Source organism: Propionivibrio soli (assembly GCF_025770765.1).
Taxonomy (GTDB): Bacteria; Pseudomonadota; Gammaproteobacteria; order Burkholderiales; family Rhodocyclaceae; genus Propionivibrio; species Propionivibrio soli.
The window spans coordinates 114251-171921 of the sequence record NZ_JANZKY010000012.1; the positions used below are offsets into that span (position 1 = coordinate 114251).

The 57671-nt window shown below is 58.7% G+C and carries 41 protein-coding genes; 30 read left to right on the forward strand and 11 right to left on the reverse strand.

What is annotated here, in order from left to right; translation table 11 throughout:
- Positions 1-86 precede the first annotated feature (86 nt).
- From NZ453_RS15020 to NZ453_RS15120, 21 genes are all read left to right on the forward strand, one after another.
- A complete protein-coding gene (locus NZ453_RS15020) occupies positions 87-668 on the forward strand; it encodes an XrtA/PEP-CTERM system exopolysaccharide export protein (protein ID WP_476747215.1) in 582 nt (193 codons plus the stop codon).
- Between the two features lie 85 nt (positions 669-753).
- Positions 754-2319 (forward strand): XrtA system polysaccharide chain length determinant, encoded by a 1566-nt coding sequence (locus NZ453_RS15025; RefSeq protein WP_263771502.1) that lies wholly within the window; start codon positions 754-756, stop codon positions 2317-2319.
- A gap of 10 nt (positions 2320-2329) precedes the next feature.
- A complete protein-coding gene (locus tag NZ453_RS15030) occupies positions 2330-3265 on the forward strand; it encodes an XrtA-associated tyrosine autokinase (protein ID WP_263771503.1) in 936 nt (311 codons plus the stop codon).
- Complete coding sequence (locus NZ453_RS15035) at positions 3237-4799, forward strand: TIGR03016 family PEP-CTERM system-associated outer membrane protein (RefSeq protein WP_263771504.1); 1563 nt, start codon at positions 3237-3239, stop codon at positions 4797-4799. The genes NZ453_RS15030 and NZ453_RS15035 overlap by 29 nt, the downstream gene beginning before the upstream one ends.
- A 9-nt stretch (positions 4800-4808) precedes the next feature.
- A complete protein-coding gene (locus tag NZ453_RS15040; protein WP_263771505.1) occupies positions 4809-5924 on the forward strand; it encodes an XrtA/PEP-CTERM system-associated ATPase in 1116 nt (371 codons plus the stop codon).
- 65 nt (positions 5925-5989) lie between these two features.
- Positions 5990-7084, forward strand: coding sequence for a non-hydrolyzing UDP-N-acetylglucosamine 2-epimerase (gene wecB, locus NZ453_RS15045; RefSeq protein ID WP_420851673.1), 1095 nt, complete (start codon positions 5990-5992; stop codon positions 7082-7084).
- 21 nt (positions 7085-7105) lie between these two features.
- Positions 7106-7969: an XrtA system polysaccharide deacetylase gene (locus NZ453_RS15050; RefSeq protein ID WP_263771507.1), complete on the forward strand. Its 864-nt coding sequence runs from the start codon at positions 7106-7108 to the stop codon at positions 7967-7969.
- A 13-nt stretch (positions 7970-7982) separates the two neighbouring features.
- Positions 7983-9065 carry a FemAB family XrtA/PEP-CTERM system-associated protein gene (locus tag NZ453_RS15055; protein ID WP_263771508.1) on the forward strand — a complete coding sequence of 361 codons (1083 nt, stop codon included), beginning with the start codon at positions 7983-7985 and terminating at the stop codon, positions 9063-9065.
- Between the two features lie 4 nt (positions 9066-9069).
- Entirely contained in the window at positions 9070-10296 is a 1227-nt protein-coding gene (locus tag NZ453_RS15060) for a TIGR03087 family PEP-CTERM/XrtA system glycosyltransferase (RefSeq protein WP_263771510.1), read from the forward strand.
- Entirely contained in the window at positions 10293-11516 is a 1224-nt protein-coding gene (locus NZ453_RS15065) for a TIGR03088 family PEP-CTERM/XrtA system glycosyltransferase (protein ID WP_263771512.1), read from the forward strand. The genes NZ453_RS15060 and NZ453_RS15065 overlap by 4 nt, the downstream gene beginning before the upstream one ends.
- Positions 11517-11539: 23 nt before the next feature.
- Positions 11540-13483, forward strand: a complete 1944-nt coding sequence (locus tag NZ453_RS15070; protein WP_263771513.1) for an XrtA/PEP-CTERM system amidotransferase — start codon at positions 11540-11542, stop codon at positions 13481-13483.
- Positions 13484-13485: 2 nt separating this feature from the next.
- Complete coding sequence (locus NZ453_RS15075; RefSeq protein WP_263771565.1) at positions 13486-14700, forward strand: TIGR04063 family PEP-CTERM/XrtA system glycosyltransferase; 1215 nt, start codon at positions 13486-13488, stop codon at positions 14698-14700.
- On the forward strand, positions 14700-15803 hold the full coding sequence (locus tag NZ453_RS15080) for a glycosyltransferase family 4 protein (protein WP_263771514.1): 1104 nt from the start codon (positions 14700-14702) through the stop codon (positions 15801-15803). The genes NZ453_RS15075 and NZ453_RS15080 overlap by 1 nt, the downstream gene beginning before the upstream one ends.
- Positions 15803-17158, forward strand: a complete 1356-nt coding sequence (locus NZ453_RS15085) for a phenylacetate--CoA ligase family protein (protein ID WP_275983213.1) — start codon at positions 15803-15805, stop codon at positions 17156-17158. Before NZ453_RS15080 ends, NZ453_RS15085 begins: the two co-directional genes overlap by 1 nt.
- Before the next feature lie 18 nt (positions 17159-17176).
- Positions 17177-18538 carry a putative O-glycosylation ligase, exosortase A system-associated gene (locus tag NZ453_RS15090; protein ID WP_263771515.1) on the forward strand — a complete coding sequence of 454 codons (1362 nt, stop codon included), beginning with the start codon at positions 17177-17179 and terminating at the stop codon, positions 18536-18538.
- A gap of 10 nt (positions 18539-18548) precedes the next feature.
- Positions 18549-20123 (forward strand): exosortase A, encoded by a 1575-nt coding sequence (gene xrtA, locus NZ453_RS15095; protein ID WP_263771516.1) that lies wholly within the window; start codon positions 18549-18551, stop codon positions 20121-20123.
- The gene (locus tag NZ453_RS15100; protein ID WP_263771517.1) at positions 20124-21374 is read left to right on the forward strand and encodes a glycosyltransferase family 4 protein; all 1251 of its coding nucleotides are present in this window, start codon (positions 20124-20126) and stop codon (positions 21372-21374) included.
- Positions 21371-22795, forward strand: a complete 1425-nt coding sequence (locus NZ453_RS15105; protein ID WP_263771518.1) for a glycosyltransferase — start codon at positions 21371-21373, stop codon at positions 22793-22795. Before NZ453_RS15100 ends, NZ453_RS15105 begins: the two co-directional genes overlap by 4 nt.
- Positions 22795-23637 carry an AAC(3) family N-acetyltransferase gene (locus NZ453_RS15110; protein ID WP_263771519.1) on the forward strand — a complete coding sequence of 281 codons (843 nt, stop codon included), beginning with the start codon at positions 22795-22797 and terminating at the stop codon, positions 23635-23637. Before NZ453_RS15105 ends, NZ453_RS15110 begins: the two co-directional genes overlap by 1 nt.
- Before the next feature lie 16 nt (positions 23638-23653).
- Complete coding sequence (locus tag NZ453_RS15115; protein WP_263771520.1) at positions 23654-24841, forward strand: beta-L-arabinofuranosidase domain-containing protein; 1188 nt, start codon at positions 23654-23656, stop codon at positions 24839-24841.
- The gene (locus tag NZ453_RS15120) at positions 24834-26009 is read left to right on the forward strand and encodes a glycosyltransferase (protein WP_263771521.1); all 1176 of its coding nucleotides are present in this window, start codon (positions 24834-24836) and stop codon (positions 26007-26009) included. Before NZ453_RS15115 ends, NZ453_RS15120 begins: the two co-directional genes overlap by 8 nt.
- A gap of 13 nt (positions 26010-26022) precedes the next feature.
- Here the strand turns inward: NZ453_RS15120 and NZ453_RS15125 are convergent, their stop codons facing one another.
- Positions 26023-27198, reverse strand: a complete 1176-nt coding sequence (locus NZ453_RS15125) for a glycosyltransferase (protein ID WP_338051170.1) — start codon at positions 27196-27198, stop codon at positions 26023-26025.
- 286 nt (positions 27199-27484) lie between these two features.
- On the opposite strand from NZ453_RS15125, the gene NZ453_RS15130 reads away from it, so the two are divergent.
- The 9 genes from NZ453_RS15130 to NZ453_RS15170 all read left to right on the forward strand — a co-directional run bounded on the left by NZ453_RS15130 (position 27485) and on the right by NZ453_RS15170 (position 38483).
- A complete protein-coding gene (locus tag NZ453_RS15130) occupies positions 27485-28654 on the forward strand; it encodes a glycosyltransferase (RefSeq protein WP_263771523.1) in 1170 nt (389 codons plus the stop codon).
- A gap of 28 nt (positions 28655-28682) precedes the next feature.
- On the forward strand, positions 28683-30131 hold the full coding sequence (locus NZ453_RS15135) for an oligosaccharide flippase family protein (protein WP_263771524.1): 1449 nt from the start codon (positions 28683-28685) through the stop codon (positions 30129-30131).
- Positions 30132-30357: 226 nt separating this feature from the next.
- Entirely contained in the window at positions 30358-31563 is a 1206-nt protein-coding gene (locus NZ453_RS15140) for an ATP-grasp domain-containing protein (protein WP_263771525.1), read from the forward strand.
- Complete coding sequence (locus NZ453_RS15145) at positions 31532-32569, forward strand: glycosyltransferase family 2 protein (protein ID WP_263771526.1); 1038 nt, start codon at positions 31532-31534, stop codon at positions 32567-32569. The genes NZ453_RS15140 and NZ453_RS15145 overlap by 32 nt, the downstream gene beginning before the upstream one ends.
- Complete coding sequence (locus NZ453_RS15150) at positions 32559-33086, forward strand: GNAT family N-acetyltransferase (protein WP_263771527.1); 528 nt, start codon at positions 32559-32561, stop codon at positions 33084-33086. The genes NZ453_RS15145 and NZ453_RS15150 overlap by 11 nt, the downstream gene beginning before the upstream one ends.
- A gap of 105 nt (positions 33087-33191) precedes the next feature.
- The gene (locus tag NZ453_RS15155) at positions 33192-34547 is read left to right on the forward strand and encodes a phenylacetate--CoA ligase family protein (protein WP_263771528.1); all 1356 of its coding nucleotides are present in this window, start codon (positions 33192-33194) and stop codon (positions 34545-34547) included.
- A gap of 65 nt (positions 34548-34612) precedes the next feature.
- Positions 34613-35584 (forward strand): lysylphosphatidylglycerol synthase transmembrane domain-containing protein, encoded by a 972-nt coding sequence (locus tag NZ453_RS15160; protein WP_263771529.1) that lies wholly within the window; start codon positions 34613-34615, stop codon positions 35582-35584.
- A 129-nt stretch (positions 35585-35713) separates the two neighbouring features.
- Positions 35714-36841: a dTDP-4-amino-4,6-dideoxygalactose transaminase gene (gene rffA, locus NZ453_RS15165; protein WP_263771530.1), complete on the forward strand. Its 1128-nt coding sequence runs from the start codon at positions 35714-35716 to the stop codon at positions 36839-36841.
- 13 nt (positions 36842-36854) lie between these two features.
- A complete protein-coding gene (locus NZ453_RS15170; protein ID WP_263771531.1) occupies positions 36855-38483 on the forward strand; it encodes a hypothetical protein in 1629 nt (542 codons plus the stop codon).
- Here NZ453_RS15170 and NZ453_RS22075 read toward each other — a convergent pair.
- The 10 genes from NZ453_RS22075 to NZ453_RS15220 form a co-directional block, all read right to left on the reverse strand.
- On the reverse strand, positions 38480-40468 hold the full coding sequence (locus NZ453_RS22075; protein WP_263771532.1) for an acyltransferase family protein: 1989 nt from the start codon (positions 40466-40468) through the stop codon (positions 38480-38482). The genes NZ453_RS15170 and NZ453_RS22075 overlap by 4 nt on opposite strands.
- Positions 40469-40525: 57 nt before the next feature.
- Positions 40526-41737: an acyltransferase family protein gene (locus NZ453_RS15180; protein ID WP_263771533.1), complete on the reverse strand. Its 1212-nt coding sequence runs from the start codon at positions 41735-41737 to the stop codon at positions 40526-40528.
- A 109-nt stretch (positions 41738-41846) separates the two neighbouring features.
- Positions 41847-43055: an acyltransferase family protein gene (locus tag NZ453_RS15185; RefSeq protein WP_263771534.1), complete on the reverse strand. Its 1209-nt coding sequence runs from the start codon at positions 43053-43055 to the stop codon at positions 41847-41849.
- Positions 43056-43108: 53 nt separating this feature from the next.
- Positions 43109-45727, reverse strand: a complete 2619-nt coding sequence (locus tag NZ453_RS15190; protein WP_263771535.1) for a Kelch repeat-containing protein — start codon at positions 45725-45727, stop codon at positions 43109-43111.
- Positions 45724-50055, reverse strand: coding sequence for an exo-rhamnogalacturonan lyase family protein (locus NZ453_RS15195; protein ID WP_263771536.1), 4332 nt, complete (start codon positions 50053-50055; stop codon positions 45724-45726). The genes NZ453_RS15190 and NZ453_RS15195 overlap by 4 nt, the downstream gene beginning before the upstream one ends.
- A gap of 9 nt (positions 50056-50064) precedes the next feature.
- Positions 50065-50817, reverse strand: coding sequence for a tetratricopeptide repeat protein (locus NZ453_RS15200; RefSeq protein ID WP_263771538.1), 753 nt, complete (start codon positions 50815-50817; stop codon positions 50065-50067).
- A gap of 78 nt (positions 50818-50895) precedes the next feature.
- On the reverse strand, positions 50896-51936 hold the full coding sequence (locus tag NZ453_RS15205) for a hypothetical protein (RefSeq protein WP_263771539.1): 1041 nt from the start codon (positions 51934-51936) through the stop codon (positions 50896-50898).
- 2 nt (positions 51937-51938) lie between these two features.
- Positions 51939-53435: an MBOAT family O-acyltransferase gene (locus NZ453_RS15210; RefSeq protein ID WP_263771540.1), complete on the reverse strand. Its 1497-nt coding sequence runs from the start codon at positions 53433-53435 to the stop codon at positions 51939-51941.
- Positions 53436-53465: 30 nt separating this feature from the next.
- Positions 53466-55172 (reverse strand): asparagine synthetase B family protein, encoded by a 1707-nt coding sequence (locus tag NZ453_RS15215; RefSeq protein WP_263771542.1) that lies wholly within the window; start codon positions 55170-55172, stop codon positions 53466-53468.
- Positions 55173-55242: 70 nt separating this feature from the next.
- Positions 55243-57567, reverse strand: coding sequence for a VanZ family protein (locus NZ453_RS15220; RefSeq protein WP_263771543.1), 2325 nt, complete (start codon positions 57565-57567; stop codon positions 55243-55245).
- Positions 57568-57671: the final 104 nt, after the last annotated feature.

Here is a 57671-nt window from a genome sequence, read left to right on the forward strand (position 1 = left end):
CGCGTTCTTATGACCGCTATCGATTAGAGGAGAATGATATGTTTGTCGGCCTGCATAACGGTGTCGTTGCGGCGCTTCGCTGGTTTCTGATTGGTGCGCTGGGGATTGCCGTCTTCGGTTGCGCAACGGGTCATCCTCCCGCACCTTCCGCTGCGGCATCTTCGGACTACAACTACATCATCGGTCCAGGCGACACCGTGAATATCGTCGTATGGCGGAACCCCGAGTTGTCCATGTCCGTGCCGGTGCGCCCCGATGGAAAGATCACCGCACCGTTGGTTGAGGACTTACCAGCAATGGGGAAGGATGCCACAACCTTGGCACGCGATATTGAAGCGGCTATCGGCAAGTTCATTCGCGACCCGGTGGTTACCGTTATTGTCACGGCATTTGTCGGACCCTATGCCGAGCAGATCAGAGTCGTCGGTGAGGCGGCAAAGCCGCAAACCCTTCCGTATAAGCAGAAAATGACGCTGCTCGACGTAATGATCGCGGTCGGCGGCATCACTGATTTCGCGGACGGTAACGGTACGACTCTTCTGCGTACTTCCGAGGGCAACAAGCAGTACAGCCTGCGCGTGAAGGACCTGATCAAGCGGGGGGACGTGTCGGCAAACGTCGAAATGAAACCTGGTGATGTTCTCATCATCCCGCGCAGCTGGTTCTGATTTTCGGCCGCTATAGTTTCCTCTGTTAACCTGGGGCTGGCTACCCGGCTCCAGGCGTTCCTAACACTACTGAACATAGAGATCGATGGACGAGATCATCCGACAGGCGACGACCATTCTGCGGGGCATGTGGAAGCACCGCTGGCTCGGCATCGTAGTGGCGTGGCTCGTTGCCGCGATAGGTGTGGTCACGGTTCTGCGCATTCCAGACAAATACGAAGCGTCGACGCGTATCTACGTCGACACGCAATCCATTCTCAAGCCCTTGATGTCCGGGCTTGCGATTGAGCCGAACCTCGATCAGCAGATCATGATTTTGAGCCGCACCCTGATCAGTCGCCCGAACATTGAGAAGCTCATTCGGATGGCGGATCTGGATCTCAATATCAAATCGAAGCAGGGACAGGATGCACTCATTGATTCCTTGATGAAGACGCTCACGATCAAGAGCACATCGAGGGATAACCTCTATACGCTCTCGTATAACGACCAAGATCCCGAACGTGCCAAACGGGTTGTCCAATCGCTTGCCTCGATTTTTGTTGAATCAAGCCTGGGCGATAAGCGGAAGGACACGGATTCCGCCAAGAAATTTATCGACGATCAGATCATCGTTTATCAGAAGAAACTTGAAGAAGCCGAGAACCGGCTGAAGGAATTCAAGCTGAGAAATATCTCCATGCAGACGTCGGACGGCAAAGACTACTTTGGCCGGATTGGAGAAGTCAGTGCGGCGCTTGAACGCTCGAAGCTTGAATTGCGTGAGGCAGAGAATGCCAGGGATTCACTCAAACGCCAGATAGTTGGCGAAGAACCGGTGTTGCTGCCTGATAATCCGAACGCTAATGCGAACGCTGCCGTGTCTCTGCCGGAAATCGACGGGCGTATCGACGCGATGAAGCGCAATCTCGATGGTTTGTTGCAACGGTATACCGAGCAACACCCTGACGTTGTCGGCACCCGCCGCATGATCCACGAACTGGAAGAGCAGAAGCGCCAGGAAATTGCATCGAGAAAGAAAATCGACCCGGCTAGTCCTGCGTCGTTGCTGAACAACAATCCGGTTTACCAGCAGCTCAAGTTGGCGTTGGCGGAAAATGAGGCAACGGTCGCCTCGTTGCGCGTGAGAGTGGCGGAGTATCAAGCACGTTACAACCAGTTGAAAGACGCGATGAAGCTTGTTCCGCAACTTGAAGCGGAGTACAGCCAACTGAATCGCGACTATGACATCAACAAAAGGAATTACGAAAGTCTGGTTTCCCGGCGCGAATCGGCGACCTTGTCGGGAGAGATGGAGGCGAGCGCCGGCGGTGTGGACTTCCGGTTGATCGACCCTCCGCGTGTTTCTCCGCGCCCAGTTTCTCCAAATCGTCTACTGCTTGTGCCGCTTACACTGGTTTTGGCTTTGGCAGCCGGGTTCTTTGTCGCTTTTGCTGCAAGCCAGATAAGGCCCGTGTTCTTCGACGCCAGGGCGCTACGGGAATTGACGGGGTTGCCGTTACTGGGCTCCGTATCTCGGCGAGCCGACGACGCAGCGAGAACAAAGGAAAAGAGGGACTTCAGGCGTTTTATTGCCGCCTCCGCATCGTTAGTCTGCGCCTATGGTGCCGGTATCGCGGTGTTGTTCCTTATTTCGATCCGGACTGCTTGAGGAAGAACGAATGAGCCTGATTGAACAAGCGGCGCAACGGCTGGAGCAATTGCGTCAGGCTGGCGTAGATATCCCGTCGAGCCCGGAAGAGAAAGTGCCTGAGAAGACGGAACGACGGGCGCCTTCTACCGGACGGGTCGAAGCACGGGAAAACACAGTGGATTTGCCTCGCGAGACGTCGAGTCCTGCGAATGACGTGCCCGTGTCACGGCGGGTTGACTTGGATATGGATTCGCTTTCGAGAGCAGGCATCATTCGCCCAGATGCGCCGCGGTCCCGTCTTTCTGACGAGTACCGCGTCGTGAAGCGCCCGTTGATCGACAATGCCATGGGCAAGGGAGCGGCGAAGGTCAAGGACGGTAACCTGATCATGATCACCAGCGCTTTGCCTGGTGAGGGCAAGACGTTCACGGCAGCTAACCTTGCGGTTAGCATCGCCATGGAGCTCGACAACACGGTTATGCTGGTGGACGCGGATGTGGCACGACCGACGTTGCTCAAAGTTCTCGGCGTGCCGCCAACCCGAGGATTACTCGACGTTCTTGTGGACGATACCGTCGATTTGGCGCAAGTCCTGCTGCGTACGAATATCGAGAAACTCACCGTACTGCCGAGCGGAACCCCGCATCCCAGGGCCACTGAACTGTTGGCGAGCGATGCCATGGTTCACCTTCTTGAGGAGATGGCCAGCCGCTATTCAGACCGTATCATTATTTTCGATTCGCCGCCGTTATTGGTGACGACGGAGGCGCGAGCGTTGGCGTCCCATATGGGGCAAGTCGTCGTTGTTGTTAAAGCTGAAAACACCCACGTGGCTGATGTTAAGCACGCCTTGGCCGCAGTTGAAGCCTGTCCCGTTAAACTGATGTTGCTCAATCAGGCAAAACCAACAAAGCTGGATGGCTATGGTTACGGATATGGATACGGTTACGGGTATGGCAACTGAGCATCGTCCTCGCTGGCGGGCCGCCGCGACGCGGATCGCCTATTGCGTGTGCACCGCCTTCGCAGTGCCTGCCGTGGCGGGCGACTGGAAGATCACACCGTCCATCAGTGTTAATGAGACAGCGACGGACAACGTCGGGCTGAAGAACACTAACCAGGAAAGCGATCTTATCTCCGACATCGCGCCAGGCCTTCGCATCGAAGGGACGGGCGACCGTGTGAAAATGCGCTTCAATTACCAGATGCACAATCTGTTCTACGCGAATGACTCGTCGCGTAATCAAACGCAGAACTCGCTTGACGCATCTGGAACGCTGGAAGCTTTGGACGATTGGTTCTTTATCGATGCAACGGGGCGGATCTCCCAGCAGACCATCTCGGCATTTGGGGGGGCGACGCCGTCGGGTGTCAACACCAACTCCGACAATACGACTGAAACCTCAACGTATACCCTTTCCCCGTATTTCCGCGGCCGGCTCGGTGGAGCAGCGGATTACGTGCTTCGCTATACAGCGAAAACAACACGTAGCAAACAAGGTTCGGCGTTCGATTCCGATACCGAGGAGTTATCTGCCAACTTACGAGGTGTAACGGGCTTGTCAGCTCTCGGCTGGGCCTTTGACGCCGACCGTCAATCGCATGACTTTAGCAATGGGCGGAGCAACGAGGCAGATATGGTGCGGGGCACCCTGATATTTCAGTTCGACCCGCAGTTTCGAGTTTCTGTTTTTGGTGGTAGGGAATCGAACGATTACCTGAGCTTGAATTCGGAGAAAGAGAGCCGCACAACGCGGGGTGCAGGATTTGAGTGGGCTCCGACCGAGAGAACACAGATTGCGGCCAAGCGTGAAAAGCGTTTCTTCGGCGATGCAAACGACTTTAGCTTTTCTCACCGAACGGCCGGTACGGCATGGAAGTACAGGGAAAGTAAGGACGCGACCGTTTTACCCAATACGCAATCATCAGGCGGCCTAGGAACTTACTACGACTTGTTCTACAGCCTGTTTGAGTCGGCTATCCCTGATCCCACGGCGCGTGCTGCGTACGTGAATGCCTTGCTCCTCAGTAGCGGTATCTCGCCTACGGCGCAATTGCAGGGTGGTTTTCTGTCGTCCGGCGTAACGCTTCAACATCGCAAAGAGCTTTCTTTCGCGCTTGTTGGCGTGAGGAATACGGTGACTTTTGCCGCGAACCAGAGCGAGTCCGAAAATTTGTCACGCGCACAGGGGATGGGGTTTTACTTGGGCCAGAATCTGGCTGACGTGCAGACGATCAAGCAGAAGGGGGTGAGCGTCAACTGGTCGCACAAGCTCACCGCTCTTTCGTCGTTGACAGGCTCGTTCGCTCGCACGGTAAGCACGGGGTCGGGCGGGAGCATCTCTCCTGAAACGACCCAACGTCTGTTCAACGTCAACTTCACGACCAAGCTCGGACCCAGTACTACTGCCGGGCTGGGAGCGCGCCGAATCGTCGTAGACGGAACGAGTAACTACACCGAAAACTCGCTGACAGGCACTCTGTCGCATCAGTTTTAGCCCCCAGCCATGTACGAGTCTTTTTATGGGCTGACGAGCAAACCGTTTCAGCTCAACCCCGACCCTACCTTCTATTTCGGCAGCAAGCAGCATCGGCGGGCTACGGCGTACCTCGAATATGGCATGCACCAGAACGAAGGTTTTATCGTGGTTACCGGCGAGGTTGGCGCAGGTAAGACGACGATTGTCCGTGGCCTGTTGAACAAGCTTAATTCAGCCAAAGTAGTCGCGGCGCAACTCGTCAGCACGCAACTCGATGCCGAAGATACGTTGCGCATGGTCGCGGCGGCGTTCGGCGTTCGTACCAGGGATCTCGGAAAGTCGGACGTCCTCTTGGCGCTGGAAGCTTTCTTGGTCGACGTGACTCGGCAAGGAAAGCGTTGCCTGCTGATCGTCGATGAGGCACAGAACCTAACTCCGCATGCCGTCGAAGAATTGCGCATGCTGTCGAATTTCCAGTTCGAGACGCAGGCGCTGTTGCAGAGTTTCCTGATCGGGCAGCCGGAGTTCCGCAACATCATGCAGAGCCCGCACATGCAGCAATTGCGTCAGCGCGTTATTGCCGCTTGTCATATCGGTCCTATGGATCAGGACGAAACGCGGGCTTACATCGAGCATCGGTTGAAATGCGCTGGTTACAACGGTGACCCGTTATTTGACGAGGCAGCATACGCCGCTGTTTTTGCCTCGAGCGGTGGCGTTCCGCGGCGTATCAATTCACTTTGTGATCGGATCTTGCTGTCAGGGTTTCTTGGCGGAAAGAAACAATTTGGCGTTGCCGATGTCGAGGAAATATCGAAGGAGTTGGGCGAGGAGACCTTGGGGCCGGCTTATCCTGCACGGGGCATAGCGAATACCTTGGGTCAGCCGGATATGGCTTCGAGATTAACGGACAGTTCTCTCCTCGATATCAATCTGTCGAGGCTCGAACTCGATGCCGCTACTGCGGACGAAGCAAGTCGGGCGATCGACGATTTGAAGCACGGAATCACTGAACAGCGGATGGTGCGGCTCGAACGCAGCATGATCCGCATCGAACGAAGCAGCGCGGCTACGCTGGCGCTACTACAGCAACTTGTTAACGCCATCAAAGTGCGGCAACCGGAAAAGGAAGAAAAAGCTTGAACGCTACGATCTGGCCCGTCGGCCTCGGTCCCGTCATCTGTGTTGTCGGCGCACGTCCGAATTTCATGAAGATGGCTCCCATTCTTCGCGCGTTCGCGAATCACGCCCCTTCGATCCCAACGATGCTCGTGCATACCGGGCAGCATTACGACAACGCGATGAACGATCAATTGTTCGTCGATCTACGTTTGCCTCGGCCAGACATCAACCTCGAGGTCGGTTCGGGAAGTCACGCCGTGCAGACGGCTGAAGTGATGCGTCGTTTCGAACCCGTGCTGGACGAGCACAAGCCGTCCTGCGTCCTCGTCGTCGGTGATGTGAATTCGACGCTTGCTTGCACGTTGGTCGCCGTAAAGAAAGGCATTCCGGTTGCGCATGTTGAGGCCGGCTTGCGTAGCTATGATCGGGGTATGCCAGAGGAAATCAACCGCGTACTCACCGACCAGATTGCCGATCTCCTCTATACCACCGAGCGAAGCGCACTCGACAACCTGTTGCGCGAAGGTATCGTTGGCGAGCGCGTGCGTTTTGTCGGCAATGTGATGATCGACTCGCTTCTGTTCAACCGGGAAGTGGCGCGTTCCCCTGAAAAGACGTTACTTTCGGCCAAGGCCGATATCTCGGTTATCAACGGGCCCCAAGGCTACGGAGTCGTCACGCTGCATCGCCCGTCGAACGTCGATGAGGCTGAGACGTTAAGGTTCTTGCTCGGTGTGTTGCGAGAAGTATCGACGAAACTACCGCTCGTGTTTGCCATGCATCCGCGAACCCGCGCCAATATCGAGCGGTTCGGCCTTGCAGACATGGTGGCAGGCGATCGTATCGTCTGCTTGCCGCCTCAAGGCTACCTTGAAATGCTCGGTCTAATGGCGAAAGCCAAGGTCGTGCTGACCGACTCTGGTGGGCTACAGGAGGAGACGACCGCCCTTGGCGTGCCGTGCCTGACAATCCGTGAGAACACGGAGCGGCCAATTACCGTCGAACAGGGCTCGAACACCATGGTGGGACGCGACCGGATGGCGATTCTCGGCGGTGTGGAAGAGGTGCTAGCCGGCGGTGGAAAACGTGGTCGAATCCCCGAGTTATGGGATGGCCATGCGGCGGAAAGGATTGCCGACGATTTGGCGCGATGGCTGATCGGACGACATCTCGCGACCTAGAACAGCATAACTAAGGCCGCGATGACCAAGAACACGATCACTAATGCGCTGACCATCGACGTCGAGGATTACTTTCAGGTCTCTGCGCTGGCTCCCTATATCCCTCGCGAGGAGTGGGATTCGAGAGCATGCCGCGTAGAGCGCAATGTTGAACGCATTCTGAACTTGCTCGATAAGCACAGTGTGAAGGCGACATTTTTCACGCTTGGTTGGATTGCGGAGCGCTACCCGTGTTTGATCCGCGCAATCGTTGACGGCGGGCATGAATTGGCAAGCCACGGCTACGGGCACCAACGGGCCAGCGACCTCAGTGAAGAGCTGTTTTTCGCCGATATCGAGTCGGCGAAACGGTTGCTCGAGGATTTGTCCGGACACGAGGTTAAGGGGTACCGAGCCCCTAGTTTTTCTATCGGCAAGCGTAATCTTTGGGCGTTTGATTGTCTCGAGCGGGCGGGGTATCGATACAGCTCGAGCATCTATCCGATTCGGCATGATCACTACGGCATGCCCGATGCGCCGCGCTTCGCGCATAGCGTTCGTGTTGGTCTGCTTGAAGTTCCGGTCACGACGGCGCGCTTCTTCGAACGCAACTGGCCGGCGAGCGGTGGCGGGTACTTCCGCCTCATGCCTTACGCGGTATCGCGTTGGCTGTTGCGTCGCGTCAACGATATCGATTGCCAGGCCGCCGTATTTTACTTCCATCCCTGGGAGATCGACTTCGAACAACCGCGCATCAAAGGCATCGATGCCAAGACGCGCTTCCGGCATTACCTCAACCTGCATCGGACGGAGCAGCGCCTCGAACGCCTGTTGGCGGATTTTTCGTGGGGGCGCATGGACGAAATCTTCCTGGAACAGGCCACAGCTTCCAGGGACCGCTTCTGATCGGAGGCGCGCAATGAAAATGGCAAGTGAAGAGGTGCGGGCCGATGCAGATCGGTTACGGGTAAGCGTGAAACGGCTCCTATCCGTGGACGAAGCTGGGGGACGGCGATGGGACGCGTTCGTCAATACGTGCCCTCGGGCAACTTTTTTTCACCGGGCGGCGTGGCAGAGAATCATTGAAGAGATTTTCAAGCACCCCACCTATTTTTTATACGCCGAACGCGGCGACATCATTGAAGGCGTTCTCCCTCTTGCACACGTCAAGAGCCTGATGTTCGGAAACGCGCTGGTCTCCCTTCCTTTCGCTGTCTATGGCGGTATCGCCGCCAATAGCGAGGAGGCCGCTCAAATGCTTGAAAACGAGGCGCAGGCGTTGGCGATTGAGTTGGGTGTCGAACACCTGGAATTCCGCAACTGCGAGCAACATCATGCGGACTGGCCCCGCCAGGATTTGTATGTGACATTCCGCAAGACGCTGGAACCCGATGTCGAAGCCAACATGCTTACCATCCCGCGCAAGCAGCGCGCCATGGTGCGCAAGGGAATCAAGAACGGGTTGCGCAGCGAGATCGACAATACGGCGGACCGATTCTTTTCCCTGTACGCAGACAACGTTCATCGGCACGGCACGCCGGCGTTGCCGAAGCGATACTTCGACTCGCTCCAGCGCGTTTTTGGTGACGACTGCGAGATTCTGACCGTCGTCGGTCCGGAGGGTCGCCCACTAAGCAGTGTCCTTAGCTTCTACTTCCGGGACGAGGTCCTGCCGTACTACGCCGGTGATGACCTGTCCGCGCGAGAATTGGCAGGCAATGACTTCAAGTACTGGGAGCTTATGCGTCGGGCTTGCGAACGCGGAATTCGCGTGTTCGATTACGGGCGAAGCAAGCAGGGGACCGGCTCCTATGCCTTCAAGAAGAACTGGGGTTTCGAACCGCAGCCGTTGTATTACGAATACTGTCTCTACAAGCGGGAAGGGATTCCCCAGAATAACCCGAACAATGCGAAATACCGCCTGCTTATCGAAGCGTGGCGTCGCATGCCCATCGGCCTTGCCAACTGGCTCGGTCCATTCATCGTTCGTAATCTAGGGTGAGCGCGTGGCAAAGATTCTGTATCTCGTCCATCGTTTGCCTTATCCCCCGAACAAGGGCGACAAGGTACGCTCATTCCATTTGCTCAAGCACCTCGCGAAGGATCACCGCATCTACCTCGGGACGTTCATAGACGATCCGGAGGACGAGGCCTATCTGGATACGGTGCGCGGCTATTGCGCGGATGCGTACGTGGCCAAACTCAACCCTCTGTTGGCAAAAGCGAAAAGCCTTGTGGGCCTGCTGAGCGGCGAGCCGCTTACCTTGCCGTACTACCGGGACCCCGGTTTGGCCGGGTGGGTACGGCGTACGGTCGAGACGCTGACCGTGGATGCGGCGGTGGTTTTTTGTTCCGCCATGGCACCCTATATACCCGATATGTCCCGGCTGCGGACCCTTGTCGATTTCGTCGATGTCGATTCGGCAAAATGGACGCAGTACGCGCCAAACCATCGCTGGCCAATGTCCTGGCTCTATCGTCGCGAGGGTGAGCGTCTATTGGAGTTCGAGCGTTCGGTGGCGCGGCGCGCAGCACGTTCGTTTTTTGTTACCGAAAACGAGACGGCTCTGTTCGTGAGCCGCGCCCCTGAATGTGTGGACAAGGTCGAGGCCATCTGCAATGGCGTCGACGCCGATTTTTTTTCCCCCGAGCACGACTTGGAATCGCCCTATGCGCCGGGAGAAATTCCGCTCGTGTTTACCGGTGCCATGGATTACTGGCCGAACATTGATGGTGTCAGCTGGTTTGCACGCGAGGTGTTGCCCACGCTCCTCAAACGCAGTCCGCAATTGCGGTTCTACATCGTCGGGCGCAGCCCGGCACCGGCGGTAACGGCGCTCGCCGACGAGCACGTCGTGGTTACCGGTACCGTACCCGACATTCGACCGTACCTGCGTTACGCCCGGGTGGTTGTGGCGCCATTGCGCGTCGCACGGGGCATACAGAACAAAATTCTCGAAGCCATGGCGATGGCGGTACCGGTTGTTGCGGCCGCAGAATGCGCCGGAGCTGTCGACGCGGTCCCGGGCAAAGACCTTCTGACGGCGGGCGCGCCCGAGGAATTCGTCTGTCATGTTGAAAGGCTGCTGGACGATGCGGCGGAAGCCGAGGTGATGGGGCGAGCCGCACGGCGCCGGGTGCTCGAACGTTACAGTTGGGACGCGCATCTGGCGCGTATCGATGATCTGCTGCTTCAGGAGGGATCTGCGAACCCAGCAGGAGCCGCGGCATGAATGCCCGGGAAACATTGGGTGAAGAGCGGATCAGCGATAGCCGGCCGCTCGTGGTGCATGTGATGTACCGGTTTGATGTCGGTGGGCTCGAAAACGGCATTGTGAACCTCATCAACCATATGCCGCGCGACGCGTATCGGCATGCCATCGTGTCGTTGACCGACGTGACGGATTTCCGGCAGCGTATTCGTCGCGACGACGTCCAATTTGTAGCGCTCGAGAAGCCACCCGGTCATGCCTTATGGATCTATCCCAAGATCTACCGCGTCTTCCGCCAATTGCGACCGGCCATCGTTCATACCCGCAATCTCGGGGCGCTCGAGGTCGTTGTCCCGGCCTGGGCCGCGGGAGCGGCGATTCGTATTCATGGAGAACACGGACGGGATGTCTCCGATATGGACGGGACGAATCGGAAGTACCAGTGGATTCGCCGGCTTTACCGTCCGTTCGTGACTTATTACATAGCGCTATCGCGCAACCTGGCCCACTATCTGACCCATACGATCGGAATACGGCAGGACTGCGTTGAGCATATCTACAACGGTGTGGATACGGTGCGTTTCCAACCGTCAGATACGAGACAGCCGATTGCTGGTTGCCCTTTCAATGATCAGAACCATTGGCTAGTCGGCACCGTCGGCAGGATGCAGCCGATCAAGGATCAGCCGACGCTGGTGCGGGCGTTTATCCGGGCGTTGGAGATCGCGCCGGAATTGAAGGCTTCGCTGCGTCTCGTTTTGGTCGGGGACGGTCCGCTGAAAGCTCAGTGCGAGACTTTGCTGACGGAGGCGGGTTGTCGAGAGATAGCGTGGCTTCCGGGTGAGCGCGGCGATGTTCCCGATGTGCTGCGCGGACTCGATTGCTTTGTACTGCCGTCGTTGTCGGAAGGCATCTCGAACGCGATTCTCGAAGCCATGGCCAGCGGTCTGCCGGTCATTGCGACCGATGTCGGCGGTAACGGAGAACTCGTCGTCGCAGGCGAAACCGGCGAGTTGGTTCCGGTGAGCGACGTAGATGCCATGGCCCAAACCATCGTCGCCTATGCGCGCGATCGCGGGCGAGCGAAGCGGGCCGGACGCGCAGGGCGCGAACTCGCAGAGCGTCGCTTCAGTCTGACGGCGATGGTGCAGAGCTACCAGTCGTTGTACGACCGTCTGCTGGGCTCGCACCGTACGGAGCCCGGCTTTGCCGGCGAAAGAGCGCCCACAGCGCGGAGTTGAATGAAGAAAAGTGAGTTACCGATATGTGCGGAATAACGGGCATCTTCGATATCCGCGGTAGGCGTGACATCGAGCGCGCGGTGCTCACGCGCATGAATGAGTCGCAACACCATCGCGGTCCGGTAGAGGGCGGCCTGCATATCGAGCCTGGCGTGGGTCTTGGCCATCGCCGCTTGTCCATCATCGACCTGTCGACGGGGCAGCAGCCCTTGTACAACGAAGATGGGACCGTCTGTATCGTCTTTAATGGCGAAATCTACAACTACCAGGAACTAATTCCCGAACTGAAGGCGCTCGGGCACGTTTTTCATACGCGCAGCGACACCGAGGTGATCGTGCACGCGTGGGAAAGCTGGGGCGAACAGTGCGTCCAGCGTTTCCGCGGTATGTTTGCGTTCGCGCTCTGGGATCGCTCCCGGCAAACGCTGTTTCTGGCCCGCGACCGGCTTGGCGTCAAGCCGCTCTATTATGCGCAGCTTCAGGACGGCACATTCCTTTTCGGATCCGAGCTCAAGTCGCTGCTCGCCCACGGCGGCCTCGACCGGACGATCGATCCTCTCGCGGTTGAAGAATACTTCGCGCTCGGCTACGTCGCGGAGCCGCGCACCATCTTCCGCCAGGCGAGGAAGCTTCCACCGGCTTGCACTCTGCTGGTCAAGCGCGGGGAGCCGGTGCCCGAGCCAAGGGAATACTGGGATGTGCGGTTTACCTTAAACAACCCGGTGAGCGTTGAGGACGCCTGCGCCGAACTCAATCGACGACTTAACGAATCGATCCGGCTGCGCATGATTGCCGAGGTGCCGCTTGGGGCGTTCCTTTCGGGTGGCGTGGATTCCAGCGCCGTCGTCGCGTTAATGGCAGGGATGTCGGATGGTCCTGTTAATACCTGCTCCATCGCATTCGCCGAGAAGGCCTTCAATGAGTCTGAGTTCGCACAGGCGGTCGCGGATCGCTACCGGACGAATCACCGGGTGGAGACGGTCGAGAGCGACGATTTCGATCTGATTGATCGCCTGGCCCGGCTCTATGACGAGCCGTATGCCGACAGCTCGGCGATTCCAACGTATCGGGTCTGCGAACTGGCACGCAAGCACGTGACCGTGGCGCTTTCGGGAGATGGCGGCGACGAGTCATTCGGCGGTTATAGCCGTTATCGGCAACACCTCGCGGAGGAACTGCGGCGCAAAGCACTGCCTCGAGCCATTCGCGAACCGCTGTTCGGTTTCCTCGGCCGTGTTTATCCCAAGGCGGATTGGGCGCCGCGCGTTTTCCGGGCCAAAACGACATTCGAGAGTCTCGCGCGCGGGCCGGTGCAGGATTACTTCAACACAGTATCCGTCTTGCGAGCGCCAATGCGGGAGCGCTTGTTCAGTACTCGTTTCAAGGCCGAGATCGCGGGCTACGACGCCTCGCAAGTCTTTGATCGCCACGCGGCCCGGGCCGACACCGACGATCCTCTTGCGCTCATCCAGTATCTCGACTTGAAGACCTATCTTGTCGGCGACATCAACACCAAGGTGGATCGTGCGAGCATGGCACACGCGCTCGAGGTCCGTGAGCCGCTGATGGATCACGAACTCGTCGAATGGCTGGCGACCTTGCCGTCCTCTCTGAAAATCAGGGGCCAGGAGGGAAAGCATTTACTCAAGACGGCAATGAAACCGTACTTGCCACACGATGTCCTCTACCGCCCGAAAATGGGTTTTGCCGTTCCGTTGGCGCGTTGGTTTCGCGGTCCGCTACGCGAACGTGTTCGGGAGTCGCTTCTCGGCTCTCGACTTGCGGATACCGGTTGGTTCAACCGCCCGTATCTTGAACGACTCATCGACGTTCATCAGTCGGGTGCCCAAGATTACAGCGCCTCCTTGTGGTCGCTGCTGATGTTCGAAGCCTTTTTACGCAACGTCCTGGACACGACGCAGCAGCCGACCGTGCGGGGCCTTGAAGAAGCGGAAGTCGTTTCATGAGCTTGCGGATTCTGCACGTCCTCGATCATTCGATTCCGCTGCATAGCGGCTATACGTTCCGCACGCTTTCGATCCTGCGCGAGCAACGCAAGCGGGGTTGGGAAACGTTTCACCTGACGACACCGAAACACGTCGGGTGCTCGCTCATGGAAGAGGATGTCGAAGGGTGGCACTTCTTTCGGACGCCCGGTGTTGGTGGCGGCATTAACCGGTTGCCGGTCCTTGGCGAACTGGCACTGATCCGTCGAGTTGAAAAGCGCCTCCTCGAGGTGGTGCGCAAAGTCGGGCCGGATATCCTGCATGCGCATTCGCCCGTTCTGAATGCGATCCCTGCTTTGCGCGTCGGCCATCGGCTTGGGATTCCAGTTGTCTACGAAGTTCGCGCCTTCTGGGAGGATGCGGCCGTTGACCATGGGACGACGCACGAAGGCAGCGCGCGGTACCGAATGACGCGCAATCTCGAAACCTGGGCACTAAAGCGAGCCGATCACGTTACGACGATTTGCGAGGGGCTGCGTTCAGACATCTTGGCGCGTGGTGTTCCGCCCAACCGTGTGACGGTGATCCCGAATGCTGTCGACGTTGATGCCTTCGATACGACAGGTGTCCCCGATGAAGCCTTGAAGGCCGAACTGGGCCTGGCCGGTTGCACTGTCGTTGGTTTCATTGGGTCTTTCTACGCGTACGAAGGACTCGACCTCTTGCTCGAAGCTTTTCCGCTGGTCTTGTTCCGGCTTCCCGACGTGCGGCTGCTGCTGGTCGGCGGTGGTCCTCAAGAAGCGGCGCTGAAGGAGCGCGTGAAGCGGCTGAAGATCGAAGACAAAGTTGTCTTCACGGGGCGCGTTCCTCATCAGGAGGTACAGCGCTACTACGACCTCATCGACGTACTGGCTTATCCCCGTCACTCGATGCGCTTGACGGAACTCGTGACACCGCTCAAACCGCTGGAAGCGATGGCCCAAGGTAGGTTGTTCGTGGCCTCCGATGTGGGCGGGCATCGGGAACTGATCCGCGACGGTGAGACCGGTGTCCTTTTCCATGCAGGAAGCGCAAGCTCGTTGGCCGAGTCGATCACCAAACTGTTGGCCAAGCGCGAGTATTGGCCTGAACTACGTACGGCCGGCCGCCAATTCGTGGAGAAGGAGCGTAACTGGGAGAACTCGGTCGGCCGTTACCAGGCGGTGTATGAAAGTCTGTGTGGCGGAGGACTGGCGTAATGTCCCTCTTCGGGATGCGCCTGGCGCTTGTCGGGCCGTTGCCGCCGCCATCAGGAGGCATGGCGACGCAGACGTTGCAATTGGCGGAACTGCTCAGGAACGAAGGGTTGCAGGTTGACCTCATCCAGACGAACCCGGCTTACCGTCCCGCCTGGATCGCGTATGTTCCTGTTCTGCGTGCCCTTTTTAGACTCATGCCCTATCTTCTCGCGTTGTGGCGACGTGCTGCGCAGTGCGACCTTTTCCACGTGATGGCAAATTCGGGCTGGTCTTGGCATCTGTTTGCCGCACCGGCGATCTGGATTGCACATCTGCGCGGGAAGCCGGTCGTTGTGCACTACCACGGCGGTGAAGCGGAGGCGTTTCTCGGGCAGTCGGCTCGCTGCGTATCGTTGAGCTTGCGGCAGGCGAGCGCGTTGATCGTGCCGTCGGGGTTTCTTAAATCCGTGTTCGGCCGCTTTGGTCTGGCGGCGATGATCGTTCCCAACGTCGTCGACCTTTCGTGCTTCAACCACGCGCGTCCTCCTCTTGGCGCACGTCGAAACTTCTTTGTGCCGCGCAATCTGGAGCCAGTCTACGACAACGAGACCGCGCTGCAGGCGTTTGCCGTGGTACATCGCATTTACCCGGATGCGCGCCTGACCATCGCCGGATCAGGGCCTTCCGAAGTATCTCTGCGGGCAATGGCACGAAGTCTCGGCGTCGACAGTGCTGTGGAGTTTGCCGGTCGCATGGACAGGCAAGCGATGGCTAGTGCTTATCAACGTGCGGCTGTCGTCGTCAACCCGAGCCTTGCGGACAACATGCCCGTATCGATACTGGAAGCCTTGGCAAGCGGGGTCCCTGTCGTCAGTACCGATGTCGGCGGAATCCGATACCTGGTGAAGCACGAGCATAGCGCTTTGCTCGTTCCGCCACGCTCGCCAAAAGCCATGGCCGAAGCGATGTTGCGCCTGATGGATGATGTCGCCCTGTCCGAGCGTCTTGTCGGCAATGGGCTCACCGAAGCACAAAAGTATACGTGGTCCCGGGTGTGGCCTGTTTTGTCCGACGTGTATCGCACGGCCGCGCGACCGAGCCTGGAGCAGTGGGAGACACAATAATGAGCCTTTACACCTCGTTGGTGGCCAACCTTTTGTTCCCCTTGCAGGAAAAGCTGAAAGGGCATGGTACGGTGGCGATCCGCCGGGCAATGGATGAATCGCAGTGGTGGCCGAAAGAGCGTCTCGATGCTCTCCGCCTGCAGCGGCTACGCGATTTGCTCACGAAGGCGACCGAACATGTGCCGCATTACAGGGATTGCTTCCGGCGCATCGAGTTCGATCCGAAGGCGATTACCTCACTCAAGGATCTGGAGCACCTGCCTTTTCTCACCAAAGCCGTTATTCGCGCAGAGGGCGACCGCATGAAGTCTGCCGTCGCCCATGATCTTGCCCGATTCAATACCGGCGGGTCGTCTGGCGAGCCGTTGATCTTCTTCATCGGCAACGAACGGGTGAGCCACGATGTGGCGGCGAAGTGGCGTGCGACCCGTTGGTGGGACGTGGATATCGGCGATCCCGAGATCGTTGTTTGGGGATCCCCGATCGAACTGGGTGCTCAGGATCGCGTGCGGGGCTTGCGCGATGCACTGATGCGGACCGAACTATTGCCTGCGTTCGAGATGTCGGATGCGAATGTCTCCCGCTTTGTCGAGCGTATCAGGGAGCGCCGCCCCAAGATGGTTTTTGGCTACCCGTCGGCGATTAGCCATATCGCCTCGCACGCCAAGAAACAGGGAGTTCGGCTCGACGATCTGGGAGTCAAGGTCGTCTTCTGTACGTCCGAGCGGTTGTACGACCATCAACGGGAGGTCATTTCTGCGGCCTTCAGTTGCCCGGTTGCCAACGGCTACGGCGGGCGCGACGCCGGATTCATTGCCCATGCGTGCCCTGCGGGGGGCATGCATATTACGGCGGAAGACGTGATCGTCGAAATCATCGACGAGCAAGGAAACGTTCAGCCGACCGGCGTAGCTGGAGAAATTGTCGTGACGCACCTGGCTACGGCGGACTTCCCCTTCATTCGCTACCGGACAGGCGACATTGGGACGTTGTCTGATGAAGCGTGCCCGTGCGGTCGTGGGTTGCCGTTGCTGAAGGACATCCAGGGCCGGAGCACGGACTTCGTCGTGGCTTCGGATGGAACGGTCATGCACGGGCTGTCGCTCGTGTACATTCTGCGCGATATTCCGGGCATGAAGGCTTTCAAGGTCATTCAGGAAAGCCGGGAACTGACGCGTGTCCTCATGGTCACTGAACCGCCGTTCACTGAAAACCGGATTGCTGACGTGATCACAGGATTCAAACAACGGCTTGGAAGCTCTGTCGAGGTACAGGTGGAGCTGGCCCAAAGCATACCCGCCGAAGCGTCGGGGAAATTCCGCTATATCGTAAGTCACGCCATCCAAACAGCCTAGAACGGAGCTGTTGCTTCTATGCGCGATCTCTTCGTAACCATCGTCTTCTTCGGCTCGCTCGCCTTAGCGTTGCGGCGGCCATACGTGGCGGCATTGCTGTGGGTCTGGATCGGGCTGATGAATCCGCACCGTCTAGGCTGGGGCTTCGCGTACAACTTCCCCTTCGCAATGATCGCCGCCTGTGTGTTGCTGGGTGCGATCCTGATCAACCCGGGAAAAACCCGTTGGCCGAAAGGGACCACGGTTTTCTTTCTCGTGGCACTGACGGCATGGATGGGAGTGACGACGCTCGGAGCCATTGTGTTCAGCACGAGCGTTACCCATTACATTGAAACGCTGAAAGTTCTGTTGATGACGCTCGTCGTCGCAGCGGTCGTACGGTCTCGAGAAGAAATCCTCGGCTTGGTTGCCGTTGTGACGGGTTCCATTGCCTTCTTTGGCATAAAAGGAGGAGTGTTCACGATCATGACCGGCGGCAACCATCTGGTCTGGGGACCGCCGATGAGTGTCATCGAAGGGAATAACGAGTTGGCGGTGGCGCTCATTATCACCGTGCCGTTTCTTTACTATCTGGCGACGCATGTGCCGTTGATCAAGCAAATGCCGTTCTTCCGTTGGTTCTCAACGCGCTTGTTAACCACTGGGTTCTACGCGGCGATTCCGTTGTGCCTAATTTCAGCATTGGGAAGCCATTCGCGCGGCGCCTTGTTGGCAATGGCGGCCATGGGGTCGGTGCTGTGGTGGCGAAGCAAATCCAAGATTTCACTGGGCATCGTTTTCGTGTTGATGTCTGCGGTGGCCCTGGTCTTCATGCCCGAGGGCTGGACGGAGCGCATGCACACCATCAGCACCTACGAGGAAGATGCCTCCGCGATGGGCCGCATCAACGCCTGGACGATGGCGATCAACATCGCGAATGATCGGCTACTAGGGGCTGGATTCGAGACCGCTTCTCCGCCTATCTACATGCAGTACGCCCCGAACCCGAACTTCGTCATTGTGGCGCACAGCATTTATTTTCAGGTGCTCGGAGAACACGGATACATCGGCCTTCTGCTCTATCTGACCTTCTGGTTCCTGACATATCGGTTGGCAGGGCGCGTCGTGCGCATTACGACGGGGAAACCGGAATTTGAATGGGCCAACATCCTCGGCTCGATGGCGAAGGTCAGCCTGGTCGGATTCGCCGTGGGCGGCGCTTTCCTCAGCCTGGCTTATTGGGATATGCCGTTCTACATCATGGTGATTTTGCTGTGTACCGAACGGCTCGTCGGCGATCAATTGGCCGAGGATGCGCGCTGCACTGCGGCCGCTGGGGCCGTTGGATTCGCTGCCTCGGGACGACAGGAAGCGGCCATGGCTTACTCGGGCAGCCGGTAGCGCGGAGGGCATGATCTTGAATAGCGATTCCAAAGTGCTGAACCTCACCGAGGACACAGTGACCTCCCGGCGCCTGGCATGGGCAGCTGTGGGTGCGGCCTGGGGCGCTATTCTTTTCGCCTACCGAGACCAGGTGGCGTTGATTGTCGAGGCTTGGGAGACGCTTCCTTCGCACGCACATGGTTATGTGGTGATGCTTGTCGTGGCCTACCTGGCATGGGGCAAACGAGAACTGTTGCGAGGTGCGCCGTTTGCTCCATCGAAAGCTGGTTTCGCCGCGGCGCTCGTAGCGGGCCTGGCCGGCTTTGCGGGAGAGTTGGTTTCTGCGGGAGTGGTGGTCCAGTTTGCGCTGGTGTTTATGCTCCAGGCGGCGGTGTGGGCGATTCTTGGCTGGCGTGCGTTCCGAATTCTCGCCGGGCCGTTGTGCTTTCTGCTTTTTGCCATTCCGTTCGGCCACGATATTTTGCCGACGCTGATGGACTGGACCGCCAACGCCACGGTCGTCGGGCTGCGCGCCAGTGGGGTGCCGGTACTACAACAGGACCGTTATTTCGTCATCCCGAGTGGTAGTTGGTCGGTCGTCGAAGCCTGCTCGGGGATTCGCTATCTGCTGACTTCCTTCTTTGTCGGGTCGATTTTTGCCTACATCACCTACTCGCGCTGGCAAAAGCGCGTGTTGTTCATCGTCTGGATGATCATCCTTCCGCTGCTCGCCAACTGGCTGCGTGCATACGTCATCGTCATGGCGGCGCACCTCTCGAACAATCAGTGGGGGTTGGGACTGTCGCACCTCGCTTTCGGCTGGGTAATCTTCGCTGTCAGCGTCATCGGTAGCTTTTATGTCGGCTCCACTTGGCGGGATGAAGAACCCTTACGGAAAGCTGGGCCACTCGCGCGTGCTTCTTCCGGAAAAGTGTCGTTGGGTGCCGCGATCGTAATGATTGCCATAGCGGCGGGGTGGACCCAGGCGGCACAAGGCGTCATGAATCCATCGCCGCGGCCCGCTCCCGTGCTCGATCTCACCAAAACGCTCGAGAGCCTGGAAGCGGTTAGGGCAACACTGCCTATGGTGGAGTCACAGTTTGTCGGCGCGAGTGCGGTGCACCGCGGAACCTACCGCTTTGAAGAGGGCGAAATTGGCTTGACTGTCGCGTATTACCGCGATCAGCACCAAGGGGCGGAATTGATCAACGTGAATAACGTCATCGAGCCGAGCCACGTTTGGGGATGGCGGAGTAGTGGACGGATTCCTTCGCCTGCCGAAGGCATTCCCGATCTGCGGGCGGAGTATTACGCAAAGGCGGATGCCGTGGCAGCGGTCGGTACTCTGTACTGGGTGGGTGGGCTTACGACGACGAGCGATGTGATAAGCAAAGTATTCCAGGCCCTGAATCTTGTGACAGGACGCGGAGACGACGGCGCCAGTATCGTGATTACGGCCTCTGGTGTGCCAGGAGATGAAACTTACAGACGAAGGATCGAAGACTTCATTCGTGAGCGATTGCCGACACTGCTCGCTGACCTTGATGCGGTTCATGCGGGGCGAGAGAACCCGCCGCCGCTTATGCAAGCAGGAAGGCCATAGATGGACTCCACATCATCCGCTTGTCTGCTTGTCGCCAGTATCTTCGCGCCAATCCACGGCGGGTCGGCGAACGTCTACGCGAGCCTTTGCCGTTTGTCCCCGCCAGGAACCATCGCCGTACTTGCGGCGGGCCGGTATTACGACCGTCACGAAGAAATCGCGGGATGGCAGGCACATGATCGGCAGTGCGGCTATCCGGTACACAGATTGGATCTGCTCAGGCCGCCAATGCTGCCTGCTCCGCGGAACAAACTGGTTTCCGCATGGCGCTTTCTGACCATCGACATTCCGCTACGCCTGCGCGTGCTGCGCACGGCACTGCAGCTGATCCGTCAATACAATGTTCGCGTCATCTGCCTTGGGGAGCTTATTTCGTCTGCATGGCTCGGCGAGGCATGTCGGAAGCTTACCGGATGCCGCGTCGTTTACTATATCCACGGCGAGGAAGTGACGACGCAATTTGACGCGGGCTCGTTCGGCAATCGCCGGTTGCAGAACCTCAGGCGGGCTGATGCCATCATTGCGGTGAGTCGATTCACACAACGCACGCTGATCGACGATCTCGGCCTGCCTGCCGAACGTGTACATTTGATTGAGAATGCGGTTGATACGAGCCGCTTTTCCCCAGGTTCGGATGACACGGAATTTCGGAAGCGCTGGGGATTACTTGGGAAGCGCCTCGTGGTCGGTGTGGGTCGTCTTGTTCCCCGAAAAGGATTCGACCGCACGATCAGCGGATGGCGGGACGTGGTCGCTAAACACCCGGACGCCCACCTCGTCATCGTCGGCGACGGGCCTCAGCGTCAAGAGCTTGCTCAGGCGGTGGAAGCGGCTGGTCTGTCTGCAAACGTAACGCTTACCGGGCCGCTATCCGATGCCGATCTCGTAGCGGCTTACCGGAGCGCCGATCTCTTCACTATGCCGAATAGAACAATGCCGGATGGCGACACGGAAGGCTTCGGCCTGGTTTTCCTGGAGGCGAACGCATGCGGCCGCGCGGTTGTTGGCGGTCGCGCCGGAGGCGCAGTCGAGGCGGTGCGCGACGGCGAAACCGGCCTGCTCGTCGACGGAGACGATGTCGAGGCGATATCCGCCGCGATCATTCGCCTGCTCTCCGATGACGATCTTCGCCGTCGTCTTGAACAGGGCGGGCTGGCGCATGCCCAGGCCAATAACTGGGTCAGTCGGGCCGCTGAGTTCCAATCGCTATGCCGCGGTTTGACGGCGAATCGAGAGAGTGTGCGGAGATGAAGGCTGAACGTACCTTGCTCGTGGTTGCCGGCGAGTTCCCGCCGCTGAAGACAATTGGCCGGATTCGCACGGTGAAGTTCGTCGAGCATCTGCGGGCCCATGGCTGGAAAGCCATCGTGGTGACGCTGGAGCCATCGGGGCGCGAGCCGAACTACGACGCCAAGCTACTGAACGAAATCGCCGAAGGGGTTGAAGTCATCCGTTTGCCCCTTGTGGACATCGAGGCTCGCATTGCCGAAACGGTAAAGCGCTTGCTGGGTCGTGGGGAAGGCGTAGCCACAGCGCGCGAGTCGGCGTTGGCGGCCACCGGCGGTTCCGGGAGCCCCGTGGCCGTAGCGCCGGCCTCAGCCGCAAAGTCCCCTTCGGTATTCGATCGGGCGCACGGTGCGGTCCGTTGGTTTGTGAAGAACTTCGTCCATATCCCCGACAGTTTTACCCCGTGGGCCAAGACGGCAACCACGGTTTGTCTACGCCTTTGCGCCGAGCGCAAGATCGACGCGATCTACACGACGTTGCCGCCGTTCTCCAGTGCCTTCGTCGGTTATGAAGTGCGGAAAAAAACTGGGCTTCCCTGGATTGCCGATTACCGCGACCTTTGGTATGGCGATGTGCTACGCGAATGGCTACCCGGATGGCGCAAGCAACTTGAGCTTCTGATCGAGAAACGTCTGCTCAAGACGGCAGACATGGTGATCACCGTGTCGGAACCGAAAACCGCTTACATGCAGCGGCTCCATCCAGGCGTCAAAGGACGCTGGGAAACGCTGACCAACGGATACGACGTCGAACTCTACGACGCGAGAACGCGGACCAGGACGTTTGGCGACGGCCAGATCCAGTTCGTCTACACGGGCCGGCTGTTCAAGAACCGTCGGGGTCATGCTTTCGCGGAAGCGCTTGGGCGGATTTATCGCAGTGATCCAGCACTTGTCGAGCAGGTGAGGGTACGTATCCTAGGCGGCGTGGAAAGCGGCATACGGGCGCGCTACGACGAAATCCTGAATCGTTACGGGATTGCTCACCTCTATGATTTCGCCGGAGATGTCGGGTATGCCGACGCCATGAATGCGCAGGTGAATTGCGATTACCTGTTGCTCATCGTCGACACCGGCGAGACGTCGGACGGCGTCATCCCGGGTAAGCTTTTCGAGTACGTTGCCGCGCGGCGCCCGATTTTCGCGCTCTGCGACCCTGGCGCGACACAACAGATCATCGAACGCGCCGGTCTTGGCCGCGCCGTGCCGGCCGAGTCAGTGGACGCCTGCGAATCGATGTTGCGCGAATGGTTAGCCAAGCCGGTACCGGAAGCCGTGGCGAGCGACGATGAGTACTTGGCCCAATTCGACCGGCGCGCGATTACACAACGCTTCGCCGGTCTGCTTGATGAGCTTGTCGCCGGACGGAGGCCGGAGACGGCCTGATGCTGACTAGGTTGAAACCACGCATCAAGGCGCTGGCGGCGAGTACGGTGTTCGCTTACGGGCCGGAGGATTTCGTCGCCAGGCTGAGGAAGTGCGGCGTTCTTCCGGGGGCGACGCTCGTCGTGCATTCTTCGTGGCTCGCTCATAACGGCTTCCGTGGAAAGCCCTCCGACATGGTACGCGCGCTGAAGAGCGCGGTTGGTAACGACGGGCTTCTCGTCATGACATCCATGCCGTATCACAACATAAGTTCGGCGGAGTGGCTCGCCCGGAACAAGCTTCTCGATGTTCGACGTACGCCATCGATGATGGGCTTGTTGTCGGAGGCCTTTCGGCGTTCAGAAGGCGTCGTGCGCAGCCTTAGCGTCACCCACCCGCTGCTGGCTTGGGGAAGCGAGGCGGCTTCTTTCCTGGCCGGCCACGGCGATACGGACCGGCCGTTTGGCGCGACGTCGCCGTTTGCCCGGATGCTCGAACGCAACGCACTGATTCTCGGTATCGACGCGCCGTTCGCGACGTTCACTTTTACTCATTTCGTCGAGGACATGCTGGCCGAAACCTTGCCGGTTCCCTTGTATGAAGCCTCCATGATGTCCGGTCGAGTCGTCGACCAGGACGGCAATGAGCACGTGCAGACGGTCCGAGTACTCGCGACCGCGGCGAACAAGGCCAGGCGCGAACACCGGCTGGTCGAACGCCTGCTTGCCGACGGCACGTTGCATACAGGCCGTATAGGACGCACGGCATTGACCTGGCTCAGAGCTGCTGACGTGGTGCAGGCCGCGCACACGCTCGTTGCCGAAGGCCGTCATTTTTTCGATCCACCTGCCCACCAAGAATAGAACGCTAAGGAAGACCATGGGAATCGTAGAAACCCTCAGGCTTAAGTCGATGGTGCTGAAGGACACCTTTGGCTTGGGAATGACCCACCCGAAGGACAATCGTACCCACCTCGATGCGGCGATCGGCTGGCTCAAGCGCGCGCAGGACGTTACCGGGAACGGTGGCGTAGCGCAAACCTACTTGATTCGTTCACGTCGCTGGGCACCGGCGTACCCTGAGACCACGGGTTACATTATTCCTACGTTCTATCGGTATGCGGCCATCGCCGGAGACGAAGACGCTCGGGTTCGCGCCAAGCGCATGGCGGATTGGGAAATTGAGATCCAGCATCCAACGGGCGGGGTTCTTGCCGGTGCGCTAGGAGATTCCGATCGGCCGACGATTTTCAACACCGGCCAGGTGATTTTCGGTTGGGCGCGCGCCTTCGAGGAAGAGGGCGATGAGCGCTATCGGGAGGCGGCCGTCAAAGCCGCAAATTGGCTCATCGAGGTGATGGACGCGGACGGCTGCTGGCGTAAGTTCGGCTCGCCGATGACCGGAAAACACGTCAATACGTACAACACCCGCACCGCCTGGAGCTTGGCGAGGGTTTACAACATCACCGGCGATCGCAGTTACCTCAACGCGGCAGTCAGGAATGCGGAATGGGCGTTGACGCAGCGCAACGCCGTCGGTTGGCTCGCCCAGAATTGTCTGCAGGACAGTTCGCAGCCGTTTACGCACACGATCGCCTACGCGATGCGCGGGTTGCTCGAAATTGGCGAGGCGAGCGGCCGGTCGAATCTGCTCGCGGCGGCGCAGACCATCGGGGATGCGATGATTGCCGCTTTGCCCGCGAATGGAAAACTGCCGGGGCGTTTTGACGATGGCTGGCATCCGACGGTGGGCTGGTCGTGTCTCACGGGGGATTGCCAACTTGCAATCAACTGGGGCCGCCTCTATCAGATTACGGGAGACAAGAAATACCGCGATGCGACATCGAGAATTCTCGAGTTCGTGAAAATGACGCAACACCTCACCGACCATGGTGCAGACCCGGCGAGTGTGGGCGGTATCAAGGGATCCCACCCGGTCAATGGCGGCTACCACCCGTGGCAATACCCCAACTGGGCCACCAAGTTTTACGCTGACGCACTGATGATGGACGACGCTAACCGCATGGAAGGGCGCGAGTACGTCATCGTGGGGCGGCGGAATGCGTGACGCAAAAGCCCACCGGCGCCCGATTATCGCTTTCGCGCACCATCCGTGGGTCGAGCCGGAATGGATGAACCGACAGCAGCTGCTATCGCGCCTCGGCAAGCGTGGCTGGCCCGTTGTGTATAGCTATGGTGCGCTGGACTGGTGGGAACGCGAATCGGCACGCTGGCGCGTCAGCCCCATGTTCAACCGCATCGAGTTACGCGATGGAATCAGCGATGCGATCCCCGGGAAGATCGGTGCCCGGTGGCAGGGTTCTCTCTGGTTTGACCGGTCGGCCCTGCGTCGGCACGCACGGTTTATCCGGTCGGCGGTGGCGGAACCCGGAGAACGCGTGATCGCAATGCTTTTTGATCCGCGGTTTTTCTCTTATATAGAGCATCTCGAACCCTGTGACGTCGTTTTTCACGCCTATGACGTTTATGCCAGCCAGTCCGGCTGGACCGAGGACGGATCGGCATTGCAGGACGCATTGGTCAAGCGGGCGGCGCTGATCACGGCGTCGTCGGAGGGCATCGCTCGCAGCCTGGGCGCTGAGAACGTTACGGTTTTACCCAACGGGGCGGACATCGATGCCTTTTCGGCGGGATGCGCTTCACCGGAACCCGACGATCTTCGTGGGATTCCCCACCCGCGGATTGGGTACGCGGGGGCTATCAACCGCAAGGTCGATTTCCGATTGATTACCGCCCTGGCGCGGAAAAGACCGGACTGGCACTGGGTGTTGATCGGCCGCATCGAACGAAACGAGATTCTTGCCGACGATTACACGGCACAGCACTTCGCGGAAGCTGAAGGTATGGCGAACGTCCATTTCGTCGGCCAGAAGGATCGTCGCGACGTCCCGGCTTATGTCGGACACATGGACGTGAACACCATGTGTTACCGCTCGGACGATAGTGGCTGGTGGACGGCGTGCTCGCCGCTCAAGTTGCACGAGTATCTCGCTTGTGGTCTGCCGGTCGTCAGCACGCCTTTGGAAGCCGTGCTGCCGTTCTCGAATGTCGTCAATCTGGCCAGCGATTCCGAGCAGTGGGAGCGAGCCGTTCAAACGGAACTCGATGCAGCCGGAGCCGGTTCCAGGGAAGGCCGCCAAGCCGTCGCTCAAGAGAACTCGTGGGATGCCCGCGTGGACTTCCTGGAGAACCGCCTGTACGCGTTAGGAGCGTGACTGCCGAGGCAGTTCAGGCTTTTTCCGCTGGCCGCCGACTCGCTCTCCGTTTCTGCATCACGGCTGAAATGGCCGCCTGCATGGTCTTGGAGATTGCCTTATCCGTTAGTTTTTCGAGAGCTACGTTCCGGGCGGCGAGCCCGAACGACTTCGCTTCCTCCGGATGTTCGAACACCCATCGCAACCCTTGCGCAATCAAATCGGGGTCCGCCCGTTCGATAAGAATGCCGCATCCGGTGAGGTACTTCGGTATGTCGGAAATCGAGGTTGCGATGATCGGCAAACCGGCCAGCATCGCGTCGGTGAGTTTTGCCGGCATCTGGCCATGCGACTCAGGCGAGTCTTTCTGAGCGATGACAGTTACGTCGCCCAACGCCAAGTAGTATGGGATTCGCTCGGATGGTTGAGATGAGACGGGCACGAGAATGTCCGGGTACTCGGCGGCGAGGTTTTCGACGTAGGAGTCACCTTTGGCGGTGCCTACGACGACCACCCTTATTCCATCGATACCGCTGCGCCGGGCGGCCTCCAGCGTTTCGGCGATTCCCTTGTGCGGACGAGGCGTTCCGACAAACACGACGACGAACGCTTCGTGGATACCCAGTTCGGAACGCAAGGAGTCCACGCTTTCAGAGGCTACGTAGTATTCGTGCGGCTTCAAGCCATGGGGAACAATCGAGCCACCATAAAGGCTGCGGAAAAACTCGGAGACGCAGAATACGTGATCAGCGCTGCGCGCCATGCGATGCATGGCAAGCGCCGAAAAATAGGCATCAGGGTTCCGCAGATTGTAGGCAAGGATGGTACGGGCCTTGACCGTCTCCGGAGGGCGCGTCATCGCACGTTCGTCGTCGTCTACGTCGAGGATGACTGGCGTTCCTCTGAATAACCGATTGACGAGCGCCAGGCCGAAACTTGGTAGCCGGGCTTTGGATGCGATGACGAGATCGGCTTCCAAGGGAGCAAGCAATCGGTAACTTGAACGTGCAAGGGATCCCCATCCGGATAGCGGTTCGCTGCGCAGCGACAAACGCTCAGATCGAACGGGTCCCCACAGTCCCCGCCCTTTATCAAATCCAACGATCTCGACGTCATAGCTTGGCTGGAGAGCGCGATATAACAGGAGCGTCCTGTACATGCTGTTCCCACCGATGTCATGCGAGAAAAGAGCGATTTTTGGTCGAGCCATCGTTCTAAGGAAAGGGGCCGGCTGGTAGGTAATACAAAAAGAAAACGAAACAGAAGGCACGTGCCTCGTTCGGTTGTTCCTAGAACCATTCTACACAGTACATAAATTGCACGATCTGCGACTACATGCGAAATAATTGGTTCATTTCCGGGTGTTCCGCCTGATACGCTGGCAATCCTGAGTAGGGTTTTGGTAATGCTCGAGAGGAAGGTTTGGTAAAACCGGCAATACCGAGAAAAAGTGCGTAGTAAAAGTAGATATTCGCGGAATCTGGGGAGAAGTAAGAATGACCGATGTTGTCTTTGTACCGGATTGGAGCCGGAGTAATCCATATCAAAGGCTGTTGCGGGCAGGCATCGAAAAATCAGGTTTGTCAGTGTCATTTGCAGCTGTTCCGGCTGGACTTTTTCCGATCAATCGACTGCTGAAAAAATACGCTGAATGCCGCATTGTCCACATCCACTGGATAGACGACCTAATTGAGCACGTTTACTGGAACCGGACGCCGATCGTCGTGTCTGCGAAGCTGCTGCTCTTTTGGCTTGACATCGCAATTGCACGGATCCGAGGCAGAAGGATTGTGTGGACAGTGCATAACCTGATTTCCCATGAAAGCCCGGCCCCGGATATCGAGCTACGGGCGCGCCGCCTACTTGCCAGCGTTGCTACCCGGTTATTTTTTCATGGAAAGTCGGCTCTCGATCGTGTCCAGGCTCTCTACCGGATGAACCTGGGTCCGAAAGCGTCGATCATCGAACATGGGAATTACATCGGTCACTATCCAGCCCCCCGCCAGCCTACGGCAGAACTGAGACGCTCAAGAGGAATTGCTGACGATGATGTCGTAGTCCTTTTTTTCGGAGCGATACGCGGGTACAAAGGGCTGGAACGCCTGATCCCGGCGTTTGGCGGTGTGGCACGACCGAATATCCGGCTTCTTGTTGCGGGTAAGTGTTATTCGCCGGCGATTGCAGAGAAGCTTGCCATGGAGACCGGAAAGGATGACCGAGTTAGCCTGACGCTTGGTTTTGTGCCTGAGCCCGAAGTGTCTGAGTTGTTCGCGATCGCCGACGTCGTCGTCGCACCGTTCGAGCGAACGTTGACATCGGGTTCCGTGATTCTCGCAATGTCGATGGGTAAAGCACTTGTGCTACCCAACGAAGCACGTCTGCTCGACGTTGTTAGTGATGAGGGAGCCGATTTTTTTGAAACGGATGCCGAGTTGAAGCAGTTTCTTGAGAATGCAGATCGGACTGAGCTTAAGCGAAAGGGGGATTTCAATTTGTTGAGGATGCAGTCAGCGGATTGGATGACAATTGGTAAACGGGTCGTTGAAGCGTATACCAAACCCATCGCCTCATTGTCGGCGCTCCCCCTACCTACCAAGTGCAATAGGACAGCAGAGGCGCGGAGCGCCTCGGAATCGAATATCCACGAAGAGGAGGGCGCGTTTTGATCGTAGCGTGTCTTTTCGGTAAACCGTAATGTCGATTCGACTGGCTTTGCTCTACACCTTTAGCACGCGTTACTTCGCGATGGGCTTGCAGCTTGTCGCAACGGTGATTCTCGCCCGTTTGCTGAGTCCGGAAGAGATCGGTGTCTATTCGGTCGGTGCGGCGGTGATCATGATTGCGCACACTCTGCGCGATTTTGGGACCTCCACGTACGTGATACAGGAACGCGAGCTTACGGAGAACAGGCTCGGCACGGCGTTCACGCTGACGGTCATCGTCGCGTGGGTATTGGCCTTAGCACTTTGGCTCGCTTCTACACCGATCGGCCGGTTTTATGGTGATGCACGGGTAGCGGAAGTACTGGCCGTCATGGCGCTCAATTTCGCGCTGATCCCCTTCGGCTCCATCAGCATGGCTTTGCTTCGCCGAGCCATGAACTTCCGCGCCATCATGTTCATCACGGTCGCGAGTACGGTTGCTCAATCCGGTGTCTCCGTCTTGCTGGCTGCCTTGAGCTACGGTTTCATCAGTCTTGCGTGGGGTGCCGTCTGCGGTACGTTGGCGACAGCCTTAGGATCGGTGCTCGCGAGTGCACGTAGCAACCGATACCGGCCGACGTTTTCCGAAATGCGGCACGTCCTTGCATTCAGCATGCGCAGCAGTGTGTCCTCTATTGCGTCCGAAGCGGGGCACTCGGCACCGGACATCGTCCTTGGCCGCACCGTGGGCATGGAAGGGACGGGTCTTTTCTCACGTGCGATGGGGTACGTCCAACTCCTGGAACGCGTGCTTCAGGATGTGCTGCGAAGCGTCATGTTGCCCTACATGGCGGAGGTCGAGCGCTCCGGCGAGAACGCTAAAGAGAAAGTAACCATGGTGCTGGACAACGTGGTCTCGGTTTCGTTGTTCTTCATCGGGCTTACGGCCATTCTGGCGAAACCGCTGGTCATCGTTCTGTACGGAAAACAATGGCTTGAAGCGGTTCCTCTGGCGTACGTGCTTTGCCCTGCGATCGCGCTGCGATGCGTGGCGCCGACACTGGCCGCATCACTCGTCGCAAGCGGGCGTATCACCACTGTAATGCGCACGTCACTGATTTCAGCCATCCTCAAGTTCGGTTGCCTTGCGGTTTTCTCGCTTCACGGGCTGCTCTGGGGAGCGGTAGGGTTTGTGGCGGCGGAAGTGGTCAACGTGGCCGTCTTGCTCTACTTCTGCAACCGCTCGGGCATGTTTCCCTGGGCGAGTTACGTGTCGATCATGACGAAGAATCTTCCCGTAGCTGCCGCGGGCATGGTTCCCGCCATAATGGCGATGATTTATGTTCCGATACCCATGCCACTCATTGAAGTGATGGTTTATCTCGGCATAGTGGGTTCTCTCTCGGCGATCGTTTGGCTGGCGACACTCGCGATCCTGGATCGTCCGCCGAAGAACGAGATTGTTCGGCTGCTAGTGTTGATCAAGGCGAAGATCAACTGAGAGGCATTGATCACACATGCCTTTGGCAAACGAGAAAGTCGTTTGCTTGAACTATCCACACCTTCTCGCTGTCTAGTATCGATTCGCGTCCCTGATTGGGATGACCGACGATGCGCCCTGGCAGATCGAATTTGTCTTGGCGCCGACAACCCAAGCGAGGCGAGCCGGTGTCATAACGACAGCCTGTTCGTCGGTACTACGCAATCATAAGAACGGGTAGGAGTCTATGGCGGCGGTAGCGAACAAGCGGCTGATGATTCTCGGTGCCGGGCCGTTTCAATTGCCGGCCATCAAGAAGGCGGCTGAACTCGGTTGCCATGTCGTAACGGTAGACAATGTTCCCGGTAACGTGGGTCATGCCTTCGCGCACCAGACGGTCAACGTGAGCACGGTCGACAAAGACGGTGTCCTTCGCGCCGCGCGTGACTTGCGGATCGATGGGATCTGCACGTTCAGCTCCGATGTCGCTATCCCGACCGTTGCCTATGTTTGCGAACACCTCGGGTTGCCAGGGGCGAGGCCTCAGGCAGCCGACACAATGGCAACAAAGAGTCTTTTTCGCCGATTCCTGAAAAAAAACGGGTTTCAGTGTCCGGATTTCGTGAGCGGTGATTCGCTGGACGATGTTGCCGATCGTCTTGGGAATCTCCGTCCTCCTGTGGTCGTAAAGCCGGTCGATGCTTCCGGCTCCCGCGGTGTTACGCGGTTGGATACTCTTGAATACGGTGAGTTTCAAACGGCATTCCACAAAGCGCAGGGGTTCTCCCGCTCGCACACGGTATGCATGGAGACGTTCGTAGAGGGTACGGAGGTCGGTGGCGACGCGATCCTGGTTGAAGGACGGGTCGGATTCATTGCGATCACGCACAAACATATGGCGGGGTTCGTTGTTACCGGGCATAGCTTGCCGACCAACATCCCCCCGGACGCCCAGGCGCGGCTCATCGCACACATCGAGGAACTGTGTTCGGCGCTCGATTACCGTAGTGGCCCGCTGAATTTTGACGCGATTGTTTCCACCGACAAGGTGACTATGCTGGAGATGAGCGCTCGCAATGGCGGGAACGGTATCCCGGCCGTAATCGAGCGCTCTACCGGAGTAGACGTGGAAAAGGCGACGATTTTTCTGGCGCTCGGCGGGACGCCGACGCTACCGCCGTCGACGACCAGAAGAGGGGCTGGGTCCTTCGTCTTTGGAAGCCCAACGGGGGGGCGCTTGGAATCGATTAGCTCTGTGGCTGAACTCAAGCAGTCGATTCCCGAAGTGTTTCTTGCTTACATAACAAAGAACATTGGCGATCGAGTCGACTCATTCGAGCACAACGGGAACCTTGTAGGTTTCGCGTTGTTTGATTGCGTCGATGCCGACGATTATGAACGCCTCACGGAGCGAATCGGTCATGTCCTCCATCTCACAGTTGTCGCCGAATAACTGGGCGGGAAAAGCGGAAAGACGTCTTGCGCCGCGCGCCGAGCCTTCCCAAAGGATGCTCGACTACAGCGTTGTCATCCCCGTTTACCGATCGGAAAAGATGCTCGAAGAGCTGCATCGGCGGCTATCGGCCGTAATGCAAGAAATGGGGCAGTCGTACGAAATCCTCTTCGTCGAAGATTGCGGCTACGACGGCTCGTGGAGAGTTCTGCAGGAACTGGCGACTGACGACGAGAACGTTACCGTAATACAGCTGATGCGAAATTCAGGGCAAAGCAACGCCACGCTCTGCGGGCTTGCTTATGCCCGAGGTAGGATCGTCATTACGATGGATGACGATCTGCAACATCCGCCGGAGGAAATTCCCGAGCTCATCCGGGCCCTGAAGCCGGACGTGGACGTTGTGATGGGAGCACCCAAGGAGAAAAAGCACCACTGGTTCAGGCGACTTGGGAGCGGAGTGATGCACAACGTCAACTGCTACCTGTTGGGTAAGGATCGGACGCTGCGATTTACCAGTTTTCGTTTGATGCGTCGGGCTGTCGTAGATGGCCTGCTCACGATGCGGACCTTGTCTCCAGCGCTTGGCCCGATGATCAATTCAGTCACTCGCCGTATCGTCAATACGACGGTTCGCCACGATGCGCGCAAGGAAGGTCGCAGCGGCTATACCTTCCGGCGGCTGTTGGCGCAAACGATGAGCAATCTCATTGGTTATTCAATGCTGCCCCTTCGCCTCCTGGCCATCGTCGGAGGGGTCGGTATCGTTGCGAGCATTGGCTTCGCGATTGGCCTGGTGATTCATTACCTGGGCGGGGGAGTGATTCCAGGATGGACATCCACGACGCTGCTGCTCGTGATGCTCTCGGGGTTCAATTTCTTCGCCTTTGCGATACTCGGCGAGTATGTCCTACGCATTCTCCAGAGAGTCAATGCGACTCCTCAATACTTCGTTCGTGCGCGAGTGACTTCTGCAAAAAAGGAGGAGGGGCTGCATGCTGTCTGATGAAGTGATTTACCTTAGGAAGCTCGAGGCTTCCGATCTTGATCGCACATGGACATGGATAAATGATCCTGATGTCTATTTAAAGATCGGATCGCAGGTGCCGGTCTCCAGGACAGCGCAACTCAAGTGGTTTGAGCGTACCGATCAGTCCTCCGAAAAGATCATCTTCGCCGTTTGCCTGAGAGAGGGAAACGTGCACGTGGGTAACGTTTCGCTCGACTGTATCGAGCCACGCCATAGAACGGCGCGGTTGTCAGTATTCATTGGCGACTCGGCACAGCGTGGCAGATCGCTCGGATCACGCGCGATCAGATTGCTTGCAGAGTATGCGTTCGGGTTTTTGAATTTGAACCGGATCTGGTGCAAGACAACGGCGGGTGACGAACAGGTAGCACGGTTCTACCAAAAGCTCGGATTTACCCACGAAGGCATCATGCGCCAGCACGAGTATGTGGACGGCCGATACGTCGACAAGGTGATTTATGGCCTGTTGCGCGACGAGTTCGGTAAGCGCTAGACCGCCAGCGCAGGAAACATCGCTGGCAACAGTTTGCTGATAACCGACTGGCGGGATGGCGAGCATCTGTAAAGAAGCGGCTTCTTTAGTGAAAGAACTCTTACGATGAGTACGTTAGGTGGCGCCGTAGCCATGGCACAACTCGTGCGCGACAGTCGGCTCGGAAGGCGCGAACTCGACACGTTGGCTGCTACGAGACTCAAGAGTGTGCTGATCAATGCCATGGCGGTGCCCCACTACGCGGAGCAGATGCGTAAAGCCGGCTTCGATCCTCGACGCGATTTCCGGAGCTTGAAGGATTTGTCGGTTCTGCCGATCACGAAGAAGGCGGACATCAAGGCATCTCCGAGTTCTTTCGTTCAAGCCGCCGAGGCTGGCCGACTGGACCGTTACTTCTCTGACCGTACGTCCGGATCAACCGGCATTCCGCTGACGGTTTATCGCTCGCCCAGAGAGCGTGCATTCCAGATGGCCAAGTGGTTGCGAGTTCTGTTCGCGAGCGGTTACCGCCCGACGCAGAAAGTTCTCTCGTACACGTCTCCCGGCAGACTCGCTGAGGGGCACAGCTTCATACAGCGGTTGGGCTTGTTCAGGCGCCGCGCCGTCGACTACACCTTGCCTCCCGAAGTCCTTACCGACGCGTTGATCGAGTATCAGCCGAATGCGCTCTACGGCGTCCGCACGAGCCTGCTGAGTGTGGCCGAGGAACTCCAACGCCGCAACACAGTGTGCTCCTCCATCGATCTTGTCATTGCAGGCGGCGAGGTGATCGATCCCCAAACTCGTGAGATGTGCAAGGCCGTTTTTGGAACGGAGATAACCGAGACATATGGAACCGTCGAAATGGGCGTCATGGCTCATCAGGTGAAGGGACAGGCGGAGCTTCGACTCATAGAGGACTGCACGTTGTTCGAGTTTCTTGACGAGCAAGGTAACCCCGCCAAGCCGGGAGAGCCAGCGCGGATCGTGGTCACAGACCTGCATGGCCGGCTTATGCCGTTTATTCGATACGATCAGGGCGATCTCGTAACGTTCAGCGTTCGGCAGTTGGAAAGCGGTGAAACGGTCAGAGTGATAGATCGCATCATCGGACGGCAGGACGACGTTGTGTCGTTACCTAACGGACGATCGCTGACGTACCTCGATTTCTACGAAATCATGGATGTCTATCCCGGCGTTGGGCATTTCAGGATCACGCAACATTCCGAGGATCGGTTTCTCCTAGAAGTTGTGGCCGACGAAAGCTACTTCCAAGCAATCACTCCGGAGCTGCTCTCGAAACTGAAAGCGCTTTCTACCGTGACGCTTTACTTCGACATGCGGCTTGTTGACCGCATCGCCCCCGATCCGAGTGGCAAACGTCGCATGCTCGTATCGAAGGTGCTGAGGTCGGCAGCGGGTGGGCATGCATATGTACCGCCGACGAGAAATCCACGTCTCGATTTCGCGAGCCAGAGTTGATGTCCGAAACCGTGGCCAACATGAGACGCGTGATGCCGTTCTTGCGGCGAACGGTCTACTGGGGGTTGCCTCCGCTGATTCTTTACCTGATCTTCAGGCGGATCGATTTGGGCGAGTTACGCCAGTTGGCGTCATCGGCCAATATATTCTTCGTGTTCTTCGGCATTGTCATGGTCATTCCAACCGTGGTGATTGGGGCTTTTCGCTGGCATCTGCTGATGCAGCGTTGCGACACCGCATTTCTTACGCTGAAAGAGAGCACGGGGGAATACTGGAAGAGTTTGGCAATCGGATTTCTCGTTCCAGGATCGCTCGGCTCGGATACCTATCGGGTGATGATTGTTGGCAGGCAGAACGGCCGTTATCTGCGCAATGCGGTTGTTATTGTTCTTGAGAAACTCGCCGCTCTCGCTTCCTGTGCTCTATTGCTCGGGATTCTTTATCCGCTGCTAGCGCCAAATGCCTTACCGCCACTCGTCGCTGACATAGTGAATGGCCTGTATGTCGTGTTGGTGGTCGGGTGCCTCGCGACGTTGACAGTCTTTGCTTTACGAAGGCAGGTGCTAGCGGCTCGGGTTGCGCGCGCACTATCGAGGCGCTTGCTCGCATTGGCTCGCAGGGCAGCGCGTTCAGGGGTGGCAGATTCTGGGCAGGACGAGGCAAACGGTACAGTGGGCGAGCTGTTACGCCGGGTCTTTTCGCCACGTGTCATTCTTCCCGCACTTGGCTTGTCGTTAGCGGTGCACGTTGTTGCTTCGACGCAGTCGCAAATCCTGTTTCAAGCATTCACGTTCGAGATTCCCTTTTCAGTAAATCTTTTTGTTACACCATTGCTTGTTCTGCTGTACTCGCTTCCCATCTCATTCGGCGGAATCGGGGTGCGCGAAGGAGCCTCCATCCTGGCCTACGGAGCGTTCGGAGTGCCTGTGGAGATCGCGTTGGTTGTGAGCTTTTGTGCCTTGTTGGCGAATCTCCTCACGTACGGCATCGGTGCCGCGATCTTCTTTTTCACTCGGCCGGCCGAGGCCCCGGCTTGATGCTTGCAAGGTGAGTGGGATTCTCGAACCTCACCCATGCTGAATTGTCGGAAGCCCAAGAAAAATTGCTATGGGCGCGGCATTGCCCGGTGCCTATTTGTCAGGAAGGCGAACCGTTGAGAGGGTCACATGCACATACCGTTCAACAAGCCCTATATGACGGGCAAGGAACTCTGGTATATCTCGCAGGCTCACGCCAGCGGGCACTTGGCGGGAGACGGGCAGTTCACTAAAAAATGCAGTGCCTGGCTTGAGCGGCGTATCGGTTGCCAAAGAGCGTTGCTGACGCATTCGTGCACGGCTGCCCTGGAAATGGCCGCCATTCTGGCGGACTTTCAGCCAGGCGACGAAGTCATCATGCCGTCTTATACCTTCGTATCCACCGCGAATGCGTTTGTACTGCGCGGTGCTGTCCCGGTGTTCGTCGATATCCGTGCCGATACGCTGAACATCGACGAGACGCGGATTGAAGAGGCAATTACGCCGCGGACGCGTGCCATCGTGCCGGTCCATTACGCCGGCGTGAGCTGTGAGATGGACGCCATCATGGAGATCGCCCGGCGGCACGATCTGCTCGTTATCGAGGATGCGGCGCAAGGCATCATGTCGAGCTACAAGGGCCGGCCATTGGGGAGTATCGGACACATGGCCGCGCTTTCTTTCCACGAAACCAAGAACATCATTTCGGGCGAAGGCGGGGCGTTGCTGATCAACAGCCCGCGCTTCGCGGAGCGTGCGGAGATCATTCGCGAGAAGGGCACGAACCGGAGTCTCTTTTTCAGGGGACAGGTCGACAAGTACACTTGGGTGGATACCGGATCGTCATACCTTCCCGGTGAGATATTGGCGGCCTTTCTCTGGGCGCAGATGGAGGAGGCTGATGCGATCACCAAGCGCAGGCTCGACCTGTGGGGGAATTACCATCAATGGCTCGCTAACCTTGAGAAGGCGGAGATGGTGCGGCGGCCGATCATCCCCCGCGAGTGCGTACACAATGCCCATATGTACTACGTGTTGCTGCCGGGTCTCGCACAACGTACGGCGTTCATTGAGCAACTCAAGGCAAAGGAGATCAGCGCCGTTTTTCACTACATTCCGTTGCATTCTTCGCCTCGCGGGCAGGCTATTGGACGTTTTTCCGGTTCGATGCTGAACACCGACAAGGCTGGCGATTGCCTCGTGCGCTTGCCGATGTGGCTAGGCTTGGAGGAGTCGCAGAGCGACGTGATCCAGACCATTCTGAAACTGCTCGACTAACAGCAAACGCGCCGTGGCCACTTCGCTGCTCGCCGTCACTTGGAAAACGAGCCGTCATCAACACATGGAACAATTATCGGAAGCCGACAGGCGGAATCCCAGCGCCGCACTCGCCTTTGTTGTCGCCTTTGTCGGAACGGCGCTTTGGTTTGCAGCCACTTGGCGTTACGGGCTTGACCTTTCCGACGAAGGATTCTATTGGTACGGTGCGCAGCGAGTTCTGCGCGGAGAAGTCCCGCTGCGCGACTTCATGTCATATGACGTGGGGCGGTACTACTGGGCGGCCGCCTTCATGCGTTTAGCCGGCGATGGCGTCCTCGGTGCCCGCTTGAGCGCGGCGGCCTACCAGTTTCTCGGTACCTTCGCAGGCCTATGGGTTTGTCTGTCGGCGTTCCGCGGGCGCGGTGTTTCTCGTCTCGTGTTTGCCTGCGTTGTTGCCGCGGTGTTTACCGTATGGTCAGTGCCGTACTACAAAGCCTATGACCATGCTACCAGCATGATCATCGTCGCCGTGCTATTGGCGATGCTGAAGGCATCGACATCGCGGGTCTGGTTCGGGGCCGGGGTTTGTCTTGGTTTGGCCGCAATCATGGGACGCAATCACGGCGTCTACGGCGCGTTCGCCGTGACTCTCTTTGTGATAGTGCTCTTGTTCCGCTCGACCGATCGCCGCGCCATTCTTTCCTTATGCGCGTTTTTCGCAACCGGCGTGGTCGTCGGATTTTCGCCCACGTTTGTCCTCATGACGACGGCTGACGGGTTTTACGCCGCCTTTGTGCACAGTCTCGCCAAGCTCCTCAAAAGGGGGGAAACGAATATTCCGCTGCCCGTGCCTTGGCCTTGGCGGAGCGGGTGGAAATGGGAAGGGCCGCTGTGGACGGCGCTGAGGATGTCGACCGGTTTCGGCTTCGTTTTCCTGGCGGCTATGCCGCTTGTAGGCCTGTTCGCGTTAGCTTATCGGCGCTTCGACCTGAACAATGAACGGAATAGGGTTCTGTTGGCCGCCACCGCTTGCGCGATCCCGTATGTTCATTACGCGTTCGCACGCGCCGATCTCACCCATCTGGCGCTGAGTATCTTTCCTTCGCTGATCGTCCTGTTTTCCCTGTTCGCCGATATTCGCCCCTGGAAAACGTTGACTCTTGGGCTCGGTACGTTGAGTGCCTCCATTCTCACGGTCGCCAGCTTGCAAGCGTTTTTTGCCCCGCTGACTCATGCGCGCCTGGAGCAGGCCGACGTTGACGGGGAGCGCCTGTGGGTCTACCCCGGCGTTGCACGGAAGCTGGAGCTGGCGTCGAAGGTGTTACTGGCGCCGTCCCCGGGGGCGACCACGGCGGGCTTCCTGGCTATCCCTAACCTGCAGAGCCTGCACGCCATTTACCGGACTCGGATGCCGGTATGGGAAATCTACCCGCTGTCCGCCAAAAACGCGGAACTCGAAGTTCGCGAAATAGAGCGCTTGGAGAAATCGCCACCGGGTATTGTGCTTCTCTCCGACCATGGCCTTGACGGTGATCCGCGGCGAACGTTGAAGCGAATGCGGCCTCGCATGGCCGCATGGTTCTCTTCCCATTACCGCCTCGCAGGCGATGGGGCGGAATACGGGTTCTCGGAGATCAAGGTGTTGGCACCGCAACGCTAGCGTGCCTCGCCGGCCGCTGGCGCGTTGGCGTATTTGTCGGGTTGCCGCGCCGCGTTTTCCAGAATTTCCCGCAGTTTGAGCTTTTGCACGAGGAGGCGAGAGGCATCATAGGTCAGGTGCCCGCCGTCAACGTAGAGCATCTTGCCATCGAGTTCAGTAACGCAGCGTGTGCTGTCGCACAGCAGCGGGTCGAACGAAACGATGTCCACGCCGGTTGTTTCGTGCACGCGCGTCAGGAATTCCCGAGTTGCCGAATAGAAGCGCCGATATCCGTCCAGCGGCACCGAGCAGTCCTCGGTCGGTGCGCCGACGATGAGTTTTCCCGAAGCTTTCCGTTCCAGACAGGCCCCGATGTTGAAGCCGGCAGCCGGAGGCGGGCTGACGATCACGACCCGCTTGTTTTGTGCTCGCAACTGTTCGATGGTTTCGGCCATCGACGATACGGCGAGGTCAAGACCGACCGCCTGGTCTACCGCCTTTCCGTCCACGATTCTCAACGACCGCCAGTGGTGTTTACCCAGATTGGGTTCGAGGTACGGATGGAATGGGCTGGACAGCACGACGGTGGTAATCGACGAAGCGCGTTTGACGTAATCGAGGACCGACCGGTTGAAATCCAGGCAACTCTGGGCCCACGGGCGCAGATAAAAGGTATCGGAAAGCGGGGCGAGGTTGGCAAACGGTCCACAATTGCCGCGCGTGGCTTGAACGACGCCTGCATTCGTCGACGCCGCAACCCCTGACACCAGGTGCATCGCATACGAGTCTCCCCAAACGAGCACTCGCGGCTGGTCGGAGTTCCGGCAGTCCGCGATCGGGGAAAAGTCGGTTTCAAAAGCGCATGCCGCGGCGAAGCCATCGTTCGGTCGACGGATGTAAGCGTAATCCGGTCCGGCCTCGGGCGCCTGGGCCACGACGGTCGGAATGCCAAGGAGCGCAAATGAAGTGGCCACCGCACCGAAAACATAGCGCCGGGAAGGACCCAAGGTCATGCGCCGCGTCGGTAATTCGACGAACCGATAGAGGGCAAGGGCGAGGACGATACCGATGGCCAGTGTCACGAGGTTTTCCTTGAGCGTGATCGGACCAACGGCGGCGTTTTTCAGGAAAGCAAACGGCGGCCAATGAGCGAGGTACAGGGAATAAGAAATATCGCCGACGCGAGCGAGAGATCGCGACATCAGCGGGGTATTGAGCAGCGGATGGCGGCGCAAGATGACGATGACGGTAGCCAGACAGACGATGATGGCGTCGAGCCCGGGATGCGGGAGGCCGGTCGGCATGACAGGGACGACCAACAGTGCAGTGAGTGCGGGCCAGAACAGCCAGCGGAACACCGGAGCCGCGCGTTGAATTTGCGGCGAGAGAATCGCCGCCAAAGACCCGATTCCCATTTCCCATCCGCGCATCGGCAGAAAATAAAACGTGGCGACAGGCTTTATCGTCAGGAATACCAGGCACAGCCCGAGACTCGCACCGAGCAGAATGACGGACCCAGAGGGCCAGTACTTTCTCGGCGTGAAAACGAGGAAAGCGGGGAGGATGAGGTAATACTGTTCCTCAAGCGAGAGTGACCATACGTGAAGAAGCGGCTTCAATTCCGCACCGCCCGAGAAATAGCCGGCCTGCGAAAACAGCACCAGATTGGCTGTGAACGTAAGTGCCCCGAAGACTTGCGCGGTCAGGTCACGCAGTTCCTGTGCGTTGAGGATAAAGGGGGCGGCGAGGGCCGAAACGAAAAAAGTGACATAAGCCGCAGGTAACAATCGCTTGGCACGCCGGAAATAGAATTCGGAAAAGCGGAAGCTGTCGTCTTCGATTCCTTTCTTCACCAGCCCCGTAATCAGGTAACCGGAGATTACGAAGAAGATGTCGACGCCGAGAAAGCCACCCTTTATCGACCCGATGTCCGCGTGATAAAGGAGGACAAGGGAAACGGCGAGGCCGCGAAGCGCCTGAATATCGGTTCTGAATCCTGAAGACACGGAAACCTCGCTGGTTATCTTGCAACGCTTGGCTGGCTTGCTTCGGAAAAGATTTCTTCAACCCGCCGGCTGCGCTGGATCGGGGACGCTTTTCGAAGTGGCCGGCAGGATTGGGGCGACCGGAGACGAAGTCGCTTCGGCCGGGTAGCTGAGATGACGTTTCTGCTTGCTGCTCATGAACGGTTTCTCGACATAGATGTGGAAAACCGTGCACAACGCGAGCGTGCCGAGAATGACCAGGGCTATGTAGGCCGGCGTCGTCGGGCTGAAGACCTGCCGGGCGACCATGGCTGGCCCTTCCAGGACCTTGGCATGCAGGAGATACAGCGAGTACGAAATCATGCCCAGAAATGTGCTTCCCCGGATGACGCCGCGCGCCAAGGCGTGCCCGTGTTGCAGGTACCGGGCGAGCGGCGCTTCGAGCGGTTCAGCCAACCAGAGAATGAGTGCAGAGACAACGGCGAAGCCCAGCGTGGCAGACGAAAACATGGCCTGAAGGACATCACCGAGTTTCCCGGCATAGGCGAGGCAGGCGACGAGGAAGATCGACGCGACGGTCAGGGTGGCCGATAGACGTACTGCCGAATCCCCAAGCCTACCGAGCGTGAATCTGCGCTTCCGAAGGTAGAAAACGACGATCCCTGTCGCGAACATCGGCCAGAAATGGATGAACAGCCCTCCATCCAGCGGAAGCGGATAGCGGAGCAGGACGAGGCTGGCGACCGTAATGCCGAGAATTATCAGGTGGAAAAAACGGCGGAAGATCAGGGCGACGTAGACGCAAAGGTAAAACTGAAATTCGATAGCAAGCGTCCAATAGACACTGTTGATCGGACTGAACTCCGCCTGCAGATCGCCGGTCGGGGTGCCGAAGACCTTCGTCAGCGTCATCAGTTGTACCCATTCGCCAGCTGACAAGACCCGAATGAGGTTGTTCGGCCAGACGTAGTGCCCCGTCTTTAAGAATGACAAGGCTTCGAGCAGGTACGGAACCGCCAACACCACGGCAACCGATGCCCAGAAAGGCGGAAAAATGCGCAGAAAGCGCCGCCGCAGGAATTCATTCGCGCTACCCGGCTTCTTCAGCGAACCTTCGGCGGCCGCCGTAATGACGTATCCCGATATGACGAAGAACAACGGCACCCCGAGGCTCCCGTACGCTGTGAGCTTCGCAAGCCAGGGGAGCGACTGGGCGAGGGCATCGTTCAGGTGAAACATGAACACCGCGAGGGCGGCCCAACCACGCGCTGTGTCCAAGATGATGTACATACTTCACCTCTTCAACGATTAGGGGGATAACGGGTGGTCGGGGACGAGGAATCTCGCTTCCTCGGAATAGCTGTTTGGTATTTGTACGCCGGCAGCGCCCTGCGCATCGTTACGACGGAAGTATTGGCGCCAGCTGTCTGGCGTCGCCACGTGGACTTCGGAATACGCGACGGATGAGAGTTTTCCCCGCGTCAATAAAAGGTTGCTCGATGAAACGATATGTTGCCGCCGATACAAAGCGGGTGACCACGATAGCCAAGGCAAGCAGCGCAATCGCGTAGGGGATCGAAGCGGCACCGACCTTCGCGAAGGGCCAAAAGCGATCGAAGAACATGCCGACGAATTTCAGGACGGCGAAGTGCAGCACGTAGGCGCTGAAGCTTACCTTTCCCAGCCCGGCGACGGCAGAGTTGACGGCGAAACCTCGAGGCTTGATCACGATGACGATGGCCCAGGCGAGGAACAGTATCGAGATCAGAAGATGCGTTGGAGGCAGGCCAAGGGGCCATTCGAAAAACTTGCGCGGCCCGTAATACGAAAGGGCAACGAGGAGGGCGCAAAGAACGAATGAGGCATTGTTGGCGGTAACCCGACTGGATACTAGCCACGCTTTGATCGACTCGTTGGTCACCGAGTGATAAAGGAGGAAGCCTAGGGAAAAAATAATCAGTTGATTAGGCGGCCAGAAATAGAGGAAGTTGGATCGCGCTTCCGCCGATATTTCGGGATACAGATGCGCGCCGGCGATAGAAGAAACAATCAGCAGGGCGAGTGCCGCCACGAAGAAAACGACGGCACGGCGCAGTGTGGTGATGAGTACCGCGAGGAAGGGGAACGCGAAATAGAAGCAGAATTCGACGCTGATACTCCAGCCGCCGGGTACCGGCGTCCATCCTGGCACAGTCGGCGTCAGGTAAGGGCTCCAGGCGTTATAGAAAAGCAACGTGGAGATGAGCAGTTCGAAACTGAACTCTGCGGGCGTCCGCTGGTACGCAAACCAGTAAAACAATACCGCAAGGTAGTAGAGCGGAGCGATGCGGAAGAAACGCCGCAAAAGAAACTTGCCGCTCCGCCGTGCGAAGCCGTCGTCGCTGCGGTGCCATGACATGAGCAAAGTCAGCGCGGAGGCAAGGAAGAAAAGCTGAACCCCATAGAAGCCGAGAGAAAGAAGACGCTTCGCCGGCCATACAAGTTCTTTGACGACGTTGAGCGAGTGCACTGCAATGACGAGCAGGATGGCATAACCCCGCAACGCGTCAACGACCTGCAAGTGATCTTGCTGATCGAAAGCCCAGTTTTTTTCCGTCGGATCGGTCATGGCGTATATAGACGTGCGGCGATTCCCGGAAGTTCAGCCTGCCTGGAAGGCCATTAAGGCTTTACCGGCAGCATGTGCACAGCCACCGGCCCCGTACCGTACGTGCCGACCTCAAGGGCGATGAAAACGTCGTGCTTTTCACTATAGACGACGCCGCTCGTGCCGGGGTTTTTTGTTGCCGGGCCGGGCCCCAAGCGACGCAAGGTATTGGTGGCGCGCGTGAGCCACCAGGTACTCTGGTTGGCCGGGCCGGGAAGAATCAGCAGGGCATCGTGCTTCGGGCTGTACGCCACCCCCCACGCCATCGACGTTGGGGCTTGCTGGGAGGTGGGCTCCACCTCGACGGTTTCGCGCGTCCATTTGCCCGAGGCGATATCGAAACTATAGAAAGCGTTGGCAGGAGCGCCGGGTTTTTCGTCGGCCGCGCCGTAGAACAGGATGCGCTTGCGCTTTGAATCAAAAACCGCCTTCGAGCGGTCGTTGGCCGCGAACGGCGTGTCGCTGCCTGGAATGCGCACGAACTCGCCGGCCGCCTTATCCAGTCGCCATACCCCGAACGGCCCGCCATACCAATGCTTCGGGCTCACCGTATAGAAGCCGTCGGCTCCCGACATGTCTACGGCACCCCCGAGCGTGCCGGGACCGTTCTTGCGGACGCTGCCCTCACTCCAGCGCATGCGGTCCGCGTCGTAAGGCAGGCCGCTGAGCAGCGTGCGGTCGAGATCGGCGCTGTATGCGTAGGCGTGGTAGCCGTGGCCGGACCCCTTGCGGTGGTAGAACGGCGGATTCCATCCGTCACCATCCGGGCTGCCGAATGGCCATGGCGGCATATCGGGCGGCCAGGACTCCATCCACAGATTTCCCTTGATGTCGTACTGGCTGACCTCGTTGCCCATGTATGCCGAGTGCCCGCCACCCCAGAGAATCAGTTGTCCCCGCACCGGGTCGAGCGAAAACGAGCCGTAACTTCTGTCCTGGGCGCTGTAACCGGTATTGATGCGAGTCCATGTGTTGGCAGGCAGGCGGGAGAGAACGCCGGCGTGAGCGGCTACCCGGGAACGGTATTCCGCCTGCGTCTTGGGTAGGGCCGCCCACGCACGTTCGTACTTATCGTTCAGCCAGACCCAGCGTGGTCCGGAGTAGTCAGCCGGCTGAGCGCGCGCCACGTCGAGCCGCAGATGCGCAACGCGCAGCGGGTTGGCGTCGAAGAGATTGTCGCCCGTCTGCACGGCGACGTGCAGGTGCCTCCCAGCGTCGTAAGCAATCGCCGTCCACGGTTGGGAAAACTCCTTGGCCGCGCCGAGCTGCACGCGGCGCCATTCGTCTCGCGCGGCGTCGTAGATCCATCCGGACGAAAGCAGCGCTACGCCGTGTTCGGTGTCGAAGCTCATCGCCGGCATCTGCGTGGCCGGAGGGTGCCCTTTGGCCCGCGATTGTCGCCACTGATTCCGTCGCGAGTCGAATACCCACGTGTCGGCGAGCACGCGATCTCCGCCGTGGCCGCCGAACAAGACGAGTACTCCGTTCCGTGTATCGGTCACGAGATTGCCGTAATAGCGGGGCAGCGGACTCGGTGCGAGATCCTCCTCCGCGTCTGCCATTGCCAAGCGTGCCGCCTCGAACGCGTGCAAGGCCTTCCAGCCATCTTGATCGGATAGGGCGCGTCGAGCGGCCGCAAGGTGTCCGCGCACCTTCTCGATGCCCGCTGCGGCTGTCTGGCACTGTTGGCGTTCGTATTCGCCCTCGCAGTTTTCGGCACGGGAAAGGCGCTCGCGATAGCTGCCCAAGGTCGACGAAAAGGCGTCCGTGTCGCCAGCCAGATCGGCAGGCGATTTTCCGGAAATCCGATCGCCGTACTCGAGCGCAATGCCTCGCGTCGACCCAGCCAGTGTTTCAATCGAGCGGACGAATTCATCCGTCTTTTCGTGGTGCTCGCGGAATCCCGCCGACCCCGTCTCGATCCGGGACCATTTGTTTGTCTCTGGATCGAAAGCCCAGGTGCTGCGCTTGAGCGCCATGGTCCAATCGGCAGGCATCCAGGGCTTGCCTTTCAGCGGCCCGCTTTGCATATTCTGCGTATTCCCGATCGTCGCCTTGTAGGCGCTGATATAGCCGCCTCCAAACAAGATGACGCGCTTGCCGATCGGGTCCCAGGCCATTGAACCGAGCATCACGTCGGGCGGTGACTGATCGAGCGGGATCTCGAGGTTTTCCCAGCGCTTGGCCTCGGGGTCGTAGGTGAAAGTACTGCCGCCGGCAAAAAACAGAACCTTCTTTGTCGTCGGCACGTACGTCGCTTGATGGGCCAGCCAGTACGGCCGGTTAACGGTCGGCAGCCCAGGCCGCTGGTTGGCATCGAAGGCCGTTGTGAGGCTCGTGCGCGGGCGATGGGGGCCGCGTCCGGGGATCGGTTCTTCCCAATCCCGGGTCGCCGGCCGGTAAAGACGCAGGTCCGCCTGCGCCGACTTGGGCGGTGGATAGCCGAAGTACAGAAACGCCTTCTGCTCGGGCAGGTAGGTAATGCCCGCGATGGTGCCGCCGCGGCTTTCGCTGGTCTGCGTCCAAGCATTCGCGGGCAGGTTCTCGGCGAGCGCCGGCGTGCCGATAGCGACCGATGCGGACCCTATCAGCCCGAAGATCAACCGCATGCCGCATAGACGGATGCTGCTCATTTCCGCTTCTCGCGCACGATGACATAGGCAAGGACGACCGGTTCGCCTTTGGCCCCAGGGACGAAGTCGATCGAAAGGACGCCGTCTGCTCCTACGGTGACTTCTCCCGTATAGGACCAGCTCAGCTTTTTCGACGCTTCCTTGACGATCGGCAACTGCAGCGCCTTGTCCTGCACGTTGACCGTTCCCATGGTTTCCGTCCAGAAATCGGTGCCGCCCATTTCGACCGTGAAACGACCCGGCCCGGTCTTCACGCGCACGCCGCCCTTGATGTGAACCTCGGGACAACCCTTGCCGCCGAAGCGTTGCGGTTCCGCTGTATCGACGACGCGCGTTCCCCGGGTATAGCCATAACCTTTGGCGTCGTTGTATTCGCCGCCGACAAAACCATCGACTCGGCCACGGAAGCAAAGCTGGGCCACGACACCCGGTTCCCAGACGGTAATCGCCTGGCTGGCGCTCGCGCTGTGCGCTTCATTGTCTGTGGCTCGCAACGAGATCAGGTGTTTCCCGGGAGAGAGCTTCAGAGTGTCGTCCTTCTTCGACGAGACCGGCTTGCCGTCGACCTGCCATTCGTAGCTGTTGATCGTGCCGGCGCGGGCTCGTACCTGATTGCCGCTCACCGGGACGTCGGCCTCGCGTTTGTCGGCGGGTACGGGCACCGTCCAAGGCAGATCGAAGGCGATTGCCGGGTCCTTGGCGCGTAGATCCATCGCCTGCATGACGTAGGGAAGTCCTTGGGCGGTCCAAGCCAGCATGGACAGTTTGTTATCGAAACGCTCGAGTATGTTCGCTTGCGCCCATGTTTTTCGGTTCGGGATGGCGCCGAGTTTGACGGCGTGTTCGGTCGCGTAATTGAGAAACGCAGGGTCGCCGGTGTGCTTGTAGGCGAAAGCCATCAAGCGGTAGTGGCAGAACAGAGCTTCCCAACTGCTGCCGCGTTGCAGCATCGTCGTACGCGCAAACTGAACGACCGCGTCTACGAGATCCTGACGACCGGTGAGTTCTGCAAGCTCCATGAGCGAATAAGCCGCGCCGAAGTTCTGGAAGAAGAAGATCGTCGGCGGTCCGCCCAAGGGTTTTTCTGGCAATGGGCGATGGATATCCTTGCGGAAATTCCAGACGTCGCCATGGATGTTGCCGAACTTCTTGAAGTGACCCACCTGAAAATCGAGGTAGCCCTTCAGCGCTTCCTCGTAGCGTTTGTCCCCGGTTGTTTCCCAAAAGAAGGTGAGGTAGCCGAGCCCCGCCGAGTGTTCCTTGTCGTAGGCGTTCATGCTTTCCCAATGCGCGTCCATCCCCATACGCATTTGATCGAGGATGCGAAGGTCACCCGTCAGAAAGTATCCCAGGCGGAAACCATGCGGGGCCGCCACGCGGATTCCTACGTAACCGTCGCCCCAATGGTCCACGTTGTGGCGGTGCCCGTGCATCTTGACCGCGTGATTCCCCTTGTAGTCGTGGCTGTTGATCAGATCGACTTCCTGTGTGTGGCCGGTCATGGCGAGTGCCGTGTCGAGGTATTCACGTTTGCCCGTGCGCATGAACTGCTCATAGAAGAGCATGTCGATCAGGGCCTCGTTGTTGCCCCATCCCCAGCGGCCGGCGAGCCGTTCCCAGCCGCCGTTCCGGTTCGGTACTTGCTGGAAATCGCCGTAATCGTAAATGCCGAACCACGACCAGAGTTGTCGGTGATAGAAGAAGTAGTCGATGCCGTCGGCGATCAAGCCTTCCCAGGCGGCATGCTGGCGCGAGCTGTCGCGCGCATGGAATGCGCCGGCCGCCTCGGTGTCCGCATACCAGGATGACGGCGCCTTGATGAACGCCGGCTGCAAGAGGTTGCGGGCGACGTTCGCCCCCTGCGCCGATGCCGCGTCGCCCGTGTGGAAATAGAAGAACAAATCGTGCGTTCGTGAGACCCCCTGTGCCGCGCCCTGGCCGAACGATGTGGATTCGCCTTCGCCGTATTGTCGGGCGTAACGTCGCGTGTCGAGCAGGCGGGCGCGCTTTGGCCACAGGCCGATGTTTAGCCGGCCATCGTCGAACGCCAGCTCTTTCGCATACATCTCGCGCATATGGCGCACGCCGAAGGTAACGCCGCGCTTGCCGTCGTTGACGTCCATCCAGCCATCGGCCGCTTTGGCCATGTCCACGATACGTTCGTCACCGGCTCTATCGTTTCCTTCAACTCCGGTTCCCGACCAGATCTCGGCGGCGTGGGCGTTGTCCTGGAAAACCCCCGCCTTCCTTGTCGCAAACGTGGACAGGGATTGGCCGTCGGCGCCGACGGTGACCTGAGGCGTTCCGTCCATCCTGATCGGCAGGCTCAACGCCAATTCGCGGATCATTTCGATGTCCGGGTTTCCTTCGAAGACAAACGAATGCTTGACCTCGACATAGGACTGGCCGGCGTACGCGGTGTAGCGCAGCCAGAACTCACAGCCTTCGTTTTTGTAAGTGTCACCGCGACCCCGCCCGAGCTTGGCGTAGCGGTAACGGCCTTTGACGACGAGGTGCGCTGATAGCGGGCCTTCGCGCTCGATGGCGATATCCTCGATGACCGCGCGCGACGGTTCGGTCTGCGCGCCTTCCGCGTGGTACGCGTAGGGTGCGTACCCACCTGGCGAGCCTAGGGCCAACAGGTCCATGCGGTTCGCGCGTTCACCCTCTGTGGATCTCTGTGATAGGGCCTCTTCGGAGGTATCCGGCGCCTTGAAGCGCAGATCATCGAATAGACCCGTAGCTCCTTTGCTCAAACGGAATCTCAGCGGCCCGGTGTCCACGGCGAAACCGTCCGACGTGCGCGTGATCGAGAGTTTTTCCGTGGGGAGGGCTTTGCGCGTCACGCCATCTCCGTATTCGAGCCGATACGGAGCGCGTCCTTTGGCGTCCCCTAGGAACGTGATCAATGCCCACTTCACGCTGCCGTCGGGCCACATCGCGAGCTTGTCCACCTGAATCGGAATCTCGTTGCCGTCGGCATCGACGAGCCGCAGGTTGTCAGTCGATTTGAGGACGGCGCGCCCAAACGGAATGCCGCCACGCGCGGGCAAGGCAACCCCGTCGGTCGTCGGTGGGTTGTCGATATCGAGCGTTACCGAGTTTTTGCTCGACGCGACCTTCTCCGCTACGGGCGGCAGCGGCGCGGGAAGCGAAGGAGGAAGCGGCGTCTCCGCAACGTTGGCATCCCATCCGCGAGCCGACATCGAAGCAAGCTGGTTCTGGCGCTTGGCAACCGTTTCGGGAGCCAGACGTGGATCGCGGAAGGTGGACTGCACAGGCTTGAGTTCGCGAATCAGTTCCTGACGCGACGCCGCCAAGGCGGCATTCACCTTCTTGTTGTATTGATCGGCGGCAATTCCTTTGGCACCGACCGCGAAGAAATGGAGGCCGATGTCGCTGAGCTGCAACCGATCTGGAAGATCCTTGCGCATGGGGAGGGGTGGAACACGCGGACTCCAGGCGTATAAGCCAAGGTTTGTCGGCAAGCCGACGCCAGCGAGTTCCATGGGGGCAGCGCCGGCTGGTTCGACCATCGCGGCCTGAATACCCTGACGGTCATCGTGCATGTAAAACGTGAGTTCTTTAGGAGGAACGGCGCCGTCGCGGACAGTCACCGGTCCCGTGCTTTCCGACCAGGACAGCCACGAGCGCCAATGCCAGGCGGATTCGACGAGATTGCCGCCGAATTGCCAGACGAGCGGCTGATAGGCGGAATCCGGTCGCGGTGTGTTTCTGAAGGCACCGGTGCTCATTCGCAACCGGACCTTGCCCGGCTCGCCCTGTTCGAACGCGCCATAGAGCCTCAACGACGCCTCCTTGAGCAGGAGGTTCGGTGCCGCTTTCAAAGGAGCGAAAGAGAATCCGACATTGAGTACGGCGCTGCCTTTCTTTCCCTGCAGATCGATTTCAAACGGCGTCGCTCCGTAGCCCTCAAACCGCAGGTTCCCTTTGATCACAGCCTGCAAGTCGGCGACGTCGATGGTGTCGACTTTCACGGTGCCACGGATCGCTTTCCCTGTTGTGACCCCGCGTCCGCCGGAGGTCGCATCGCCGACAATATAGGTGACTACAACGGCGGGTTCGTTGGCCGGCTGACGGACAATGGCTTCATCCGCGGAGTACTTGCCGTCGCCATCGAGGTCGAGATCGACGGCGTCGATGAATCCTGATGTTTGCCCCAGCGTGACTCGGATGGCGCCTGTATCGAGAACGCGCTCGGCTGCCCCGATGGAAGCGGAATAAAGCGCGCCGACGAAGGCGAATACGGTGACAACTCCGGCCATACGCCGGAGTCCGTTATTCAGAGACAGCAGCGGCGTAGGCAAGATGTTGTCCTAATTGTTGGTTGGCGGAGCGGCGGTCTGCGTGTCGGCCGAAGGTGTGGGTTGCGGAGCAGGCGGGAGCGGACGTCCCGCTTTTTCGAGCTTGCCGCGCAGTCCAGGCAGCATCAGGCCGGCACGTTGAGCCTTGTCGGCGTATTCGTAGGCTTTGTCCCAATTCCCGAGATCCGCATAGAGCAAGCCGACGTTGTAGTAGAAGTTGGCGCTTTCCTCACCCAGACGTTCGGCCAACTGGTATTCGGTGAGCGCTTCTTTGAGCTTCCCGCGTTGTTGCAGATGGATTCCATACACAAATCGCACGGCTCTATCCTCTGGACGGAAACGGATGGCGCGGTCAAAGAAGCAATCAGCCGTTAATTTCGGAGTGAATGGCGTCGCCGAACGCTGCGGCAGCTTTCCTCCGGCCATTCGTTCAAGGCGGGACATGGCGATGAGGGCTCGCGGATGATTGGGGAGGATTCTCAGCGTGTAGTGGATTTCTGCGGTCAAGCGGTCGATCGTGTATCGCTTGGTATTCAGAGCCTGCATGTCGGGATTGAAGTGCACGTTCTCGACACGCTTGATCCGACCCATCGGATCCTCGCCGGTCGGAACAGAGCTCGATGGGTCCGCGTAGTCCCAAGGGCCGATGTTCTGAAAGTTCTTCAACTCCCCGCATTCGAGTTCGCTCCCCATGACCCGGCCCGACACGGCAAGCGTCGCGCCCATCACGAAGCAGGCTACCCAACGTATCGTTTTTTTATGCATTTCAGTTCCCCAAGCAAAATCCATTTGCGAAGCGTAGCACTTCCCGCCGGGCCGGAAGTGGAGTGTTGGTTACAGGCGTCATCGGCTGAGTTTTTCCGCGATGAGGTTGCTCGCTACTCGAACAGCATCTCGGTTCCAATGGTGATCGTAAGGACCGACTTCAAGGGAGCGACCTGAACCCGCCTCAAAAGCGCGGAACGCCTCCGTCGTATCCACCACGATCTCTTTTCTCGCCTCCGCTTCCGTCCGTAATAGCTGCAGATCTTCTGTTTCAGCGATCGGACCATCGAGCAGATGCGCCCGGTCGGCGTCGATTACAAACATGAATCGTCCTCCGTCGATCGTGGATAGCCGGGAGAAGAATTGGTTCAATACCGTTCTAGCGACCGACAGCGGAGCGCCGGAGTTCCCTTGCTTGCGCGGCGTCTGGCCTGGTGGGCTGGGCGCTGTCTGCCACTTGGTCAGCAGGTTCTTAACCGCCAACGCAGGATCGAACTTCAACTGCGAGAAAACGTATTGCGCCAAGGCCGATTCCCGCAGCAACCGTTTAGCGGCAGAAGGAGGAGGCTGGGTTTCGGTCTGCAGGTTCATCTTCGCGTCAAAGCAGGGACCGTGTACGTTGCCTGATCCGCACATCGCCTGCTTTACGTCGCCGCGTTCAATGACGAAGACAAAGGTCTTGATGCCAAAATGCGTTGCGGCAAAGCGGGCCCGTTCGGCGTAATCGAGCAGATTCGAGCCTGGGCCTCCAAACGCATAAACCTGCCGTCCGCGCAGTTGTTTCTCCAGTTGTGCCGCTGGCCGGTCCTGAGCCGGAAGCATGTTTGCCTCGATGAAACTGTCGCCAATCAGTGCAACCGCGTTTGGGTCGCTCTCAAAATCGTGATCGGCAACGAAACCGTAGTTATTGGCGCAGATGCGCTGGTTATTCTTCAGATCCCAGCCAGTGGCCGCCACGAAGCAATGGTGGGCCGGGTAGGTGAGGATGACGGGGTCGGCGTAGTAACCACTGCGTGTAGCGGTCGACACCGGCAGTATCCGGAACAGCACTTCCAGAAGGATCAGGACGAGCGCAATGCCGGCAGCGAACCACGGGAATGTCGTAAGCAAGCGTCGCATGGTCAGAAATTGAAATAGATGAAGGCGCTGACGCTATCCCGCGCCGCGTTGACCAGAACCAGGAACGCCGAGGAAACGAGCGTCGCGCCAAGTGCGATCGCAACGAAGCGCCCGCCCTTGCGGCAATGCGCGAGCAAGGCTTCCCCGATCCGGTTGCTGTTAGGCATGAGAAAGGAAATGCCGGCCAAGGCAACCAGCCAGACGGCGCCGCGACCGACGTCGAGCCCGCGATTTCCCAAGATGACCGGCGGGAACATTTCACCGGTAACAGTTGAAGGCGTCACCATGCCGTTGAGGACCCGGAGCGCTGTCGGAAAATCCGGTGCACGGAAGAACACCCATGCGACCACCGCGCTGAGAAAGGTCATAGCCCATGCGACGAGCTTGAATGCCGGACCGTTAAGGTCGTAGAAATTGTTCACCAGTTTTTGAAACGCGTGATTGATGACCAGGTAGATTCCGTGCAGCGTTCCCCAGAACACGAAAGTCCAACTGGCGCCGTGCCAGAGTCCTCCGAGCACCATGGTGACCATCAGGTTGATGTAGCGGCGGCGCGGGCCTTTCTGGTTTCCGCCGAGCGGAATATAGAGGTAGTCGCGTAGAAAGGCCGAAAGCGTCATGTGCCAACGACGCCAGAAATCGGAGATGTTGAGTGCCTTGTACGGCGAATTGAAGTTGTACGGCAGCTTGACGTTGAACATCCACGAGAGCCCGATCGCCATGTCGGAGTACCCGGAGAAGTCGAAATAGAGCTGAAAGGTGTAGGCGAGAGCACCCATCCACGCTTCGACGAGATGGGGATGTTGCCCGAGGGCGGCCGCGTTGAATACGGCGTCGGCGTATGGGCTGACGCCATCTGCGAAGACGACCTTCTTGCTCAGCCCGATAGCGAATATCGCCATGCCTGCGGCCACATTCGCCACGTTCAACCGGTAGGTCGCGACTTCCTTGAACTGCGGCATCATCTGCGCGTGATGCAGGACGGGGCCGGCGATCAGATGCGGGAAGTAGGTTACGAAAAGACCGAAATGAACGAAACGGTACTCCCGGGTTCCTTTCAAGTAACTGTCCGCGAGGAAGGCGATTTGCGTGAAGGTAAAGAACGATATGCCGATCGGAAGGACGATGTTCCCCAGACTCCATGTCTGGTCGAGCAAGGCGTTCAGGTTGGCAATGAAGAACCCGGCGTACTTGAAATAGGCGAGGACGACGAGATCGCCCGTTACGCCGATGATGAGCCAGCGCTTGGCTCGCCGCCTTTTTCTTTCATCGCCACCGAGTGGGTCCAACGTTCCGATATGTTTTCCGACAACGAAATTCCAAACAATCGACCCTAAGAGAAGAAGCGTGAATTCCGGCATCCAGTAGCCGTAAAACGCGACCGAGGCGCCGAATAGCCACGCCGCGGCGGCTAGTGGCCAACGTCCGCCCAGGACGTAATATCCGGCGAATACGACGGGGAGATAGACGCAAAAAAAAGCCGCGCTGGTAAAGAGCATGCTGTGGGACTGACTGCCGAAGCCGTCGTTCTAGCGAGAAGGCATGGCGAAGTTGGGCGCCCGCGCCCGTAGCCATTGCTCCAGCATCATCGAAATCCAGATCATTTCGCCGTAGTACCCGGGATGTTCGTACAGGCGATGCGTGACGAGCTCGTCGACGAACGCAGCGCGGAGGATGCCGCGATGGACCAGACCGTGGATCGATTCGAACGCAAGTTCTCGCAGCTTATCGTGCCGTGTTACCCAGACCCCGAACGGAAGGCCGAACCCCTGTTTCTTCTTGACCAGGATTTCGTCCGGCAGGAAGCCGCGCAAGGCTTCCTTGAAGAACCAGCGCAGCTTGAGCCCTTTCAGCTTATATTCAGCCGGCAGTCGCAGTGAAAATTCAAGCAAGTCCGCATCGAGCATCGGGAAAGTGACGTCAATTCCGGCCAGTGCCGCTGTTCCGCACACTTTTGGCAAATCGCTTTCGGCGAGCGTGAACCGCCAGTCGAAGGCCAGTTCCCGGTTGACGTCGTTCTGGGTATGAGCGCTTTTCCAGACTTCGCGTTGCAGACGCAGCGGTGCGTCGAGGTCGATCGCGGCCAGGAACCCCGGCGTCAGCGCATCGTCCGTTCCGAGACGAGTGATTAGGTTGTACATTTTCAGGCGGTCCGGCATCGGAACGCTTGCCTGTTCGACATAACTCGCCGCCTTGCGAACGAGCGGAACGCGCCCGGCGGCCGCCGTGCCGAGGACCGGTTCCAGTACGCCAGTGCGCAGCAGCCCAGGAAAATGCCGATACCAGTTGAAGATACGCTGCTTGGCGTAGCGCGAATTGCCGCCGAAAAGCTCGTCGCCACCATCGCCCGCCATGATTCGCGTCACCCCGTCTTCCTTCGCCATGCGGGCGCAATAATAGGCGGGCAGGGCAGAAGAGTTGCCGAATGGCTGGTCGTAGTGCGTTGCCACGTCCGGTACGCCACGAACGACGTCCTCCGGGGTGACGTAATACTCATGGTGTTCGGTTTTGAAATGCCGGGCGGCGATTCGGGCGTACTCCATTTCGTCGTAACCTTCGGCCTTGAATCCGATGGAGTACGTCGCTGCCGTACGACCGGTCGCCAAGCCAAGCATTCCCGCCACGGTCGAGCTATCCGTCCCGCCGCTCAGGAAACAGCCGGGCTTGCCGCCATCGAAGCGTCGTTCGACGGCTTGCTGAAGCAATTGCCGGAACTCGTCGCGTAACCGTGGAAAGTCGGGGCGCCCATTGTCTTCGAACTCGGGCACCCAGTACGGCGCGACCGCTAGTTGGCCGTTGCGGAATACGACGTAATGCGCGGGCGGGACGCGGAAGACTCCCTTGAAGATCGTCCGTGGTGAGGGAATGGCGTGAATGTAAAGGTAATCGAAGATCGCCTGCGGATCGATCGAGGAACCGCCGTCAGCCAGATCGTCGGCGCGTTCAGCGAATCGCAACTCGTTATTGACGACCCGATAGCAGAGCGTCCGGATGGCAAACCGGTCGACAGCCAGGAAGACGCTGCCGTCAGGCGCCGTCAAACCGACGGCGAAATCCCCGGTGACCATTCTCGCCACGTCGGTACCGCGGCGCGAGAATGCTTCTGCCCAGGCCGCTGCTTCACCTTCACTATGAGCTAGGCGCTGGATGTCAGCGTCCGCAAAGCGTGGATGGCCGATAGACAGCACTTTTGTTCCCTGCTGCTTGACGCGCGGCGCGTCAGTTGTCGCGTTCATGACGGTTTTCCTATTCTGGTTCTTGGTTCGTCTTCGTTTATGTGACTCAAGTTCTTCGTTGCCATACCTATCACCAGCGCCCCCTCTGTTCCCCGGCGCGAAGATGCGAGAACTGAATTAGTCCCAGGGCAACGGCGAGTACCGCATAAGTGACGGCATGTCGCGCATATCGCGCGGGGGCCGCGAGCTTTTCCAAGTCGCTTGTGCTAGGCATGAACTGCAAGGCGGAGAGCATCTTTCCGTGCTCAAGTACCGTCGGCTCTAATCCATACCAGAACGCAATTGTCGCTATCGTTGCCGCGGCTGCCGCTATTAGGGCAGCCCGGGGGCGCCTATCTGCAAATGCGATGAATGCTCCCACAGATGCTGCCGCCAGGAACAAACCCAGAGCCCCAAGGCCGAGTACGGCGCTGGTGACGAAGCTGCCTCCTCCGCGCATTATTTGCGTCATGCCGCCCGACGCCGTCAGGTCGAAGATGACAAAATGCAACGGCCAGGCGAGCATCGCCGTAAACATCGTCCAGGTAAGAAAGGCGGCTACGTTGCCGCGTTCGAATACAAGCAGGGCGAACAATAGAGCACCGAGGGCAGCAAGAGCGACGACGGCATGCAAGGCAAGAAATCGGCCGATTAGTTCCCAATTCCATGGCCAGCCGAGGACTGGCGCTCCAATAAAGCTGTAAAACCGATCAATAGACACCACGGGTTGCAGCAAGGTCCACACGACGAGTCCCTGTGCTACCAACCACAGGGGCAGGAGAAAGAGACGTCCGGCTGTCTTCGCCCAGTTCAGGAACATGACGTGACCCGTACCGACCAGATAGCTTGCCGCGGCAACGAGGGCGATCGCAACAATCCTTGCGATACTGGCGGAGGTAGGTCTTGTGTGATTGACGAAATGCGCCATGAGGGAAATGGCGACCATCAATGCCAAAAACGTAATGGCGTGGCTTGTCCAAACGGGCCAAGGCGTGGAAGGAGGTTTCTCGAGACGGAAGGGCCTCTGTGCGGCTCGCACCGGACTCTGTTCGGCGCTGCCGCTAGCAGAATCGTGTCCGGCGAGTATCCATCGCATCAACACGAGCCCGGCAATTCCTCCAAGGGTGCCGAGCAGGACGTCCGTCAGGTCTGCATATCTCCCAGGAAGAAACAGCTGCCCAGCTTCGCTGACGAAGGGAACGAACGCGAGCCCAGACACGTCGGCCAAGCGCGGTCGGAAGCGCTTGGGAATACCCCGTGCGCGAGCTGCCGAGAAAAGCGCCCAAAGTACTCCGACAGGCATGAAGAATCCTGTCTTGCGGAGCAATTCATTAATGGCGTGGTATTCACTACCTTGATACAGCATTAAGAACGGCACTCGGGCGATTGCCCGCCACGCATCATCAAGAGGGGCGGGCGGCATCTGGAAACCGAACGGATACCAGAAAACCCCGAGGACGATGGAAGCGACGATTACCCAGCCGAAAAACCAGAATTCCGGTCCCGCTTCGGCAATCAAGGCCAGCCAGCGGCGACCATGGGCCGCTGCGAATCCGCCAGCCATTCCCCCGGCCGCCGCCAAGAGAATGTCTGCGGTATCTGTTACACGGGAATAAACGAAGAGCTGAAAACCCTCGATTGCCGCCGCCGCGAGTGCTGTGGACAAGGTCGTCCACAGCAACGAAGACCTTCGTCTGAGCGCCCAGAAGACTCCGACAGGTAGCCAGATGAGGACGTCGGTCAGGTATCCGTACAGGCTTTGCGCAGTACTGCCTTTGATGCCGGTAAATGGAAGCAGGACGACCCGTCCTTCGCGCCATTTGTGATAGAGCTCGACGACGCTCACGGTCAAATCGAGCGGCATCATGCTGAATGCAAAAATGATCAGCAGATAGATGTGCAGCAACCTGCCTAAGCGATCCTGCTTGGATTCCATCCGCCACACGGCATCGAGCCAATTGCCTACCGTGTGGCCCCAGGCGTACTGCGCCGCGACCCCCACCATTCCTCCGAGGCTGAGCGCGAAGACGTCGCGTTGCGAAACAGTACGCGGGGGGAAGTACAGCTGGCTGAATTCGAGGAACACGGCAAGCCCCACACCGCACCCGGCGACACCCAAGCGGAGCAACATCCCGATCAGGCCGCGTCGGTCTCCGACAATACGTTGCGCAACAAGAAACGACAGCGGGATGAGGAGGAGAAAGTTGACGGTCCAATCGGTAACCGATTGGATCCGTTGATCATGGAACGGGAGCGCAAGGAATGCGTCTACGGCGACATTCAGCGGAATAGGTGTGAACCGCAGAGGAACCCAGCTGCCATAGATAACCAGAAGGAGGTACAGAATCGAAACCGAACTCAGCAAGCGCCGCGATGAAGCACGCGCAGCCGCGACGCCCACCGGTGTATCGCTCATTGCCCCCTCGCAGCGCGAGGGGTGCCGGCTTGCCGAGCGTGAGTCCGATGCAATTGGGTTGGTACGCTTGCGCTCTCGTTCATATTTTTCGGCGAAAACAATGA

Excerpts from the sequence above, each read along its gene's own strand:
- NZ453_RS15085 (WP_275983213.1), top strand. The coding sequence starts at position 15,803 with ATGAGCCTTTACACCTCGTTGGTGGCCAACCTTTTGTTCCCCTTGCAG.
- NZ453_RS15140 (WP_263771525.1), top strand. The coding sequence starts at position 30,358 with ATGGCGGCGGTAGCGAACAAGCGGCTGATGATTCTCGGTGCCGGGCCG.
- NZ453_RS15125 (WP_338051170.1), bottom strand. The coding sequence starts at position 27,198 with ATGGCTCGACCAAAAATCGCTCTTTTCTCGCATGACATCGGTGGGAAC.
- NZ453_RS15030 (WP_263771503.1), top strand. The coding sequence starts at position 2,330 with ATGAGCCTGATTGAACAAGCGGCGCAACGGCTGGAGCAATTGCGTCAG.
- NZ453_RS15180 (WP_263771533.1), bottom strand. The coding sequence starts at position 41,737 with ATGTACATCATCTTGGACACAGCGCGTGGTTGGGCCGCCCTCGCGGTG.
- NZ453_RS15070 (WP_263771513.1), top strand. The coding sequence starts at position 11,540 with ATGTGCGGAATAACGGGCATCTTCGATATCCGCGGTAGGCGTGACATC.
- NZ453_RS15200 (WP_263771538.1), bottom strand. The coding sequence starts at position 50,817 with ATGCATAAAAAAACGATACGTTGGGTAGCCTGCTTCGTGATGGGCGCG.
- NZ453_RS15215 (WP_263771542.1), bottom strand. The coding sequence starts at position 55,172 with ATGAACGCGACAACTGACGCGCCGCGCGTCAAGCAGCAGGGAACAAAA.
- NZ453_RS15080 (WP_263771514.1), top strand. The coding sequence starts at position 14,700 with ATGTCCCTCTTCGGGATGCGCCTGGCGCTTGTCGGGCCGTTGCCGCCG.
- NZ453_RS15185 (WP_263771534.1), bottom strand. The coding sequence starts at position 43,055 with ATGACCGATCCGACGGAAAAAAACTGGGCTTTCGATCAGCAAGATCAC.
- NZ453_RS15105 (WP_263771518.1), top strand. The coding sequence starts at position 21,371 with ATGAAGGCTGAACGTACCTTGCTCGTGGTTGCCGGCGAGTTCCCGCCG.
- NZ453_RS15220 (WP_263771543.1), bottom strand. The coding sequence starts at position 57,567 with ATGAGCGATACACCGGTGGGCGTCGCGGCTGCGCGTGCTTCATCGCGG.
- NZ453_RS15055 (WP_263771508.1), top strand. The coding sequence starts at position 7,983 with ATGAAAATGGCAAGTGAAGAGGTGCGGGCCGATGCAGATCGGTTACGG.
- NZ453_RS15065 (WP_263771512.1), top strand. The coding sequence starts at position 10,293 with ATGAATGCCCGGGAAACATTGGGTGAAGAGCGGATCAGCGATAGCCGG.
- NZ453_RS15210 (WP_263771540.1), bottom strand. The coding sequence starts at position 53,435 with ATGCTCTTTACCAGCGCGGCTTTTTTTTGCGTCTATCTCCCCGTCGTA.
- NZ453_RS15135 (WP_263771524.1), top strand. The coding sequence starts at position 28,683 with ATGTCGATTCGACTGGCTTTGCTCTACACCTTTAGCACGCGTTACTTC.
- NZ453_RS15205 (WP_263771539.1), bottom strand. The coding sequence starts at position 51,936 with ATGCGACGCTTGCTTACGACATTCCCGTGGTTCGCTGCCGGCATTGCG.
- rffA (WP_263771530.1), top strand. The coding sequence starts at position 35,714 with ATGCACATACCGTTCAACAAGCCCTATATGACGGGCAAGGAACTCTGG.
- NZ453_RS15130 (WP_263771523.1), top strand. The coding sequence starts at position 27,485 with ATGACCGATGTTGTCTTTGTACCGGATTGGAGCCGGAGTAATCCATAT.
- NZ453_RS15145 (WP_263771526.1), top strand. The coding sequence starts at position 31,532 with ATGTCCTCCATCTCACAGTTGTCGCCGAATAACTGGGCGGGAAAAGCG.
- xrtA (WP_263771516.1), top strand. The coding sequence starts at position 18,549 with ATGATCTTGAATAGCGATTCCAAAGTGCTGAACCTCACCGAGGACACA.
- NZ453_RS15115 (WP_263771520.1), top strand. The coding sequence starts at position 23,654 with ATGGGAATCGTAGAAACCCTCAGGCTTAAGTCGATGGTGCTGAAGGAC.
- NZ453_RS15150 (WP_263771527.1), top strand. The coding sequence starts at position 32,559 with ATGCTGTCTGATGAAGTGATTTACCTTAGGAAGCTCGAGGCTTCCGAT.
- NZ453_RS15100 (WP_263771517.1), top strand. The coding sequence starts at position 20,124 with ATGGACTCCACATCATCCGCTTGTCTGCTTGTCGCCAGTATCTTCGCG.
- NZ453_RS15120 (WP_263771521.1), top strand. The coding sequence starts at position 24,834 with ATGCGTGACGCAAAAGCCCACCGGCGCCCGATTATCGCTTTCGCGCAC.
- NZ453_RS15190 (WP_263771535.1), bottom strand. The coding sequence starts at position 45,727 with ATGAGCAGCATCCGTCTATGCGGCATGCGGTTGATCTTCGGGCTGATA.
- NZ453_RS15025 (WP_263771502.1), top strand. The coding sequence starts at position 754 with ATGGACGAGATCATCCGACAGGCGACGACCATTCTGCGGGGCATGTGG.
- wecB (WP_420851673.1), top strand. The coding sequence starts at position 5,990 with ATGAAGATGGCTCCCATTCTTCGCGCGTTCGCGAATCACGCCCCTTCG.
- NZ453_RS15155 (WP_263771528.1), top strand. The coding sequence starts at position 33,192 with ATGAGTACGTTAGGTGGCGCCGTAGCCATGGCACAACTCGTGCGCGAC.
- NZ453_RS15110 (WP_263771519.1), top strand. The coding sequence starts at position 22,795 with ATGCTGACTAGGTTGAAACCACGCATCAAGGCGCTGGCGGCGAGTACG.
- NZ453_RS15035 (WP_263771504.1), top strand. The coding sequence starts at position 3,237 with ATGGATACGGTTACGGGTATGGCAACTGAGCATCGTCCTCGCTGGCGG.
- NZ453_RS15050 (WP_263771507.1), top strand. The coding sequence starts at position 7,106 with ATGACCAAGAACACGATCACTAATGCGCTGACCATCGACGTCGAGGAT.
- NZ453_RS15090 (WP_263771515.1), top strand. The coding sequence starts at position 17,177 with ATGCGCGATCTCTTCGTAACCATCGTCTTCTTCGGCTCGCTCGCCTTA.
- NZ453_RS15040 (WP_263771505.1), top strand. The coding sequence starts at position 4,809 with ATGTACGAGTCTTTTTATGGGCTGACGAGCAAACCGTTTCAGCTCAAC.